Origin of the sequence: Amycolatopsis sp. cmx-11-32 (assembly GCF_047608695.1) — a bacterium.
Lineage (GTDB): Bacteria > Actinomycetota > Actinomycetes > Mycobacteriales > Pseudonocardiaceae > Amycolatopsis.
In genome coordinates this window covers 1-56,812 of sequence record NZ_JADNQN010000003.1, presented here as the reverse complement: position 1 = coordinate 56,812, position 56,812 = coordinate 1, and the positions used below count along the sequence as shown (strand labels likewise).

Below are 56,812 nucleotides of genomic sequence, written 5' to 3'. Positions count from 1 at the left end.
GGCGAGCCTGCGCCCGTCCGACAACGTGCTGACCACGCGCGGTTCGCTGTCGAACGGGTCGTTCTCGCGTGGCAACAACATGCCCGCGACCGCGGTTCCGCACGGGTTCAACTTCTGGATCCCAACAACCGACGCGGGCACGTTGAGCTGGATGTACTCCTACCACTCGCGCAACAACGAGCAGAACCTCCCGGCGCTGCAGGCGTTCTCCGCGAGTCACGCGCCGAGCCCGTGGATGGCCGACCGGCAGACCTTCCAGTTCCTGCCCTCGACCGCCACCGGCGTGCCGAACCCGGATCGTGAGGCGCGGAAGCTGCCGTTCAAACATTCCAACGAGACGGCGCGGGCGCACTACTACGGCGTCGACTTCGAGAACGGCATCAAGACGGAGGTCGCGCCGACCGATCACGCGGCGCTGTACCGGTTCAAGTTCCCCGGCGCGGACTCGAACCTGATCTTCGACAACGTCAACAACAACGGCGGGCTCACCCTCGACCCCGCGGGCCGGGCCATCACCGGGTACAGCGACGTGAAGAGCGGACTGTCCGCGGGCGCGTCGCGGATGTTCGTCTACGCGACCTTCGACAAGCCGGTGACCGCCGGTTCGAAGCTGTCGACCGGTTCCGGCGACCAGAAACGGGACAACGTCCTCGGCTACCTCAAGTTCGACGCGGGCGCCGACAAGACGGTGAACATGCGGATAGCGACCTCGCTGATCAGCGTCGAGCAGGCGAAGAAGAACCTGGCGCAGGAACTCGCCCCGGACGCGACCCTCGAATCGGTGAGCGAATCCGCGCAGAAGGCGTGGGACGAGAAGCTCAAGATCGTCGAGGTCGAGGGCGCGTCGAAGGATCAGCTGATCACGCTGTACTCCAACCTGTACCGGCTCTTCCTGTACCCGAACTCGGGCTTCGAGAACGTCGGCACGGCTGAGAAGCCGGTGAAGAAGTACGCGAGCCCGGTGTCGCCGAAGACGGGACAGGACACCCCGACGCAGACCGGCGCGAAACTGGTCGACGGCGAGTTTTACGTCAACAACGGGTTCTGGGACACCTATCGGACGGTCTGGTCGGCGTATTCGCTGCTCAGCCCGGACACGACCGGGAAGCTGGTCGACGGGTTCGTGCAGCAGTACCGCGACGGCGGCTGGATCTCGCGCTGGTCCTCCCCCGGTTACGCGGATCTGATGACCGGCACCAGTTCGGACGCCGCGTTCGCGGACGCCTATCTCAAGGGTGTCAAGGGATTCGACGTCCAGTCGGCCTATGACTCCGCGATCAAGAACGCCACGGTGACCCCACCCAACGGCGCGGTCGGGCGGAAGGGCATCGACGAGGGCACGTTCCTCGGGTACGCGCCGAACACCGCGGACCACGGGTTCTCCTGGGCGATCGAGGGCTACGTCAACGACAACGCCATCGCGAACATGTCGAAGAAGCTCTACGACGAGGCTCCGGCGAGCGACCCGCGCAAGCAGGAGTACCTGGACAACTACGGGTACTTCACCGAACGGGCCACGCAGTACGTGAACGTGTTCGACCCGAGTGTCGGTTTCTTCCAGGGCCGTGACGCGGCGGGCGAGTTCACCCGGAGCAAGGCGGACTTCGATCCCGAGGTGTGGGGTATCGACTACACCGAGACCAACGCGTACGGCATGCGGTTCTCGGTTCCGCAGGACGGCAAGGGCCTGGCGAACCTTTATGGGGGCAAGGCGGGGCTGGCGTCCAAATTGGACGAATTCTTCGCCACGCCGGAGACCGGCCTGAAGTACGGCAGCTACGGCGGGATCATCCATGAGATGACCGAGGCTCGGGACGTCCGGATGGGCATGTACGCGCATTCCAACCAGGCCGCGCATCACACGCTTTACATGTACGACTACGCGGGTCAGCCGTCGAAGACGCAGGCGAAGGTCCGCGAGGCGCTGGCCAGGTTGTACGTCGGCAGTGAGCTCGGACAGGGCTACGGCGGTGACGAGGACAACGGCGAGCAGTCGGCGTGGTGGTTGTTCGGCATGCTGGGCTTCTATCCGTTGCAGGTCGGTAGTTCGGACTACGCGATCGGCTCGCCGCTGTTCACCAAGGCGACCGTGAACCTGCCCGGTGGCAAGAAGATCGTGGTCAACGCGCCGAAGAACAGCGCGAAGAACGTCTACGTCCAGGGCCTGAAGGTGAACGGCAAGGCGCAAACCTCGACGTCGCTTGCGCATTCGGCGATCGCCGACGGCGGGACACTCGACTTCGACATGGGCCCGAATCCGTCTTCGTGGGGTACCGGCCCGGACGACGCGCCGAAGTCGATCACCAAGGGCGACGCGGCGCCGACTCCCGTGCACGACCTGACCAGGCCGGTCTCCGGCGGGGACGCGGCGTTCTTCGACAACACGTCGCGGACCGAGGCGAAGGTCAAGGCGCCGATCCAGTACCAGGTGCCCTCGACGAAGGAAGCGGGTTCGTTCTACACGCTGACTTCCGGCAAGGGCACGGGCGACGCGAAGAGCTGGGTGCTGAAGGGCTCCTACGACGGGAAGACGTGGGCGGTCGCGGATCAGCGGACCGACCAGAAGTTCCCGTGGCGGCAGCAGACCAAGGCGTTCAAGATCGCGAACCCGGCGCACTACGCCTACTACCGGCTCGAGGTCACCGCGACCACGGGCGGGGAGGCGTCGCTCTCGGAGTTCGAGGTGCTGGGCAAGCCCGACGCGGCGTGCACGCAGACCGTCACCGGCGAGCGGAAGGGCCCGCTGTCCGTTCGGGACGGCGTGACCTGTTTGGACGGTGCGACGGTGTCCGGTCCGGTGTCGGTGGCGGCGGGCGCGAGCCTGATCGTGCACGGCGGGTCGATTTCCGGGCCGCTGACGGCGACGGGCGCGGCGCAGATCGTGCTCGACCGGACGAAGGTGAACGGTCCGGTGGCGATCACCGGGGCGGCCGGGCCGGTGTCGATCGAACTGACCGAGATCGGCGGACCGGTGGCGTTGACGGGCAACAAGGGGCCGGTGCTGACTGCCAGCACGATCGGCGGCCCGCTGGCGTGCGCGGCCAACTCCCCCGCTCCGACGGACTACGACCTGCGGAACACCGTCCGCGGCCCGTCCGTCGGGCAGTGCGCGAAGCTGTAGTTCTCCGATAAGTGCGTGAAGGCCCCCTTCCTCGCGAAGGGGGCCTTCACGTCTATACGGGACGACGGCTGCGGAGGATGCCGAATCCCACGCGGACCGCGGACAACAGGGCGAGACCGGCGTAGGTGATCGCTTTCTGGAAGTCGGCCGCCTGCTGAGCCGCTGTCAGCGCGACGCCGATCCCGGTGGTGACCTCGCCGGCTGCATCTCGGGCGGTCGCAGGTCCGTGAAGGACTCCTTGAGGGACCCAGAGTCCCTCAAGGTTCCCCTCACCTCGCGCCGGAACCTCACCCCGGTCGCGGTAGCACCACCAGTTACAGCGGCGGCGCGTGAAGGCCCTCTTCCCTGCCTGAGAGTCAGGGTCCCGGCGAAGTCACGGAGCTGGTCTGCGCTGCTGTTGGTGATACCGGGCATGGCGTCGCTAGTGCCCGCAAGGGTCGAGTGGGGAGGATTTGGGACGTTGACCGTCCGAAATCTTCCCCGCTCGGGCGTGTGCCGGAAGCCGCGGGGAAAGCCTGTCCCTGAACCTCTGGTGATCAAGCTCCGCAACCGGTGTGACCCCGCGACGAAGAGCCGCCTGACCTGCAAGATCTCGACTTTGCCGACCCTGACCCTGAGAGCAGGAAACTCGACCTGCACACCTTCCCCAGTAAGTGAGGCAGGGCACCCCGCACCGCCGCACCCGGCCGTCGTGGGCTGCGGCGAGCAGGCCCTGTCCGGTCGTACCGATACAGTCACAGTGGACGTCGGCGCCGATCAAGTACGCCCATCCCGGTGAGCGGTATACCGACACGACGGTGTCCACAATGGACTGTGGTGGATTCGTAGGGGGAGATCGTGTCCGATGGGGATCGATCCGGGAGCGACCTGAAGATCGACGAGGCGCTGGTAGGCCGTCTGCTGGCGGCACAGTTCCCGGAGTGGGCGGACCTGCCGGTGAAGCCGGTCGCCAAGCCCGGGATGGACAACATGACCTTCCGGCTCGGCGACACGATGAGTGTCCGCCTGCCGAGGTACTCGCGTTGGGTGGGCCAGGTGGCGCGCGAGCAACGATGGCTTCCGTTCCTCGCGCCGCGGCTCCCGCTGCCTGTCCCGGTCCCGCTGGCGAAGGGTGAACCCTGCGAGGGGTATCCGTTCCCGTGGTCGGTGTACGCCTGGATCGACGGCGACGTCGCCCGCCCGGAGAACCTGCGGGACGAGGTCGAGGCGGCGACGGACCTGGCAGAGTTTCTAGCGGCCTTGCGGGAGATCGACCCGACGGGCGGGCCGGAACCGGAGTGGAGCAACGGCTTCCGCGGTGTCCCGGTCGGCGACGAACGCGACTCGGCGATCGTGGAGAGCCGCCTGCGTCCGAAGATCGCGGCCCTCGAAGGGCTCGTGGACACCGCGACGGCGACGGCCGTCTTCGATGCCGCACTCGCCGCGCCCGCGTGGCACGGGCGTCCGGTGTGGATCCACGGCGATCCGGCGGCGGGGAACCTGCTGTCGCGGGACGGCCGGGTGAGCGCGGTCATCGACTTCGGCACGGTCGCCGTCGGAGATCCCGCCACCGACCTGATCACCGCGTGGTCCTTTCTGTCCGGACCGGCGCGGGACACCTTCCGCACCTTGCTCGGAGTCGACGACGCGACGTGGGCCCGAGGCCGTGCGTGGGGACTCTCAGCCGTGCTCCCCTCTCCCGACGACGTGACCGAGGCGGAGCTGCTCCGGTTGGAGGAGCTCCTCGACGATTTCCGCCGCGAGGCCTGATGGATCGCGTCACGGAATTCGAGCAGCTGAGGCCCTCGATGTTCGGGCTCGCGTACCGTCTCCTCGGTTCGGCGGCGGAGGCGGAAGACGCCGTCCAGGACGCCTACCTGAAGTGGGCGGGCGCCGAACGCGAGTCGATCGAGTCACCGCGGGCGTGGCTGGCGAAGGTGGTCACCAATCTGTGCCTGAACCGGCTGACCTCGGCCAGGGCGCGGCGAGAGCGCTATGTCGGACCGTGGCTGCCCGAACCGGTCTTGACCTCGGACGAGATACTCGGTCCGCTGGAGACCGCGGAGCAGCGGGATTCGGTGTCGTTGGCGATGCTGATGCTGCTGGAACAACTCAGCCCGGTCGAGCGGGCGGTGTTCGTGCTGAAAGAGGCCTTCGCCTACAGCCATCGTGAGATCGCCGCGATCCTCGACCTCTCCGAGGTCAACTCGCGCCAGGTGCACAGCCGGGCCCGGCGGGCGCTGGACCGATCGGACGAGCGACGGGTTTCGAACCCGTCGCATCTGGAGAAGCTAGTCGAACGCTTCCTGTCGGCCGCACGGGACGGTGACTTGCCCGCACTGGAGAGCCTGCTCACCGCGGACGTCACGGCGTGGTCGGACGGTGGCGGGAAGGTCACCGCGGCGCGGCGACCGGTGCACGGCGCCGCGAGGGTCGCGCGCCTGTACGCCGGGATGTTCGCCGGTGCCACGGGGGTATCGATCGAGATCGGCGAGGTCAACGGTGGTCCCGCGGTGATCGCGACGGACGGTGGCGCGCTGTACGGCATCCTCGGGTTCGAGGTCGTGGACGGCCGGATCGCCGGGCTTTGCGCGGTCGCGAATCCGGACAAACTCGCGTTCGTCTCGCGGCAGCTGTCACGTTCCGGGTCGCCGTCCGGTCCTTGAGGGTGAAAACTCTCGTGAACGGAGGACCAAGGTGACGAAACCGATTCTGGTGACCGGCGGTACCGGCGATCTGGGCCGGGAGGTGGTGCGGCGACTGCGGGCCGGCGACCTGCCGGTCCGGATCATGAGCAGGCGGCCGCGCCCGTCGGACGAGCCCGGCGAGTGGGCGCGGTGCGATCTGCGGACCGGCACCGGGCTCGCCGAGGCAATCGCCGATGTGTCGGTGATCATCCATTGCGCGTCGACACTGGGCCGCGGGGACGAGCAGGTGACGCGGAATCTGGCCGAGGCGGCGCGGCGGGCGGGCAGCCCGCATCTGGTGTACATCTCGATCGTCGGCATCGACGTGATCCGGTTCTTCTACTACAAGGAGAAGCTGGCCTCGGAGAAAGTGATCGAGGAGTCCGGTCTGCCGTGGACGGTGCTGCGCGCGACACAGTTCCACGATCTCGTCACGCGGGCGTCGGCGGCGCAGCGGCGGCTGCCGGTGACGTTCATGCCGTCCGGATTCCGGTTCCAGCCGGTCAGCACCGGCGATGTGGCGGACCGGCTGGTCGCGTTGGCGTCCGGCGAGCCCTCGGGGCGGGTGCCGGATATGGGCGGCCCCGAGGTCCGGACCGCCCGTGACCTGGCGGAGGCCTACCAGCGATCGGTGGGGCGCCGGAAGCCGATCGTGTCACTGTGGCTGCCGGGCAAAGCGTCCCGGGCGTTTCGGGCGGGCGGCAACCTGACGCCGGAGAACGCGACCGGCGTGGGCACCTTCGAGGACTTCCTCACCTCCCGCTCGTGAGTGGTAAGGACGGTTGCCTGCCGGAAGTACAGGAAGGCCCCTCCCCTGCGCTAGGCGCCAGGGTCCCGGCAAAGTCGCGAAGCTGCTGGGGTAGTCCGGTTTGACATTTTTGGTGCCTGCCAGGGTCGAGTGGGGAGGTTTTGGGGACGTTGAACGTCCGAACTCCTCCCCGCTCGGGTGTGTACCGGGGTTCCTTGTCCCCATTCCTCATCGCCAGCCCCACAGCGACGAAGAGCCGCCTGACCTGCAAGACCTCGCCTGTGCCTGGACCCTGACGCTAGGCACAAGGAAGGGGCCTTCCTGCACTAGGGAGGGGCCCTCACGCGCGTCGTTGTCGCTGGTGCTGAGGCGGGTTCGCGGTCCGTGAAGGCCTCCTTAAGGGACCCAGAGTCCCTCAAGGAGGCCTTCACGGACCTGCGATCGACTGCACGCCTATCCGGTAGGTGCCTGAGCCACTGGACGGTTCGGTCACACCGAGCCGTGCTCACGCGCGCGAGTTACGGTGGCCTGGTGACGATCACCGGGTTCTTCTCCTCTTTCGAAACGGGTGATCCGCAGCCGGTGGATCCGGCCTTGCGCGTGGGCACCGGGCCACGGTCGTCGCCGACGGCGAAGCCGGGCGTCGGGTTCACCGGCACGCGCGCTCTCCGCTATGAGAACTCCCTGCGCGCGACGCTGTTCGAAGTGGATGTCGAGGTCACCGGCCACACCGAACTGTCCTATGTGGTCTTCCCCGAGGCCGAGATCGGCGCCGTCCCCAGTTACCGCAGCACGTTCGTGGCGCTGGATGTCGAGTTCGCCGACGGGACGTCCGCCGGGTTCAGCGCCGGGAAGCAAGGCCTGGACAAGACGCTGTACGTCGGCCAGTGGAATCCGGTGCGCCGCAGGCTGGGCGAGTTCGCCGGACGCCGGATCGCCCGGATCGTGCTGATCAGCGAGCCACCGGACGGCGAAAGCGCGGGCTGGCTGGACGACGTCCGGATCACCGAACGCGCGATCGAGGTGCGTGAGCCGGTCGACCACGTCCGCACCACTCGCGGCACGCACTCCAGTGACGAGTTCTCGCGGGGCAACAACTTCCCCGCGACGGCCGTCCCGCACGGCTTCAACTTCTGGACCCCGGTCACCGACGCGGGTGTCACCAACTGGCTCTACAGCTACCACCGGCGCAACGACGCCGCGAACCGCCCGGCACTGCAGGCGTTCGCGCTGTCGCATCAGCCGAGCCCGTGGATGGGCGACCGGCACACCTTCCAGGTGATGCCGGGGACCGGTCCGGTCGAAGCGGACCGGTCCCGCCGCGCGCTCGCGTTCTCCCACGACGACGAGACCGACCGGCCGCATCACTACGGTGTCCGGTTCGCCAACGGTGTCACCGCCGATATCGCGCCGTCGGATCACGCGGCGATCATGCGGTTCACCTTCCCGGGTGATCGGGGCTGGCTGCTGTTCGACAACGCCCGCAACCGAGGCGGTCTTCGGCTGGACGCGGCGAAAGGCTTGGTCACGGGGCACACGTGGGTCCGCAGCAGGTTGTCGGCGGGGGCTCGGCGGATGTTCGTCCACGCCGAGTTCGACGTCCCGGCCGAACGCGGCGGGAAGATCCGGCGTCCGGTGTGGCGCTCGGTGACCGGGTTCCTGGAGTTCGCCGCCCCCGAGGTGACGATGCGGATCGCGACGTCGCTGATCAGCCTCGCGCAGGCGAAACGGAACCTCGACCTGGAGATCCCCGCCACCACCACCTTCGAGCAAGTACGGGACAGCGCCCGCGACGCCTGGTCGGAGGTGCTGGGCCGGGTGGAGATCGAGGGTGCGACCGAGGACCAGCGCGACACGTTCTACTCCAACCTCTACCGCCTGTTCCTCTACCCGAACTCCGCGCATGAGGACACCCCGAAGGGCGTCCGCCACGCGAGCCCGGTCATCCGCCGTCTCCGGCCCAGCACCCGCACCCGGACCGGCGCGAAGATCGTGGACGGCGAGATGTACGTCAACAACGGCTTCTGGGACACCTACCGCACCACGTGGCCCGCGTACGCCCTGCTCAGCCCGGGCCGGTGCGGGCGGATGATCGACGGGTTCGTCCAGCAGTACCGCGAGAGCGGCTGGATCTCGCGCTGGTCCTCCCCCGGCTACGCCAACCTCATGACCGGCACCAGCTCCGACGTCGCTTTCGCCGACGCTTACCTCAAGGGCGTGCGGGGGTTCGACGTCGAGGCCGCCTACGAAGCGGCGCTGAAAAACGCGACGGTGGCGCCACCCGGGCAGCGCGTCGGCCGGAAGGGCCTGCACGAGTCGATCTTCCTCGGGTTCACGCCGACGTCCGTCCACGAGGGCCTGTCATGGGCGCTGGAGGGCTGTATCAACGATTTCGGCCTGGCCAACCTCGCCGGAGCACTAGGACGGCACGACGACGCCGCGTATTTCCGGCAGCGCTCACAGCAGTACGTGAACCACTTCGATCCCCGGATCGGGTTCTTCCAGGGCCGCAACCGCGACGGCAGCCGTCACTTCGCCGCCGAGGGGTACGACCCCGAGGCGTGGGGCGGCGATTTCACCGAGACGAACTCCTGGAACACCGTCTTCTCTGTCCCCCACGACGGCCCTGGGCTCGCCGCGCTGCACGGCGGCGCCGAAGCGCTGGAGTCCAAACTGGACACGTTCTTCGCGACGCCGGAGACCGGCCGCAAACCGGGCTCCTACGGTGGGCTGATCCACGAGATGACCGAGGCCCGCGATGTCCGGATGGGACAGTACGGGCATTCCAATCAGCCGTCGCACCACATTCCCTACATCTACGACTACGCCGGCGCGCCGTCGAAGACGCAGCGGATCGTGCGGGAGGTCCTGCGGCGGCTCTACGTCGGCGGCGACCTCGGCCAGGGCTATCCGGGCGACGAGGACAACGGCGAGATGTCCGCCTGGTACGTCTTCGGCGCGCTCGGGTTCTACCCGCTGGCCATGGGCAGCCCCGAGTACGCGATCGGCTCGCCGTTGTTCGCGAAGGCGACCGTCCACCTGGAGAACGGGAAGGACCTGGTCGTCAAGGCGCCCGGCAACACCGAGGACACCGTGTACGTCCACGGGCTGACGATCGACGGACGTCCGCACGAGAGCAGCACACTCCCGCATTCCGCGCTGGCCGACGGCGCGGTGCTGGAGTTCGCCATGGGCAGCGAGCCGTCGAACTGGGGCCGCTCCCCCGTCGAGCCGCGTGATCCGCGCCCGCTCACGGATATCACGGCAGGCGCCGGTGCCCTGTTCGACGACACGACCAGGACCGAGGTCACCTTCTCCGGCGGTGAGCCGGTCATCGACTTCCCGGTCGTGGACACCTCCCGTGATGTCGTGATGTACACGCTGACCTCGGGAAGCCGCCGGGGCGATCCGTGTTCGTGGGTGCTGGAGGGTTCGGACGACGGCGAGCGCTGGGCGCTGCTGGACCAGCGTGAGGGCGAGACGTTCCGCTGGCGTCGTCAGACGCGGCCGTTCGCCCTCGCGGAGCCGTCGAGGCACGCGAGATACCGTCTTCGCATCACCTCGTCCACCGCCCGGCGGGTCACCCTCGCCCAAGGAGAGCTGCTCGCCCGATGATCCCGCGCATCACCCAGGCCACGACCGACCGTCTGGTCGCCTCCGATCCCGGCCTGGTCCGGCTCCGGCTCGGCTTCTCGGCCGTACTCAGCATCGTCGTCGCGGTACTGGCCATCCTGCCGTTCCACCAGCCGCTCACGGTCACCCTCGTCGCCGCGATCGCCGCGATGACGTCCGCCTTCACCGTCAACGACGACACACCGGGCCAGCAGGCGCTGACGCTGGTACTGGCGCTGGTGCTGGGGGCCGCGTCGCTCACCGCGGCGAGTGCCGGTTCGGCCGCGCCGCCGCTGGACAGCATCGTGTTCGTCCTGCTGATCTTCGTGGCGGTCTACGCGCAGCGGTTCGGTTCGCGCGGGATCGCGCTGGGGTCGATCTCGTTCTTCCTGTTCTTCTTCGCGATGTTCCTGCAGACGCAGCTGAAGCAGGTCCCGGTTCTGCTGCTGGCGCTGACCATCGGGATCGCGGCCAACGCGGTGGTGCGGTTCGTCCTGCTGCGCAGGCATACGGACGCGGAGTTCCTTCGGATCCGGCGGGCGTTCCGGGCGAGGCTCGCCGCGGTGGTGCGGGCGGCCGAGGACTACCTGGCGGTCGGCGGCAGTGAACGCACCCGCAAACGGCTCCGGACGACGAACTCGCGGATGCACGAGTCGGTACTGCTCATCGAGGACACCGCGCCCGAGGTCACCGGCGCGGAATCGGCGAACCGGCTCCGCCGCCGCGCGATCGAGGTCGAACTCGCCGTGCAGTGGCTGACGATCACCGTGCAGCGCACCTGCGCCGAAGACCTCGACGAGGACGTCCGGGACGATCTGATCGCGCGGATGCGGCGGTTCCGGTCGCTGATCGAACGCGACCCGCGGGACCTTCCGCTGATCAGCGAGACCGAAGAGTTCAGCAAGATGCTGGTGGAAGGCAGCCGGATCGACGAGCACGCCGCGCCCGGCGACGGGGTCCGCCGGGCCATCGCCGAGCTCGCGCTGGCCGATGTGCGTGCGCAGCGGGTGGCTGAGCACGACGTCTCCGATGCCGCCGACGATCCCGAGGATCCGGAAGAGGAGAAGTCCGCGGCGTTCGCCTACGACAACCAGACGCGCAGCGCCATCCAGGCCGTGGTGGGCGGAGGGCTCGCCGTGCTCGGCGGGGAGCTGGTGTCGAGCCAGCGGTGGTACTGGGCGGTGCTGACGGTGTTCGTGGTGTTCATCGGCTCGTCGACCGCCGGGGCGACGTTCGTCAAGGGTGTCCGGCGGCTCGGCGGCACGCTGATCGGCATCGTGGGCGGGCTCGTGCTGACGCTGCTCGTGTCGGGCAGTGTGCCGGCGACGCTGGCGCTGATCCTGGTGTGCGTGTTCGGCATGGTCTACATGGCACGGGTGTCGCAGGTGATCATGGCGTTCTTCGTCACCAGCATGCTCGGCCTGCTCTACAGCCTGCTGGGGACGTTCAGCCTGGAGGTGCTGTGGATCCGGGTCGCGGAGACCGCGGTCGGCGCGGTGGCCGGGGTGCTGGCGGCGGTGGTGATCGTGCCGGTGCGTACCCGGGCGGTGATGCTGGACGACGCCGCGGCACTGCTGGACGATCTGGACGAGTTCGTCGACAAAGCCGCCGGCCTGTTGTCCGGCGCGGAGAACGTGAGCGTCATCGAGAAGTCACGTGACCTGGACCGGGCGGTGGACAAGGTCCGCAAGACGATCGAGCCGCTGACCCATCCGGTGAATCTCAGCAGCCGCCGCGACTACGGCTGGCACGTGCTCACGACGGTGGAGACGATCGCCTTCCGCGCCCGGCATGTCGCGGCGCGATCGCAGGCCGGGCTGCTGGTGACCGAGTCTGATCGGCTCCTGCTGTACACCGGGCGGATCCGGGAGAACATCGCAGTGCTGGGGAAGGCGATCGGTGATCCCGGCGGTTCGGGGCACGGGACGCTGGTGCGGGACGACGGAACGCCGGTGGCGGACCGGATCGACGATCCGCGAGCGCGTTCGGTGCTCACCAGTCTCGGCCATCTCGACGAGACGGTGATCGCGCTGGGCCGCGTGTTCGGGGTCGAGGCCACCGATCCGGCGCCGTCCGGGAAAGGGTGACGGCCTCCTTCGTCGTGGTTCGGAGGAGGCCGCCGCCTCAGGGATCAGTTCTTCGGTTTGGGACAGTTCTTCCAGGAGAAGTGATAGGTGGTCTTGATGGCACCGTCGGTCGAGTCCATGGTGACGAAGCTGGTGGTCTTCTTCGGATCGGAAGTGCCGACCGCGGCCCGTAATTCCGTGTTGATGTTGAAGTTCCGGTCCTCACCACAGGGCTTGTAGACGACGGCACCGACCTCGATCTCGTCGGTGAACTGCCAGTTGTCCTCGAACGGTCCTTTCAGGTTGTGGTTCACGTAGGATGTCGGGGAATTGCCCTGGAAGTAATAGTTGGCTCGTTCCAGTCCGGTGGCACCCGCGGCCAGGGACGCGAATCCGCGGTGATCGGTGCCCGCGATACCGTAGGTGAATCCCTGCGGAACGTGGACATAGAGGTTGAGCTGACAGTTCTTGCGCAGATCGGTCGGTTTCGCACCGACGCCGACTTGGGCGGTGTATTCACTGTAGGTCACCGTGAATGCGGTGTTGTCCGGCGACACGGAAACAGCCGCGGTGCCCGGCTTGCATCCGGTTCCGTTGACCGTCACGACATCGATGACTATTTTATCGGACGGCAACGGAGGCGGCACCCAGCCATTCGGCGTGACGACCGAGGGGAAAAGCGTTACGGCAGCAACCAGCGCGTTGAGCATGGGATCCTTCCCAAGACTTCCACCCGGCGGGGAACTGGGCGGATTCGACGTTGGCGAGACGATCGTTTCCGGGCCGCCCGCCGATCGGGCGAAAACGGTTTCGGCCACCGGAAATGGCGGTGACCGCCGAAAAAGGGGGTCGTCGAGAAGACCCGTCGCCGCCGGTTGGGGCGACGACGAGCCGTGAGGACCTCGTACAGGGCGGCCAAGGCCCTGACCAGGCATGGATGGGACGGCCTTCTTCCGGGCGGGGAAGCAGGCCGTCACCCTGGAGGGACAGTCAGGAGGTCGGGCAGGTCTTCCACGAGAAATGGTAGGTGGTCTTGAACGCGCCGTCGGTCGAGTCCATCGTGATGAAACTGGTGGTCTTCTTCGGATCCGAACTTCCGGCCCCGACCCGCAGTTCCGTGTTCACATTGAGGTTCCGGTCCTCACCGCACGGCTTGTAGATGATGACGCCGCCCTCAGCCTCATCGCGGAACTGCCAGTTGTCCGACAGTGGTCCGTTGACAGGGTGGCTCACCTGCGCGGTCGGCGAATTACCCTGGAAGTAGTAATTCGCTCGCTGCAACGCCTTGGAGCCCGATTCGAGCGAGGCGAATCCGCGGTAGTCGGCACTGGCGATACCGTAGGTGAATCCCTGCGGCACGTGGATGTTGAGGTTCAGCTGGCAGTTCTTCCGGAAATCGGTCGGCTTGGCGCCGACGCCGACCTGGGCGGTGTATTCGCTGTAGGTCACCGTGAAGGCACTGTTGTCCTTGGCGACGGCGACCGCCGACGAACCCGGCGGACAGCCGGAACCGTTGACGGTGATCACGTCGATGGTGACGCGGTCCGGCGGCGGTCCCGGCGGCGGCGACCAGCTATTCGGTGTTATTATCGAAGAGAAAAGCGATACGGCGACAACCACTGAATTGAGCATGGGGTCCTTCCCAAAACTTCCACACGGGGCGGGGAACTGGGCGGACTCATGTTAGCGAAACGATCTTCATGGTGCCGCCCGCCGATCGGACGAAAGTGTTCCGGCAATCGGTTCATGAAATTGAATTATGGTCTGTAACCGTTTTCCGGGACAGCTGAGAACACCATCGGCCCCGGAAAACACCACTCGGTTGGCACGATATGGAAAATATGTTCGCGGGTTCGGTGTTGACGATTCCGGGAAGACAACCGCGATCCTGCGGCGACGAGGCTCGCGGCTCGCCGAGCACCGCCACCAACGCCCCGTGACCCGAAGTCGCCACACCGGCCGGTGTGGCGACTTGTCACCCGGCGACGTGATCCGGACCACCGGCGGGTGCATGTCGTCGAACTCACCGACGAGGGTGAAACGGTTTTCCACCGGCTGGCGCCGCGAACGCGGCCATGGCGGCATCGATCAAGAAAACAGTGACTGGACGCACCCGAACGGCGACTCGGGACAGGACTAGCATCGCGGTACAAAGTCGATGTCGCCTCAAGCTGGAGAACCGCAATGACCCAAGCCCCTGTCAACGTCACCGTCACCGGTGCGGCCGGCCAGATCGGCTACGCGCTGCTCTTCCGCATCGCGTCCGGTCAGCTGCTCGGCCCGGACACCCCGGTGAAGCTGCGGCTCCTGGAGATCCCGCAGGCGGTCAAGGCGGCTGAGGGCACCGCGATGGAACTCGAAGACGGCGCGTTCCCGCTGCTGTCGGGCATCGACATCTTCGACGACCCGAAGCAGGCCTTCGAGGGCGTGAACGTCGCCCTGCTCGTCGGCGCCCGTCCCCGTGCCAAGGGCATGGAGCGCGGCGACCTGCTCGAGGCCAACGGTGGCATCTTCAAGCCGCAGGGCGAGGCCATCAACGCCGGCGCGGCGAGCGACATCAAGGTCCTCGTGGTCGGCAACCCGGCCAACACCAACGCCCTCATCGCGCAGGCGCACGCGCCGGACGTCCCGGCCGACCGCTTCACCGCGATGACCCGCCTCGACCACAACCGCGCGCTCGCGCAGCTGTCGAAGAAGCTGGGCGTTCCGGTGACGGAGCTGAAGAAGGTCGCGATCTGGGGCAACCACTCCGCGACCCAGTACCCGTCGATCGCGCACGCCGAGGTGTCCGGCAAGCCGGCGACCGAGGTCCTCACCGACCAGCAGTGGCTGGCCGACGACTTCATCCCGACCGTCGCCAAGCGCGGCGCGGCGATCATCGAGGCCCGCGGCCTGTCCTCCGCGGCGTCGGCCGCCTCCGCGGCGATCGACCACGTGTACACCTGGGTCAACGGCACCCCCGAGGGTGACTGGACCTCCGCGGCGGTCGTGTCCGACGGCTCCTACGCTGTCCCGGAAGGCCTGATCTCCTCGTTCCCGGTCACCGCCGCGAACGGCGAGTACAAGATCGTCCAGGGCCTCGAGATCGACGACTTCTCGCGTACCCGCATCGACGCTTCGGTCAACGAGCTCGCCGAAGAGCGCGACGCGGTGAAGAAGCTCGGCCTCATCTGAGCCTGATCCGTTTCACGAAGGCGGTCGTGTCCCCCGGACGCGGCCGCCTTTTCGTCGTCAGGCGAAGAAGTCCCGAGCCGGCACCACGCACAGCACCAGCAGGATCCCGTGGAACACCGCTCCAAACTCGATGGTGACCTCGGCGGACCGGACGACCTCCGCCTGCCCGAACCCCGAGTACCGCTGATGATGTGGGCGAACGAGAACGCGTTGCGCGAGCAGATCGATGGCGATCAGCAGCGCCCGTGCCAACCGGACCGCTCCCGGCACCGAAGCCCGCGTGACCGTCGTCATCAGCTCGCCCGCCGTTCCGCGCCGATGATCGTGTCGAGGTTGGCGCGGGTGGCCTCCAGCTCACCGATCGCCTCGTCGATCCGGTTCCTCTGTCGCAGCAGGCCGTCCACCAGCTCCGGGCAGTCGGGCGTCAACCAGCCGTCCTCGTCGACGATGCACGGCAGAATCTCCAGGATCTGCGCGGTGTTCAGCCCCGCCCCGAGCAGGATCCGGACCCGCCGCACCACCGCCACATCGGCGTCGGCGTACACGCGATACCCACTCGGCCGCCGCTGCGGCGTCAGCAGACCTTGTTCTTCGTAGTACCTCAGTGCGCGCTCGCTGACGCCGGTCCGCCGCGCGAGCTCCCCGATCCGCATCCGCACTCCAGCCTTGACTCTCACGTCGATGTCAAGGTTTAGCTTAGCCGCCATGACCACCGTGACCGTCCTCGGACTCGGCCCCATGGGACACGCCCTCGCCGCCGCGTTCACCGCCGCCCACCACCCCACCACCGTGTGGAATCGCACCCCAGGAAAGGAAACCGGCCTCGACGTCACCGTCGCCGCGACCGCCGCCGAAGCGATCGCGGCCAGCCCACTCGTCCTCGTCTGCGTGCGGGACTACGCGGTGGCACAGTCCATTCTCGACACCGACGCGCTCCAAGGCCGCACCCTGGTGAACGTCAGCGGCGGCTCCCCGCGGCAAGCCCGCGACCTGGCCTCCTGGGCGACCGGCCACGGCATCGACTACCTCGACGGCGTGATCGTCGCGACCACCGAAGCCATCGGAAGCGCGGATGCCGCCCTGTTCTACAGCGGACCGGCCGACGTCTACGAGACCCATCGAGCGACACTCTCGGCCTTGGGCGAGAACGCGAACCACCTCGGCGAAGACCCCGGCCGCGCCGCCGCCTTCGACGCGTCCCTGCAGGACATGCTCTGGACCTCGATGAGCGGTGTAGTCCACATGTTCACCCTCGCCAAGGCGGAGAACATCGCCGCCGCCGGCATCGCCGGACACGCGAAGGCGATGCTCGGCTTCTTCCCCGACATGATCGACCTGCTCGCCGGCCAGATCGCCTCAGAGCAGTACCCCGGCGACGCGGGCACACTCGATGCCACGGCGGCGACCATGGACCACATCCTCGAGGCCATCCGCGCGCAAGACCTCGACAACGGTGTCCTCGCCGCGGCACGGGCTCAAGTACAGCAAGCGATCGACGCCGGGCACGGCTCCGACGGGTTCGGCAGGCTCGCCGCGCTCTGACTCCGCACTGCGTGCTCAGACACGTATCTCGCATGCTTGAAGGCGTGACTCGCCTTCAAGCACGCGAGTGCGGCGACATCGTCGGCGACGGGCACTAAGTCGACCTCGTGCAGCTGAACGCGCTCCTCGCCGGCCGAGTTCAGGCAGCCACCCTCGCCGGAAACCCGCGGGACGATTCCGGGACAACGTCACGATGAGCCTCGCTCGGTCCAGCTCGATCACCCAGCTCGCGACCTCACTGCCCGGACGCGTGTAGACCGTCATCCTTCGGGCGAACCGGATCAGCGGCTCGACGACCCGCAGCCGGTGCAGCCCGGACGCCGGGATCGAGTCCGGACCTGACCGTGACGTCAGCCGAAGCCCGCGTCCGGGGACACCACTGCCCACGACTTGCCGACCGCAGCGGGAAGCCTCCGCAGGAAAGCCCGCGTTTCGAGCTTGTCCAGCTCCGCCTTCTCGACCGAGCCCGTCGTGACAGCGGCGACCTCGGCGAAGCCCGCCACCCAGCGATCCGGCAGCGGTACCAGCGACTCGTCGTTCTGCCCGTCGACAGTGCGGAGGCGGATTCCGTCCCCGCGAACGGTCAGGTGCAAGGGACCTCGCGCCACGACCCCGGCCAGGACGGTCCGCGTCGCTTCGGACAGGTCCACGTTCGCGCAGCCCTCGCCGAGACTTCCCACGTCCAGCAGATCCAGCCTCGCGTAGACACCGAAGCACGGGGAGAAGGCTTCCGCGCGCAACGGCGTCCGATCCGCGGTGAACACCGAATCGGATTCGACGATGAGCCGGTTCACCATCGACGGCGGCATCCAGAACCGGCCACCCTGACCAGCACGCCTGACACTCCTTGCCGGTTCGAGTGCTTCAGCTGACCGGCAGGCCTCGAGCAGTGCTCCAGAGGCCTGCCGGCCGCTCTCCCTCCCCCGGCTATCGGGCCGGTCTGTCCACGAGAAAGGTGTCCCGAGTGGGGTACTGATACTCCTGGACCAAACCGGGATGGGTGATGGTGAGTTCGCCGTCGAAGGATGTGCGTTCGTCCTGACGGCAGGTTCGTCCAGCCGCGAAGCCGATACCCAGGCCCACTGGCAGCAACACGAGTTCGGCGATCTGTACCCAGTTGGCGAACATCGGACTCCCTCTATTCCGCTGGTCCAAGGCGGTCGGCACCCCTACCCGCCTACCTCGATGCTATTCGGCAACTATGCTCGCTTGAAGCGGCTATTCGTGTATTATTCGCACTCTATTGCCGAGCAGGAGTAGCATGATCACCCACTGAACGACAGCTCCGCCGACCCTGCGAAAGAAGATCATGCCCACGTCACCACCCCGTCCTGGCCCGGACCGCGCCCGGCTCGCCACGAAACTCCGCGAGATTCGGGCCGCCACCGGACTGTCCGGCAACCAGTTCGCCAAAACCTTGGGCTGGCCGCAATCGCGGGTGTCCAAAATAGAAACCGCGGCACAGTTCCCGACCGGCGACGACGTCACGAGATGGCTCGCAGCGGCAGGCGCCGACGAAGAAGAACACATCGTCACCGAGCTGCTCAAGCGGGCCCGGGTGGAAACGGTGTCGCTTCGCGAAGAGTTCCGAAAGCCCGGCGGATCCGCCGCCAATCAACGATCGGTCCTCGAACTGGAGCAGCAGGCAACGCGGGTCGCCATGTTCCAGCCGGCGCTACTACCAGGACTCGTACAGACGCCCGGCTTCATGCGGAAGCTGCTCGCACTGCCCTCCGGCCCCGCACACACAGGCGGCGCCTCGGACATCGACATCGAGCATATGGTGGCCGTCCGGATCGAACGGCAAGCACAACTGTACGAACCGGGCAAAATCCTGCCGCTCGTCATCGGCGAGGCCGCATTGTGGATCCGGATCGGCGATCTCGAGACCCAACTCGGCCAGCTGGACAGACTCCACTCCCTCGCCGGCCTGCGTACCGTCGACCTGCGGATCGTGCCCTTCGGTACCGTCATGCCGATCGCACCCCTGCACGGCTTCAGGATCTTCGACGCCGACTTCGTCGTGGTGGAGACGTTCACCGACGATCACCTGATCATGGACCCGGACGAGATCGCCCTGTACGAGCACATGTTCAGCCGGCTACAGGCCGAAGCCGTGGGTGGCGACGAAGCGGCCCGGCTGATCCAGAGCGTGTCCCGACGCTTGGCAGACGAGTCCTGAAACCGATCACACCGCCGTGCGGCACGTCAGGCACTCCGCGTGCGACTCCGCCAAGCCGGTGACGAAACTGTGGTCCATGGTGGCGAGACTGAAGCCGTACTGACAGTTCAGCGCGAGCTTCGGCGCGTCCGTGATCAAGCACATCACCGCGTGCGCCACCAGATTCCCGGCCACTCCCGCCGTCACCGCGTTGGCCGCGTGCGCCGGGATGCTCGCCGCGGGTCGCCACGTCGCCAGCGGCGGCCGTCGAGCGTCCCGATCCTGCTCGGCCAGTCGCGCGCACTCGTAACACGGCCCCGCACCCGGCCGGTAGATGCCCAGATTGACCTGCGGACCGTGATATCCCCCGTACACCCAAGGCGTGCCGGTCGACGCGCACGCCTGGTTCGTCCAAGTCCGGATCACCGAGGGCTCATCGGCGGTCATGATCAAGACGTCGCAGTCGGCGGCCAGTCTCCGCAGCGACGCCACGTCCTCGATCCGCGTCGGCTCCCCGGTGACTTCGACATCCGAATTGGCCGCACGCAATCTGTCCACTGCCACGTCCACCTTCGGCAGACCGAGATGCTCCTCGGTGTAGAGAACCTGCCTGCTGAGGTTGGACAGCTCGACCACGTCCGATTCGACGCAGTGCAACCGCCCCACCCCCGACATGACAAGGCCCAGGGCGGCCGTGCAGCCGACACCTCCCACGCCGACCAGCACCACCCGCGCCTGGGCCAACAGGACCTGAAAGTCCCAGCTCGAACTCCTCCGCGTCAGATCGATCCACCGGTACAGCGACCGGCCTCTCGAGTGACGCTCGAGTTGTCGCGCTGTCAGCGTGGTACACGTCGGCTCGTCGGCGTTCTCGACATACCCGAGTTCGGTCAACGTCTCGACGGCCGCGACGACCTCCTCAGCGGACAAGGCGGGAGCCCGATGAGCCAGGTCCGCGACGACCTGGCTCATCGTCCGTGTTCCATCGAGCAGATCCAGCAACGCCCACACGACACCATCGGGATCCCTCAGTTCGGCGGCGATGCCGAACACCTCCCCGCCGATCCGGATCCAGCCGTCGCCGAATCGGACCGGCCGATGCTCGTTCTTGATCCGTGGACGCATCGGAACCCCTCCTCGATCAACCGTTGTCTCCGCTGTAAACGTGGCGAATCGCCTCATCGCGCGTCACCATCACGATCTCGATCATCACCGGCCACCCCCTTCCCCCGACAGAGTCCGTGCACCCATCGCGTCCGCCTCCCTCTCGTACCCACGGCTCGACAGCCGCCCCTGCCAGCGACGCCTCTCGATCGTGTCCCCCGTCGACTCGCCTACCCGGTTGCCGACGGATACACCTCTACTATGTAGACTGCGCACTTGTAGATGACTCAAATGTAGAGCTTCACATTGTGGCCGTCTATAGCACACCTTGGACTAAGCGGGTGATCCTGGGGTCGCCTTCCGTGACAAGACTCTGAGGAGGTGATTCCCTCGTGGGCTCGCTGAACCCCACGGCCGTCAAGCGCTGGATCGCGCTCGAGATGAAGCGCCTACGGGAGGCGGCCGGCCACGATCGGACAGCCGCGGCCGAGCGCATCGGCAAGGCGACGACGGTCATCGCGCATATCGAGACCTCGCGAAATCTGCCGGCGCCCGCCGACCTGGAAGTCCTGCTCGACTTTTACGGAGTACCCGAGCGAGCACAATTCTTCCGGGACCTGACGAAGCGAGCGAAACGCGGCCGGGACTGGTGGATCAAATTCGACCACGGGGTGTTCGATTGGTTCAATTTGTATCTGGGGTTGGAAACCGGCGCCGCCCGCATCAGGACCGTGGACCTGGTCGTACTGCCCGGCTTGTTCCAGACTCGTGATTACGCTCGCGCCGTAATGCGAGCAGGTCGACGTTGGAACAGCGAGAACGAACTCGACACCATGGTCGACCTGCGGATGGCAAGGCAGGAAATACTGGACCGTCCTGAAGACGCGCCCCAGATCTGGTCAGTACTGGACGAGGGCGTTCTGCGCCGCCGGACAGGCGGCCCGGAGGTCATGCGCGATCAGTTGAAACACCTGGTGGAACTGACCGAACGACCGAACATCGACATCCAGGTACTCCCCTTCGCAGCCGGAGCCCACGGCGCATCGGACGGTATGTTCGTACTCTTGGACTACCCACCTGAATTCGGCGGCGACCCCGGAACCGTATACGTCGAGAACCGGCGCGAAGGCCTCTACTACGAGGAAAAAGAAGACCTGGTCCGCTTTCGGAACACGTTCGAACGCCTGCAGGCGCAAGCAGAGAATCCTGGACGGACACGGGATTTCATTCAAAAATTGTCAAGGGAACTTTATGAACAGTGAGACGTCTCGACCCACTCTCGTCGGCCTTTCCGGCTGGTGGAAGTCGAGCTACAGCGCCGGCTCGGCCGGCTGCGTCGAGGTCAACGACTCCGTGCCCGGCTACGTGGGCGTGCGGGATTCAAAACTCGGCGAGACAAGCCCCGTCCTCGTTTTCGAACCGCAGGAGATACGAGCCTTCATCCTCGGCGCGAAGAACGGCGAATTCGACCATCTTCTACCGTGATCCAGCGAGAGGTGCTCTGGTCCGGACCAGAGCATCTCTCGTGGTCTTTGCGAGTTTCTATCTTGTATTGTGCATTTGATCTTGTTCGTTGCCCTACGGTATAGGGCGTTATACATTCAAGTTGAGGGATGCTCTGACTGGCGTCGACGATAAGCGCGCTGCTGACAGGCCCTTGAGCAGTAGTCCCGGGGTCTGCCTCGCCCTCCCCCGTCCAGCGGCTTGCCGCACATGACGCACTCCCCTCCCCCGATTTCATCACGCATTACCTCACTACCCTGGCTTTCGACGAGCATCTGAATGCCGTCGAGGGTGCGTTGCAGCCCGAATTCGAAGGGGTCGAGCGGCGCGTCCATTCCCCCGCTGTTCCACAACCTCTCCAGCGCCGGGTACGCGTCGAGGCGCTCGAACAGCGACTCTCGTTCGCTCCACCACTGTTCGTGGGAAACACCCGTGCTTCGCTGGAGTTCCGCGTTCTCGCCTGCCTGGCGCGCGACGGACTCGACGAATCCGCCGACCAGGTTCACCACGGCGATCACCTGCGCGGGCGCCAAACCACTGCGTGACGCGACGTCGAGGGCGTGGTCGTACCCAGCCATGATGTTCGGACCCGGCAGGCGACGGGTTCCGGCACTGTGGACCAGCCAGAGATGCAGTCGGTGCAGTTCCCATGCCCGCCGCGCCCAGCGTTCGAGGCCGTCCCGCCAGCCGAGCCCGTCCGAGGACTCCACGGGGAACTCGCCGTACACGGCGTCCCGCATGAGTTCCACCAGCTCCGCCTTGCCGGGAACGTACCGGTAGAGCGACATGGTGGTGGTGCCGAACCGCTCCGCGACCTTGCGCATCGACAGCGCACCGAGGCCTTCGGCGTCCGCGACCTCGATCGCCGCCGTGACGATCCGGCCGAGGTTCAACCCGGGCCGATCCGGCTCGGACGTTCCCCACAACAGCTCGATCGCACGCTCCGGATCCGGCTGTGCGTCGTCGTCCGCCACCACTTCTCCCTTGACGCTCATCGCTCGCGCGTGTTTAGCTGATAAACCTCAGTATATCCCATAAACACCACCCCGGAGCGCTTCAGCATGCCTGAAATCAGGTTGCACGTTTCCCCCGACGGCCAAGATGACTGGCCCGGGACCGCCGATCGTCCCTTCGCCACCCCGAGAACCGCGCAGCAAGCCGTCCGGGCCGCCACCGCGGGAATGACCGGGGACATCGTCGTCACCTTCACCAGCGGTGTCTACCACCTCGAAGAACCCCTCGCTTTCGACGACACCCTGGCGGATTCCGGCAGGAATGGTTTCCGCGTGGTCTACCAGGCGCACGGCTACGGAACGCCTGGTCAGGCGAAGGTCGAACTGAGCGGCGGCCGCGAGATCACCGGCTGGTCGGTCGGCGATGACGGCATCTGGGCCGCGTTGATCGGCGATCTGGAGCCACGACGGCTCACCGTGGACGGCCGTCCTGCCACGCGAGCGGCCCGGACGAGCGGCCTACCCGGAAACGTGACGAAAAACGAGCTGGGTTACGTAACGGACAGTGTGGAACCCCAGTCGTGGCCGGACCCGTCCGGACTGGAGTTCGTCTACCTCGGCGTCTACCCGTGGTCAGAAGCACGGCTCGCGGTCGCGTCGATTTCCGGCGACGACACCTCCACCACCATCACCATGGCCCAACCCGCTTTCGACAACGCCAAGTCCCTCTACGACTCGAAGTGGTACGGCGCCGGCGGAGACGGAACCTGGGATGGTCTCGCCGCGCCCTCCGTACTCGAAAACAACGTGGCCTTCTTGACCGAGCCGGGCACCTTCGCCGTCGACCGCACCGAACCGGGCGCCCACGTCCTGCGTTACCGCCCGCGCCCCGGTGAGGAGATCGGCAAGACCACCGTCGTCATCCCTGTGCTCGAAACGCTCGTCAGCGGACAGGGCGTACGCGACCTCGTGCTGCGCGGCTTCACCTTCGCCGACGCGGCCTGGTCCGGCCCCACCCGCACCGGCGGCTACCTGCACTATCACGGGAACGCCCGCTACGAGCAGGGCGAATTCCAGAAGATCGACCTGGGTGCGGACATGGGCTATGTCCATGTCCCGGCAAGCCCGGTCCAGCTGCCCGCCAACGTCAGCTTCGCCTCGGTTCGCGGGGTGACGCTGGAAGACAACCACTTCACCCGCCTGGGCGCGGGTGGGCTGCTGATCGAGGACAGCACCGAGGTCGCGATCCGGGCGAACGTCTTCGACGAGATCTCGGGCAGCGGGATCGCCGTCCATGACAGCACCCGGGTCTCGCTCGAGGACAACCTCGTCCACCACATCGGCACCGAGTACCGCGGCTCGTCCGCCGTCCTCGTGGTCGAGTCCGAAGAGACGACCGTGGCGCACAACGAGATTCACGACGTGCCGCACAACGGCATCGTCATCACCGGCGGCGAGCGGGCCAGGGGCACTCAGGTGATCGCGAACCTCGTCGAACGCAGCATGGGGAAACTGATGGACGGTGGCGGGATCTACCTTTCCGCGCCGCAGGGTTCGTCCTTCGCCGGCGGCGCGGTGGTCCGCGGCAACGTCATCCGGGACGTCCTCACCTCGTACAACTTCGGTCTCTACGCCGACTACGGCGCCTCGTGGATCACCGTCGTCGGCAACATCGTCCATGGCGCCGACACCCCGATCGTGCTCCAGGTCGGCCCACCGCTGGACAACGTCGCCTTCCTCGGCAACTTCTGGGACGTCCAGCCGGACGGCGAAGCGCCCGAGACGGTGACCTTGGCCGGGAACACCTTGCTGTCCAAGGAGAACTTCGACAAGGAAGTCCTGGCCGATCCGGCGGGGGCCGACATCCTCGCGCGGGCCGGACGCCGGGGTCTGGAACGATGATCAACGCTCCTGCCGGGCACGTGCCCGGCAGGAGCCGTTCCGGCCACGATCTCGAGGAGACCATCCGCCATGCCTGCCCTGTCCACGGAAGCCGCCGGGACACGCCACCGCCTCGCGAGGATCGCGACCGAGGTGCTCGCCCCGTGGGTCTGGGTACTCGGCCTGCCGCTGATCGTCGCCTGGAAGGTCACCGGCTACCACCTCGGCGAGACGGTGCTGTGGGGCCTCATTGTCGGCGTCACCGGCTCGCTGATCCCGATGGCCGTGATCGTGCGTGGCGCCCGGCAGGGTAAGTGGGACAGCCACCACGTGACCGATCGGGCCGGCAGGCTCGTCCCGTTCGCGGTCTGCATCGGCTCGCTGGCCGCCGGATTCGTCACCCTGATCGCCGGCGGCGCTCCGCATGAGATGATCGCGCTCGCCGCGGCCGAACTCGTCTGCCTGGTCGCCGCGCTCGCGATCACCTTCGGCTTCAAGTTCAAGATCTCCATGCACGCGATGGTGGCGGCGGGCGCGGGCGTCATGCTGATCCGCGTCTACGGCCCCTGGCTCGCCCTGGTCTTCCTCGGCGTCGGCTGGGTCTGCTGGTCCCGAGTCGAACTCGGCGACCACACAAGGGCCGAGGTCACGGCCGGGATGACCGCCGGTGTCGTCCTTGGCGGTGGTGTTTACCTACTGCTGGAAACTGTTTTGACGTGACCCCAGAAGTATAGGTCGTTATACACTTCTTCCACGGGTCCGTGAAGGCTTCCTTCCGTACCCTGAGAGCAGGGTCCCGGCAAAGTCGCAGAGCTGCTGGTGGTAGTCCGGACTCAACATCGCTAGTAACCTCGCGACGATGTAGGAATTGGGACACTCAACGTCCCAATTCCTACATCGTCAGCCTTACGCAGCGACGAACAACCGCCTGACCTGCAAGACCGCGACTTTGCCGACCCTTCCCTGAGAGTGGGAAACTCGACCTTCACACCTTCCCCAGTAAGAGAAGGCCCCTACAGCAACGAAGGGGCCTTCACCAACGTACGTCAGGCCCCGGCGAGACCACGGCGCTTCAGCAACGGCTCGATCTCCGGGTCGCGGCCGCGGAACGCGCGGAACGCGGCCATCGGGTCGACGCTGCCGCCCCGCCCGAGCAGTTCGCGGCGGAAGTGGTCACCGTTCTCCCTGGTGAGCCCACCGTTCTCGCGGAACCACTGAACGGTGTCGGCGTCGAGGACCTCACTCCAGATGTAGGAGTAGTACCCGGCGCTGTAGCCACCGCTGAAGATGTGCGCGAAGTAGGTGGTGCGGTAGCGCGGCGGAACGGCTTCCAGCGCCACACCGGCCTTGGTCAGCGCCTCAGTCTCGAACCGCTGGACGTCGTCGATCACGTCCTCGGTGCCGAGCGCGTGCCACGCCTGGTCGAGGAGGGTCGCCGCGAGGTACTCGGTGGTGGAGAACCCTTCGCCGTACTGCTGCGCGGCCAGGAGCTTGTCGATCTGCTCCTGCGGCAGCGGTTCGCCGGTCACGTGGTGCTTGGCGTAGTTGGTCAGCACCTCGGGCCAGAGCATCCACATCTCGTTGACCTGCGAGGGGTACTCGACGAAGTCACGCGGGACGTTGGTGCCGGAGAACATCGGGTACTGGACGTCCGAAAGCAGCGAGTGCAGCGCGTGCCCGAACTCGTGGAACGCGGTGATGACCTCGTCGAAGGTCAGCAGGGTCGGCTCCCCCGACGGCGGCTTGGCGACGTTAAGCACGTTCACCACGACCGTCTTGGTGCCCAGCAGCTTGGTCTGGTCGACGAAGTTGTTCATCCAGGCGCCGCCGCGCTTCGAGTCGCGGGCGTAGTAGTCGAGCAGGAACAGGCCGAGTTCGGCGCCGTCGGCGTCGAAGACCTCGAAGATCCGGACTTCGGGGTGATACTTCGGCAGGTCTTCCCGCTCGGTGAAGGTCAGCCCGTAGAGGTTGGTCGCGGCGAAGAAGACACCGTCGGTCAGGACGCGGTTCAGCTCGAAATACGGGCGCAGCGCCGCGGTGTCGACCTCGAACCGGTCCTTACGGACGCGCTCGGCGTAGAACGCCCAGTCCCACGGTCGCAAGATCGCGCCGGGAATATCGGCTTCCAGGTAGCGCCGCAGTTCTTCGGCCTCCGCCTTGGCGTTGGCGACCGCGACCGGCGCGAGGCGTTCGAGCAGCCCGACCGCGGCTTCGGCGGTCTTCGCGGTCTCGTCTTCGATGACGTACGAGGCGTGGTCGGGGAAGCCGAGCACGGCGGCCCGCTCTGCGCGCAGCCGGACAAGCTGGGCCACGATGTCGTTGTTGTCGAACCCATTGCCCCGGTTACCACGGGACACCGATGCGGTGAAGATCCGCTCACGCAGCGCGCGGTCCTCCAGCGATGCCAGCGCCGCCTGCGCTGTCGGCAGGGTCAGCTTGAGGACGTACTTGCCCGCTTCGCCGGCGGTCTCGGCGGCCGTGGCGATCTCGTCCTCGCTCAGTCCGGCGAGTTCCGCGACGTCGTCGACGACCACCGCGAGTTCGTTGGTGTCCTTCAGGAGGTTCTGCTGGAAGCGGGTCGACAGCGTCGAGAGCTGCTCGTTCAGCTCGCGCAGGCGCTTCTGGTCGGCTTCGGGAAGACCGGCGCCGGCGCGACGGACGTCGGTGTGGTGCCGCTCCAGCAGCCGCAGGGACTCGGTGTCGAGGCCGAGTTCGTCCTTGCGCTCGAACAGCGAGTTGATCCGGGCGAACAACGCCGGGTTCAGGTTGATGGCGTCGGCGTGCGCGGCCAGCCGCGGCGCCATCTCGGCCTGCACTCGCTGGATTTCGTCGTTCGCGTTCGATCCGGCCAGGTTGAAGAACACGCTGGAGACGCGGGACAGCAACCTGCCCGACTTTTCGAGCGCGACGATGGTGTTCTCGAACGTCGGCGGCTCGGCGGAACCGGCGATTTCGTCGATCTCCGCGACGTGCTCGGCCAGGCCCGCTTCGAAGGCGGGGAGGAAGTGCTCGTCGGCGATTCGGTCGAACGGCGGAAGGGCGTAGGGCAGCTCACTCGGCGCGGCGAACGGGTTGTCCTGCGGAATCATCGGTGTTGCTCCCGGGTCGTCGAATCTGCTGGTCTCGCCACCTTACGGGCAGCGAGGGCCGGTGGATGCCGTCCGTGGCGGTGACACCACCGACGGCGATGGTCACGCTCCGGTGGTACCGCCCACCACCGCGTCGGAGCTCTGCTTCCTCTTGCCGCGCTTCGCTTTGGCCTTGGGTTCCGGCGGGGCGATACCGGCCAGGTCTCCGCCGTTGTCGTTGACGCGCAGCACGAACGGACGAGTCTCGGTGTAGCGGACGACCGAAACCGACGCCGGGTCGACCACGATCCGCTGGAAGGCGTCGAGATGCTGGCCGAGCGCGTCGGCGAGGATCGACTTGATCACGTCGCCGTGGCTGCACAGGAGCCAGACCGCGTTCTCGCCGTACTTCGCGGTGATCCGCGCGTCGTGCGCGCGAACGGCCGCGACCGAACGCGCCTGCATCTCGGCCAGTCCTTCCCCACCGGGGAAGACCGCGGCCGAGGGATGCGCCTGCACGACCCGCCACAGCGGTTCCTTGAACAGATCCTTGAGTGCGCGACCGGTCCACTCGCCGTAGTCCACTTCGGACAAACCGGGCTCTTTGACCTTGTCGAGACCGCGTGCCTCGGCCAGCTTCGCGACCGTCTGGCGGCAACGGAGCATCGGCGAGACCACGATTTCGGCGAGCGGGACCGGCGCCAGGCGCTCGACGAGCGCGGCCGCCTGCGCGCGGCCGGTGTCGTCCAGGCCGACCTTGGGCGTGCGCCCGGCGAGGACGCCCGAACCGTTCGCCGTGGACTTGCCATGGCGCAGAAGGATCACAGTACTCACGTGGCCCACCCTACGTGCCGTGTTTTGCCAGGGGCACCAATCGCAACCAGAGGACGAAACGCGGGGTTACCCGTGCGGGCCCGCGCTGGGGTCGAGGACGCCGGTGAAGATCAGCACGAACAGCAGGACGCCGAGCACGAGCCGGTAGATCACGAACGGCACGAAGCTCTTGGTCTTGATGTAGGACATCAGCCAGGCGATGACGGCGTAGCCGACGCCGAACGCGACCAGCGTCGCCAGGATCGTCGGGCCCCACTGTGCCGGGGCGCCGTCCTTGCCGATGTCGGTCAGCTTGTACAACCCGGAACTGAACACGGCGGGCAGTGCCAGCAGGAACGAGTATTCGGCCGCCTCCGCGCGGGTGTACCCGAGCAGCAGTCCGGCACTGGTGGTGCCACCGGAACGAGAGACACCCGGGATCAGCGCCAGCGCCTGAGCGAACCCGAAGGTGAGACCGTGTGGCACGGTCAGGTGGTCGAGCGTGCGTTCCTGCTTGCCGATCCGGTCGGCCACCAAGAGGATCAGGCCGAACACGATCAGCATGGTCGCGGTGATCCGCAGGTCACGGAAGGTTTCGTCGATGGCGTCCTGCAGCAGCAGGCCCAAGATCCCGATCGGCAGCGAGCCGATGATGATCAGCCAGCCGAGCCGGGCGTCCGGGTCCTGCCGCCAGTCCTTCTTGTAGATCGAGAAGAACCAGGCGCGGAGGATCTGCCCGATCTTGGTCGAGAAGTACAGGATGACCGCGAGTTCGGTGCCGATCTGGGTGACCGCGGTGAACGCGGCGCCCGGGTCGTCCCAGCCGAAGAGAGCGGGGAAGACCCGCAGATGCGCGCTGGAAGAGATCGGCAGGAACTCGGTAAGGCCCTGGATGAGTCCCAGGACCAGTGCTTCGAACCATCCCATCAGGCGACACCGGCCAGTTCGATCGCTTCGGCGGCGACCTCGAGAGCGCGTGCGGAGCTGTCGGGGTCCGGCATGGACGGCGCGACGGTCAGCGTCGTGACGCCCGCCCCGGCGAAGGCCTGGATCCGGTCGGCGATCCGTTCCTTGGGGCCCAGCAGCGACGTCGCGTCGATGAACTCCAACGGTACGGCCGACATTGCGCCCTCGTAGTCCCGGTCAAGGTACTTCTGCTGGACGTCCGCCGCTTCGCGCTCGAAGCCCATCCGGCAGGCGAGCTGGTTGTAGAAGTTCTTCTCCCGGCTGCCCATCCCGCCGAGGTACAGCGCCGCGTACCCGCGGACGGCGTCGGCGCAGGCCTTCCAGTCGTCACCGGCCACGAGCGGGACGGTGGGAACGACGTCGAAGCCCTCCAACGAGCGCTCCGCCTTCTCCGCCCCCGCCTGGATCAGCTTCAGCTGCTCCCCGGCGTGCTCGGGTGAGAAGAACACCGGAAGCCAGCCGTTCGCGATCTCGCCGGTCAGTTCGAGGTTCTTCGGGCCGATGGCGGCCAGGTATACGGGGATTTCTTCGCGCACGGGGTGCACGGTCAGCGTCAACGCCTTGCCGGGTCCATCGGGCAGGGGCAGCTGGAAGTGGTCGCCGTCGTACTCGACCCGCTGGCGGGCCAGCGCCGTGCGGACGATCTCGACGTATTCGCGCGTGCGGCCGAGCGGCGACGCGAACTTCACGCCGTGCCAGCCTTCGGAGACCTGCGGGCCGGAAACGCCGAGGCCGAGGCGGAAGCGCCCGCCAGAGAGCGTGTCCAGTGTCGCGGCGGTCATCGCGGTCATCGCCGGGGTCCGCGCCGGGATCTGCAGCACCGCGCTGCCCACGTCGATCCGCGAGGTCTGCGCCGCCACCCACGCCAGCACCGTCGGCGCGTCCGAACCGTACGCCTCCGCGGCCCAGACGACCGCGTAGTCCAGTTCGTCCGCCTTCTTCGCCAATGCCAGGTTGGCCGCGTCGTTGCCCGCGCCCCAATAGCCCAAATTCAGTCCGAGTCGCACGGCGTGAATGTATCCATCGGAGTGTCACTCCTCCGTTCAGGGTGTTGACACCGCCTTGACCCGGCCGGTGGTACTCGATCACGACACGCTCACCTGCTCCGTGTCCCGCACTAGCCTTCCGGCTAGGCTCGCCCGTCGTGGAAAAGCGACAGCTCGGCCGGTCGGGACTGCGGGTCTCGCGGATGGCCCTCGGGACCATGACGTGGGGTGCCGACACCGACTCGGAGGAGGCGGCCAGCCAGCTGGTCGCGTTCGTCGACGCCGGGGGCACCCTGGTCGACACCGCCGACATCTACGGCGAGGGCGAGAGCGAACGCGTTCTCGGCGCCCTGCTCGGGGACCTCGTCCCCCGCGACGACATCGTGCTCGCCACCAAGGCCGTCGCCCGCCGCGCCGACGGCCCGTTCGGCGGCGGCGCCTCGCGCGGTGCCCTGCTCACCGCGCTCGACGGTTCGCTGCGCCGCCTCGGCACCGACCACATCGACCTCTGGCAGTTGCACGCGTGGGACACCACCGTGCCGGTCGACGAGACGCTCGCCGCCCTCGACTACGCCGTGACCACCGGCAAGGCGCGCTACGTCGGCGTCTCCAACTACTCAGGCTGGCAGCTGGCGACCGCCGCGGCCCGCAGTTCCGCCGTCGCTCCGCTGGTCTCGACGCAGGTCGAGTACTCGCTGCTGGAGCGCGGGATCGACCGCGAGGTGGTGCCGGCGGCCGAGCACCACGGCATCGGGATCCTGCCGTGGGCGCCGCTCGGCCGTGGCGTGCTCACCGGCAAGTACCGCACCGGGACGCCCGCCGATTCGCGCGGCGCTTCGAGTGTTTTCGCAGGCTATGTCGAACATCACCGGACCGATCGCGCGGCCAGGATCGTGCAGGCGGTCGCGACCGCCGCCGACGGCCTCGGGACCTCACCGCTGGCCGTCGCGCTGGCGTGGGTCCGCGACCGGCCGGGAGTGGTCGCGCCCGTGGTCGGAGCCCGTGACACCGGTCAGCTGACCGGGTCGCTCACGGCCGAGGAGATCACGCTCCCGCCCGCCATCCGCTCGGCGCTCGACGACGTCAGCGCGATCGAGGTCGGATATCCCGAACGCGGCCTTTGAGCCGTCCCGAGAACTGGTTCAGGTGACTGTTGGGTGACGCAGACGTGACGCGGTCGGGTTCCTGGGGGATGCTGGACAGGTCCGTTCGACGAGTAGCAGGTGGAGGCACCAAGGTGGGTCGGCTGTCCGCCGTTTCCCGGATCGCGATCCCGCTCGCCGGTGCCCTGGTGCTCTCGTCCTGCAGTGGGGACGACACTCCGAACGACACCTTGCAGGTCGTGCAGAACCCCGTCGCGGTGACAGCGGCGGTCTCGCCCGCCGTGTCGGTCAAACCCGCGGGCTCGGTGTTCGCCGGGCCGGGTGTGAAGGCGCTGGCCACCGACGAGGCGACCAAGACGCTCGTTGTCGCCGTCACGGAGCCGCCTTCCCTGCGCATCTACGATCTCGCGTCCCTCGACACCCCCAAGACGACCGTGGCCCTGCCCGGTCCGGCGGAGCGGCTCACGGTCTCCGGTTCGCAGGTGCTCGCCAGCGTTCCCGGCAAGAGCGTCCTGGCGAAGGTCTCCCTGCCGGGTGGCGCGCTGGAGACGGTTCCGGTCGCGGGGCAGCCATCGGCCGGGCTCGCCGACGGCGACGCGACACTGGTCTCGGTCCGCGACCGCAAGACCGTCGAGGTGCTTTCCGAAAACGCGGGCCCGAAGACCATCACGGGCCAGCTCTACAGCGCCGACGACGTCCTGAACACCGGTGACGGCGTGGTCGTCCTCGACAAGCTGCGCACGGCTCTGTTCTCAGTCGACCTCGCCGAGGGCAAGATCGGCGAAGGCCTGCGCGCGGGCGACGGCGCGGCCAACGCGGTCACCGACGACCTCGGGCGCGTCTTCGTCACCGACGCGCGAGCCGGCGCGCTGCTGGCCTTCTCCACGACACCTCTGTTGCTGCGCCAGCGCTACCCCGTGCCCGGCGGGGCGTACGGCATCGCCTACGACCGCACCCGTGGCCTCGCCTGGGTCACCCTCACCGAACGCAACGAGGTCGTCGGCTTCGACGTCCGCGGCGGGGAGCCGATCGAGAAGCACCGGTTCCCCACCCTGCGGCAGCCAGATTCGGTCACCGTCGACGAGCAGGGCGGCCGCGTGGTCGTCGGCTCGGCCATCGGAGAAGGGATCCAGGTGATCACGCCATGACAGTGGTGGACGAGGCGGTGGTCGAAGGGGATTGGGAGTACCGGCGGCTGCAGCTGCCTCCAGGTGTTTCGCGGCGGGCGGCGGCGACGCAACTGTCGATCCACGCCGAATTCGCCGGCTGGGAACTTTCGACCGTCCGGCTCTACTCGGATGGCACGCGAAGGGTGTGGTTGCGCCGCAAGCGCACCGCCACCCCCCTTCCCGGCCTGATCACCTGAACACGCGGGGGCTGAAGGGCGCTTTCCCCGCATGCGATGCGGGGAAAGCGCCCTTCACCGCGTGAGATGAGGGGAAAGTCCCCTTCAGCCCCTGAACACGCGGGCGAGCCAGTCCGCCCAGATCTTCTCCTGCTTTTCGGGGTCGACGTCGCCGAAAAGGTGATGCATCGCGACCACCGGCCCCCGAAACCCGCGGACGAACCGGAGGAACGCGTCCGGAGTCCGGATCCCGATCGTCTGCTCGTTCGCGAGGTAGACCTCTCCCTCCACAGTGGACATCGAGCCGGTCGACAGCCGGACCCGGTCCCCCGTTTCCGGCCTCCCCGCCAGGCCGAGTTCCCGGCCAAGCGTGAGCCACGCGCGATCCCAGTCTTCGACCATCGGGCCGAACACCGTCAGCGGCGCGGCCCGCCGCCCTGGGAACGTGTTCAGGTACTCGATCAGCGTGCGGAAGAACAGCTCGCCGCCCGCGGTCATCGCTTCGAACTCTTCTTCCCAGTCGTCCCCGGGAAGGAAGCCGCTCGTCACCGTCCGCAGCACGGTGCTGCCGCCGTCACGGCCCTCGATGAGGAACTCGTAGGCCACGAACCGCCCGTCCGGACCGGGCTCCTCGCCGTAGACGAGCCGCTCCAGCGGATCCCACGCGGTGATCGCGGACGCGGGTTCATAGGCGCCGAACGCGGTCTTGACGGTTCCGCCTACACCGCCGTCGACCTCGTTGCGGCCCATGAACCACGACGTGATGCCGGGTCCGGTGGCGATGGCGTCCCAGACCTGTTCCGGGGTCGCGTCGACCTCGGCGCGTTCGGTGACCTCGAATTCGTGGCCCATTCAGTGCTCCTCGGCCTCGGTTTTGACGCTCGGGTGGACGGCGACGACGATCCGGTGGTCGCGGCCTTGCTCGGCGCCTTCGTCGTGGTATCTGCTCACGAGGTTCGTGATCGCGACGGTGAGTTCCTCGGCGAACGCCGCCCTGTCCTCGGCGGAGGAGAACCGTATCTCGCCGTCGATCGCGAAGGTCGCGACTCGCTTGCGTGCCTTGGTCGAACCGGTGATCAGCACACCGACGTCGCGCACCAGCCTGCCCGCGACCGCGAGCAGCCAGCGCGCAGACAGCCGGTCCGGCGACTGGGCCGGGTCGGGCTGCACCGCGGACAGCGCGGTCGGCGAGATCACGTAGGACGACGCCGTCGCGCGCATCATGCGCTCGGTGACGTTGCCCTTGCGCCGCTCCTCTACGAGTTCGACCAGCCCGTGCTTCTCGAGCGCGCGCAGGTGGTAGTTCACCTTCTGTCTCGGCAGGTCCACTCGCCCGGCCAACATCGTGGCCGACGCCGGTTCGGCGAGTTCGGCGAGCAGCCGGGCCCGGACCGGGTCCAGCGAAACTTCGGCCGCTTCCGCGTCCTCGATCACCGCTACGGAGAACATGGCACGAAGGTGCCACCGAAAAGAGAAGTTGTCAAGGAAGCTAGGTTTGTCGGCGGGCCTGATTCGCCAGGGCGAGGAGGCGCGGCACCACCTGTGGCGCGGCCTCCAGCGGGACAACGTGCCCGACACCGGGCAGCACCACGGACGTCCCGTTCGCCACCGCGCCCGCCAGTTCCTCCACATCCGCGGTGGGCACGAGCTTGTCTCGCTCCCCCACGATCGCGGTCACCGGCACCGCGCCGACCTGTGACAACGCCGATTCCCGGGTGTAGGCGTCCAGTGCGGGCCGGAACGCGGACACCGTCTGCGGCCAGTTGCCGCGGATCATACGCACGGTCAGCTCGACGTCGCCGGGCACCGGGTCGTCCCCGAAGAGCCACCAACGCAGCCCGGCGGTCACCGCTTTGCTCGTATGCTCGCGCACCAGGCCGATCAGCTTCGTCCCGAAGACCATTTCCAGGTCACGGCCGAGCTTTCCGAGCGCGTTCGGCCAGATCGCGTCCGGCGTGACGCCGCCCGCCGACATGGCGAGCAGCCCGATTCCCGCCACCCTTGCCGCGAAGACGTCCGGGTGACGCTGGGCGAGCGACAGGATCGCGAGTCCGCCCATGTCGTGGCCGACCAGGACGACCCGGCCATCGGGAACCACCTTGTCGAGCACCTCGGCCAGGTCGTCGGCGAGGTGCCCCATGGTCGCCGACGACGGCCGGACGTCGCCGGATTCGCCGTGCCCGCGCTGGTCGTAGGCCAGTACCGCGACAGGCTCCTCCCCGGCTTCCGCCAGCACCGGCGCGATGGCGCGCCAGCTCCGTCTGTCGAGGGCGTACCCGTGAAGGAGAACCACGGTCACCGGCGCCGACGACGCACCCCAGCGCTCGAAGTGCAGGGGTGTCCCGTCGGCGACCAGCAGACCGGGCATCAGGCTGAGCGAAGGAATCGGTCGAGCACCCGCACGCCGAACTTCAACGCGTCGACCGGGACACGTTCGTCGACCCCGTGGAACAGCGCCGAAAAGTCGAGGTCCGCGGGCAGCCGCAACGGGGCGAACCCGAAGTTGCGGATCCCGAGGGACTGGAACGACTTCGCGTCCGTGCCACCGGAGAGCATGTACGGGAGCGTGCGGGCACCGGGGTCCTCGGCGAGGACCGCGTTGGTCATCGCGTCGACGAGGGCGCCGTCGAAAGTCGTCTCGACCGGCGGCAGCTCCATCCATTCCTTCTCGATGTCCGGGCCGAGGATCTCCTCCAGCTCGGCGTTGAAGGCTTCGAGACGGCCGGGGAGGATCCGGCAATCGACCGAAGCTTCCGCGACCGAGGGGATGACGTTGGACTTGTAGCCCGCCAGGAGCATCGTTGGGTTCGCCGTGTCGCGCAGGGTCGCGCCGATCATCCGGGAGATGTTGCCGAGCTTGGCGACGGAACCCTCGATGTCGTCCTCGGGGAAGTCCCAGCCGGTGATCTCGGTGACGCCGTCGAGGAACTCACGGACCGAGTCGGTCATGACCAGCGGGAAGCGGTGGTTGCCGAGCCTGGCGACGGCCTCGGACAACTTGGTGACGGCGTTGTCCCGGTGGATCATCGAGCCGTGCCCCGCGGTTCCGCGCACGCGCAACTTCATCCAGCGGATGCCCTTTTCCGCCGTCTCGATGAGGTACGCGCGGACATTGTCCTTCAGCGTGATCGAGAAGCCGCCGACCTCGCTGATCGCCTCGGTGACGCCCTCGAACAGCTCGGGGCGGTTCTCGACCAGCCACTGAGCGCCGTACTTGCCGCCCGCTTCTTCGTCGGCGAGGAACGCGAAGACGAGGTCACGCGGAGGCACGACGTTGTTGATCTTGTAGTGACGGGCGAGCGCGAGCGCCATCCCGCACATGTCCTTCATATCGACCGCGCCGCGGCCCCAGACGTAGTCGTCCTGGATCGCGCCGGAGAACGGGTGGACCGACCACTCCGAGGCGTCGGCGGGGACGGCGTCAAGGTGACCGTGGATCAGGAGCGCGCCCCGCGACGGGTCGGCACCCGGCAACCGGACGATCACGTTGTGTCGGTTCTTGCCGCCGGACTCGACATAGGTGATCTCGTAGCCCGCGTCGGTGAGCTTCTCGGCGACGTACTCCGCCGCGGCGCATTCACCGACGAGCGTGTCGGGATCCCCCGTGTTGGTCGTGTCGATGCGGATCAGTTCACTGGTGAGCGTGACTGCCTCTTCGGCGGCTGCTTCGATCAAATTCGGTTCGGTCACCAGGCATTCCTACCATTGGTGGAGCGTGCCGACCCGGCACGACCGCCGCGTGGACACGTGTGAAGACCCACTCCCGGCCGCACCACCGCAGGCGGGCAGCTCAGTCGGCGACCCGCGCTCGAGCACCTCCGTCAGTGCGCGACCAGGACCCTGGAGGCCGAGACCCCAGGGAGCTAGACCTCGCACGACAGCACTGACTCGAAACGGACAAATCGCACCACTGTTCGCCCAGCTACAGCAGACCGGTGTCGACCGGATGACGAGCCGTAAACTCTTCCTCCACCCGGGGCCGCCGCGCGGACGCCGGAGGAAAGCCTTCGTGGCGGGGCCCCGCCGCGGCCGCCCGTAGGCCGACGCGCGTTCGACCTGGTCAGACCCGGCCAGGACCGGTTGCGACCGGACGTCTCACGGCCCCCAGAGGGCCCAGCTCCCCGCGGGCAGCGCCCAGCTGAACAACCGAGGCCCGCTACACGCGCCTGCCAGGCGCCGATGCCCCGGAAAGGACGCTGCGGTCGCAGCTCAAGCCGAAGCACCATGCTCACCGACTGGACAACCGGACAACGCCGCTGGTGCGAGGCCTGCACACGCCACCTCGACTGGTGGACAACCTTCACAGCAGAACACGCCCTCGGCAAACCCGACATCGTGCCCCAGCCCTACGCGAACACTGGCGGTGCACTCGCCTGCCACTTTTCAGAAATCGACTGGCCCCAACTGTGGCACGAACTCGACCCCCGCTGGGAGCCGAGACCCGAACGGCACCAAACACAGAACGGCCCGCCAACACTGCGCGTCATCGCCAGCGAACCCACCCCACCACCGAAAGCCTCCCGAACCCGACAGCCATCGTCACGCCACGGCGCGCGCCTGGTCCTCGTCCCTCACCTCTCTGAGCCGTGACGAGCGCAGAGAGGTGAGGGACGAAGGCCCGGGGCCGCGTATCAGCGAGAGGCGGCCGCCGCTTCGACGGAGAACTGCTCGCGATCGTGTCGAGCCAGCCCCCAACGCGGCCACACCGGGCGATCGCCGAACTGCTCGCTCCGGACAGGGCAGGCCGCGCCGCGCCACCAACCCAGCGCGGCTGCCGCCCGCGACCGGCTCCGGTTCCGGCCACCCCTGGTCCAGCCTCGACCGATTGTCCGAAGCCGGCGCTGCCCAGGACCGGCACCCGCGCACTGGCGTTACCCGACCGGGTGAAAATTGGCCCTGGCCAGGTGCTCGCCTTCTCGAAGAGCGACTCGCCCCACGGAATTCCGTTACGAGGTGCGTGTTCCCCGGGCTTACAGTGCTTGCCCACAGATCTGCGAACGGCCGGAGGGATGATGTCATGGGCTATGACCACCCCGTGCTGAAGGCTCTCCAGGCGACGGAGGAACTGGCCAGCCTGATTGAAGCCGACTTCGACACCGACCGCGGCGGGTTCACCTGGTGGCACGACTACGGGCTGGACGACGTCACGATCACCGGGATCATGGACTACCTCTACGGTCTGGTCACTGCGGTCGAAGAGAACCTCCGTTCCGCGGCAGTCCACCTGGCCGACCTTCGCGAGAACCGCCACGGCGACGATCACGCGTTGATCAAGTGCCTGAAGGAGACCGGGCGGCTCCCCAACCTCCTCCAGCGCACCGACCTCGAAGCTCGGCGAGATGCCCGGATCCACGCACACGAAGCCGGCGTTCTCCACGCCACCGGGTCGATCCTCGACACCCTTGCCGGGGTCGTGATCGGCATCGACACACTGCTGCTCACGAGGACTCCCTGTCCACCCTCACCGGCGTCGTCGAATCGGTGAACTACGCAGTGGTCGGGACCTTCCTCGCCTGCTCAGAACTCTGGCGCAAACGCCGCGACCAACCGGACCTGATCACCCAACCGAGCGGCCAATGGACGCCTCGCGTCACCATCTTCAACGGCTACAACCCGAACACCATCGCCCCTCAAAGCAACTTGGCCGCACTGGTCAGCCCCAGCACCGGACGCCGACTCCAAGCCGCGAAAGTCATGAACCGGGAACACCCACCAACCGCCTGAAACCCGCGAGAGACCGAGCGGCAACGCCGCTGCAGCCCACCTTCACCAAGCTCCGCCCCCAGCGAGCCCAGACGTGGCACCCCACGTTCCCGTACTAGGTGTCCTCCTCCGCGGATCGAAGCGCGTGCTGCGAGGACGCCAACTTCCATCGGCCTCAAGAACATGCCCCCCCAACGGGCGCGGGTAGGGTCAGTCAGTCGGCCGTCCGGCCTTGTCGGCGCCGGATCCGCACATCGAGAGGTGCGGCGGGCCTCGGGATTCTGATCGCCCCAACCATGTCGGCGGGGGCGGCTGACCGGCGTTCTCCTCGGCGATTTCCGTGGCTCGCTCCCAGAATGAGGGATCGTCCAGAACTCGCACGGCGGCGGCGAGGATCGCGTCCGCGGTGTCCTCACCCGGCTGTACGGTCACTGCCGCGCCGAACGTACTGAGGCGCTGCGCGTAGTCGGTGACGTTCGGCAAGTACGGGATGAGCACCTGTGAAACGCCGTTGGCCAGCGCGGTGAGCATCGTGTTGCCAACGGTGTGATGGACCAGAAGGTCGAGGCTGTGCACGACGACGTCGAGCGGCAGCCACCCGGCGTGCACGTTGTCCGGCAATGGCCGCTGTTCTTCGGCGATGTCGTCCGGGGCCGCGACCAGCAGGCCGACGTCGAGCTGGGACACCTTCTCCACCTAGCCGGTGAGCACGTCGAAGTCACAGTCGCGGGTGACCCGGCTGCCCGCGGTGACCAGTACCCGCGGCCGTTCGCCGCGGCGGTACATCCAAGGCTTGACCTGACGCGGGCTGCTCACCGGGATGTAGCGCATGAACTGCTCCTCGGCGGCGTCGGAACGCTGCAGGCTCGGCGGACAGATATCGACGAAAAGATCGGGCGGGGGAAGCTCGTCCAGGCTGAGTGCCTCCAGCTCCGGACCCAGTTCGGCGGCCGCCGCCAGGTCGATGATCCGCGGCTCTCCCCTGCCGATGGCGTGTCTGACATGGGGCACGCCGAGTTTCCGCCGCCAGCATCGGGGCCGCGAAGGACAGCGCGCCACCCACCACCACGTCCGGCCGCCAGTGCGCGGACAGGTCGGTGAGGGCCGGCATGCTCTCCGCGGCGAACCGGCCGAATCCCCTGCCGTTGAAGATCAGGCGCTCGTGCGGGCCCTTCGGCAGGGTTAAGGGTGTTCCCCGCCGATCGGCGAACATGAAATCCATCATGTTCTTCTGTGACGACGCCACAGCCGGCAAACCGGTGCTCGTCACGGTCGGGACCGTGTTCTGTGGAGTGGCCACCAATACTTCGTGCCCCGCATAGCGCATCGCCAAGGCCAACGGGGTCACCGCGAAGATGACGCCCCCGCTGCCGCCTGCCACAAAGAGAACTCGCATGCCTTCACCCTGCGGGGCGCCGGTCCAGCATCACTCGACGCGGCCAAGACTCCCGGCGAAGTCCACTTGACCTCAATCATGCTTGAGGTTGCAGAGTCGTCCTCGCCTGGCTTCTTTCGTTCTCCAAGGGGGATTTATGACGTCTGCGGCTATCACTGCGAGACCGCGATGACCGGCACCGTGCGCGCCGCCCAGCCGGACACCGGCGGACGCGCCGTGGCCACCATCCTGACCGGGCTGATGCTCGGCATGTTCCTCGGCGCGCTGGACACCATGATCATGGCATCCGCGCTGCGTACGGTGGCCGACCAGCTGCAGGGCCTGACCCTGCAGGCATGGGTGAGCACGGCTTATCTGGTCACGCTGACGATCTCCGCGCCACTGTACGGAAAACTGTCCGACATCTACGGCCGCAAGCGGCTCTACCTCATCGCGATCGTGCTTTTCCTCGCCGGTTCTCCGGAAATACTGGGCATCGCGGGCTGGCGCTGGATCTTCTTCATCAATGTCCCGATCGGACTGGTGGCCGGCCTACTCGTGGTGCTGTTGCTGAAAGTGTCTGCCAAGGGCGCGCGGCAGCGCGTGGACTACGGCGGCGCGATCACCCTGGCCATCACGGTGCTGCCGCTGCTGGTCGTGGCCGAGAACGGCAGGCATTGGGGCTGGGGGGCGCCGCTCTCGATCGCGCTCTACGCGCTCGGCGGCGTCGGGCTGGTGGCCTTTCTCCTGGTGGAGCGCCGGGTCGGCGACAGCGCGCTGCTGCCGGCAAAGCTCTTCCGCAACCTGTCGTTCACCTTGGTCAACATGGTGAATTTCCTCGGTGGTCTAGGGGTCTTCGCCGGACTCGCCTTATTCCCGCTGTACTTGCAAATCGTCAAGGGGCTTTCGCCGGTCGCGGCCGGGTTGCTGCTGCTCCCACAGTCGCTGGCCACCACGCTCGGCGCACGCAATTCCAGCCCGCTGATGAACCGCTTCGGGTACAAGACGGTGCTGGCAGGCGGCATGACGCTGATGACCCTGGTGTACCTGCTGCTCGGCTGGGTCGGCGTGGCCACACCGGTGTTCGTGCTCGGCGTACTGGTGACCGTGCTCGGCTACGGCATGGGCGTGTTCTTCCAAGTCATCCTGATCGCCATCCAGGACAGCGTGCCTGCCTCGGACATCGGGCTGGCCAGCGGTCTGTACAGCTTCACCCGGCAGATCGGCGGGGTGGCCGGTACCGCGGTGTTCGTCTCGCTGCTCTTCGGCGTCGCCGATGATCGAGTCGGGGACAGCTTCCGCGCGGCGTCGGAGCAGGACCCGCTGAGCACCGCGCTACGAGACCCACAGGTACTCGCCGTCCCCGCCAACGCCAAGCTGGTCGGGGAAATCCAGGCCACGGGGACGGTCGGCCTCGACGACACCTCGTTCCTGGCGCAGGTCGACGGCAGGCTCGCCCAGCCGATCCTGGAGGGGCTGGCGTCCTCACTGAACCTGGTGTTCATCGTCGTTGGCGCCTTCCTGGCACTGTCCGTGATCCTCGCCCTCTCCGTCAAGGGCAAGGCGGGATCTGAGGAGGAGACCCCATGCTGACCGTGGAAATCTGGTCGGACGTGATGTGCCCGTGGTGCTACCTCGGCAAACTCAATTGGCGTGCGGCGCTGGCGCGGTGTGGTTTCGCGGATGATGTGCGCACGGTGTGGCGGTCGTTCGAACTCCGCCCGCACCTGCCGCCGGGCAAGGGCGACCGGCTGGCCGTGATCATGCGGCGGGACTGGCAGATGAGCGAGACCGAGATCGAGTCCGTGTTCACCGATATCCGCGCCAAGGCCACGGCGGCGAGCGTGCGCATGGCGCCGGAGAAGATCAGCCCGGTCAACAGCTTCGACGCGCACCGGCTGCTGCACTCGGCCGCCGAACGAGGCGTTGTAAGAGGCGCTGCTGGACCGGCTTTTCGCCGCCTATCACGCCGAAGCCGCCGACTTGTCCGACCACGCCGTGCTCCGAGAGCTCGCCGCCGGGGTGGGCCTGCCCGCCGAGGACGTCGACGACGTCCTCGGCAGCACGCGATACGCAGCCGAGGTCCGCGCCGACGAGCGGACGGCCAGGGAGGTAGGGGTGACGGCCGTGCCGTCCTACCGGCTCGGCGATCGGCGGGCGGTGTCCGGCGCGCTGGACGTCGACCGGCTGGTGACGTTGCTACGGGAAGCCAGGCAGCCGACCGCGGGATGACGAAGACCCCGGGTACCGCAACCGCGTGCTTCCGGTACCCGGGGCCGGTTCAGTTCTTCGCTGCCCCGGCGAGCACATCCACGGGCCGCAGCAGTGGCTGCGGGCCGCCGGAACCGGCGATGATGGACGGCACCATCCGCACTCCCGCTTCCGCCGCGCGGTGGAAGTCCGCGAGCACCTCGTCGGTGTACTCCATACTGTTCAGAACCCGCGCGACCTCCGCGCGGTCCAACCCGGTGTCGGCGCCCAGTTCGGCCAGCACGGCCGGATCGGAAATGACCCGGTGCTCGGTGAAATGCGCGCGGTACATCGCGTCCATCACCGCGTCCATCCGGCCGTGGTCGGCCGCCAGCTTCAGCAGCCGATGCGCGTCGAAACTCGTCACCTGGCGAGTCCCCGGCAGGTCGATGTCCAGTCCCAGCTCGGCACCGGTGGCGTGGATCACCGCGATCCGACCGGGTACCTGTTCGGGGGCAAGGTATGCCGCCATCGCCTCCGGCACGGTTCCCGCCGGTTCACGCCGCGCGCCCGGAATCAGGTTGAACGCTCGCCAGCGGAGCTTCGCAGGCCGACGGGCCAGTGCCTCGTCGAGCCGACGTTTGCCGACGTAGCACCACGGGCAGAGCACATCGTAGAAGACCTCGACCGGCACGACCGACACCCCACTCAGGCAGGGGCCAGCGCGGCCAGCGCCGGCCAGTCGATCGTCGGGGCGATGAGACCCCGGCGCTCGAGGTACTTACGCGTGCGGTCGCGGCCGTCCTCGATCCAGGCCTCCCACGAATCGTCGGTGTGCCCACCGGCCAGCGCCCCGGGAATGCGTTCGGGCCGGAAGGTCCACTCGGTATCGGATCCTTCCGCGGTCCCGGTCACGTGCAGCGAAACCATGTCGCCGGACTGCCCGTTGTGGCGATGCCACAGCAAGGCCCCCTTACCTGGTGCCCCGGCGAAGTCCTCACGCGTCCGCGGGGTCAGCTCACCGTCCACAGAGGACTTTTCAACCTCGGCGCGCGCGACGTACGGGTATCCGTCGGCATCAAGCGTCGCGAACGTGACGCTCGGGTACCGCTGCAGCGAGTCCTCGATCCGCACCGCCATCGGAGCGGACTCGTCCGGTTGAGGCTCGATCGCGCCCCCGGCAGACAAGCTCTCCAGCTGGTGCACCTTTTCCGGAGTAAGAAGAAGGGCAGGCGGAGGTAGTACCAGTCCATGGTGGACCGGGCGCCCTCATCGGCGAACTCCTCGACCAGGTTCGGGTTCTTGCGGAAGAGTTCCCGCCAGTACTCCTTGAGGTCCTGCGGCGTGGCGACCACATCTGGCGCGCTCACGACGCCCTGCAGCAGCACCGTGCGCGCGTTGGTCAGCCCGCTGCCCACCGGATCGGAGTACAACAGTGCGACGCGCCCGTTCCGCCGCATGTCGAACGCCTTCTGCGGGTAGGAGACCGGGGTGGTGATGACGACCTGCTGGGACTCGGAGACCCAGGCGGAAGCCATCGGCCGCACCTGTGGACTGCCGTCGCGGCCGATGATGGCCATTTCCAACACCCGCACCTCGGCGAGGACCTCCGCAACGTCCGTGGCAATGAGCATTCCAGTCCTTCCAAAACTGCATGGCCGTGCGCGGGCACGGCGGCGACATGTCGACGATAGAACCTCAACTTCGCTTGAGGTCAAGATTGCGGGCGGCGCAGCGCGGCGCGGACCGCGTCGGCGGCACTGGGCAGCAGGGCGAGCGCGCGTAGGTAGTCCGCTCGCCGGTCGGCCAGCGCGCGGTGGGTGGGCTCGTCATAGAGCAGGTCCATCAGCGCGCGGAGCACCGCCTGCTCGTCGAAGATCTCCGCGGACAACCCGGCTTCCACGAACGGGTTCCGGCGCAGCAGCGGGCCATGATGACGTTCTAGCGACAGGGCCAGAAAGTGAACGCGGGCACGGGGCAGGGAAAGTCTTCCACACAGGCGCGTGCGTGCGGGCCGAGTTCGCCGAGCTTGGTCTCGAGGACGTCGAGCGCGCCGGGGTCGATGTCGAATCCGTTGAGGGTCAGCAGACCCGGGACGCCCACCAGCACCGCCAGCTCCAGTGAGGCGGGGAAGTACGCACCCGTCCTACGGCCAAGCACCCGGCGAAGAAGGTCTCGATTAACCAGCTCGTGTTGGCGTGCCGATGTTCGTCGTCGGCGGTGTCGTCTTGGGAAACCAGTCGGGTTGGTTGTCGAACTCGACGCTATATGTCGGAACGGCCCAGTGCCGACGCATCGCTGAACCTCGCCGACCCCGTTCGCACCGTTGCGAATTCGACGGCAACCCTTCGGCCGGTCACGAGCCGGACAGGAAGGGCCGGATACATCATGCCATCCATACGAGCGCCACTTGCTCAACGAACAAGGTGGCGCTCGTATGGATTCTGCAGGCGGCTCTTCTGGGAACCCCGCGGTACCTGGCTCAGGCCACGCCGCTCCTCGCGATTTCTTTCAGTGTGGCTGTAGTCGCGTTCGCAGAGGTCACGGAGATCCAGTACTTCGCGTTGATCTGCCGGACCACGACTTGGCCGTCATCGGTGAGCAGAAGCCCGTCTGATGGCTTCAAAGGCAATTCCTTGACGTCGTTCACCGTTCCCGGGCCGATCCTCTGCCATGTGGCAGGTGCGGTCCCGGCTCGGATACCGACGAGGATACAAGCCGGACCGTCAGCAGCGGAGCCGTCAGGACAGAAACGGAACGATTCCGGACCGTCGATGCTTCCTCCATCTGCGGCTTGCAACGTCATCGACTGCGGCACCGCGATCCTGCTCAGCGTCGCGGTCACCGGGCTCGGCCGTGCGGTGACGGACTCGGCGACCTCCTGCAGTGTCTTCACCGTGATGGCGCTTGAGGCGCCGCCGATGCTGGCCCATTTGCCAGGGGACAGCTGCCAGCTCAACTCCCTGAAGCCGGACCGCGCGTCCACTGTTCGCAGCACCGCAAGGATCCCGTTGATCCTGCGGGATTCATCCTCCGTACCGGCAACTGGGTCTTGGCTCCGGACCCGGACGACGATCGTCTCGAAGCTGCCGTTGCCCACATACTGCGCCGAGACCTCGCCGGGCTTGAGCGCCCAAGAGTCCAGGACGAACCCCGCGGGCAGCCGACCGACCGTGAACGGCAGCGACTGTGCCGTCTCGACCGTCCTCGCCGGCGGAAGAGCCGATGCAGCAGGCTCCACCGCGACAGGCGGCCGGTCTCCTTCCAGCATTAGCAGCCCTCCGGCGACTAAAACACCGGTGGTGACGGTGGCGGTGGCGGTGAGCGCGGTCGCGCGCCGTACCGACCTACGCCGCCGCAGGATGGAGTGCGTCTTGACCAGCGTCGCGGTTGCGTCGGGAGCCAGGCTTTCTCTCTCTCGCAGGCTCTTTCGGAGCAGGTCGAGGTCGGTCATGATTCAGATACCTCCGCAAGGTCGGATTCGAGGTGGAGCCGCAGGACCGCGAGCCCGCGCGAGATGTGACTCCGCACGGTGCCGGTGGCACAACCCATCGCTTCAGCGATCTCGGTGTCGTCACGATCCTCGTAGAACCGCAGGACGATGGCGGCATGCTGGGCGGGAGTCAGCTTCCGGAGCAAGACGACAAGCTGCTCTCGGTCGGCTATGGTGGCCGTCGGGTCACCGGACGACGGTTCAGCGCCCGCGTAGTCGGCGGTTGGCCGGACGGAGCGCTGGTACCAACGCTTCCGCCAGGACAGGTGGCCGTTGACGACCATCCGCCTGAGATAGAGATCCGGCCGATCGGCCGAGACAACCCGTCCCCAGTGCCGGTGTGCGCGCACCAAGGCGTCCTGGACGAGATCTTGGGCAAGCTCGCGGTCGCCTGTCAGTACGGCGGCGAACCGCAGCAAGCCCGGAAGATGCTCACGGGAAAATTCGTCGAAGGTGCGCCGTGTGGACTCCACACCTTTAAGACTCCTTCTATCCCCGCCGCTGTTGCGGTGATTCCGCGATATTTCTTGTCCCAAGACCCGGCGCAAGTGCGCCTGCCAGCGATGTCGGCCTACGTCCCGGTCAGGCACGCAACCACGTCAGGAGGGCTGTCACAAACAGGGGCCAAATGTCCTTGACACCGCGTTCGCGGGACAGTTGTGCCCATCAGAAGGCGGACGGCTGAGCCCACGTTTCGACCAGCTTAGTGTCTCGGCCACCCGCGCGGCAGGCTGATCGAGCCTGCCCCAGACGAGCAAGACATCGTCGGCACGTACGGAAGTGACAGTGGCATCAGCGAATTCCTAGGCGGCCCCGCTGCCTCTCCTACAGGAGTAGCCGCATGAGGTAAGCGTGATGAACCGGCTGGCGGCGGGACCGGTCAGCCGGAGTGTCTCGCCGCTGCCTCTGAGCATCGCGATACGGGGTGAGTAGGACCCGGCGTATTGCAGGTTCTCGAGGAACTCGTCGGTTCCGACGATCGCGGCGTCAGGTCTCACGTGCGGTTCAAGACCGAGTGCGAGCTCAGCGTCCCACACGATGGATCAAAGTGTTGCAGTAAGCACGGCGGGCCCAGAAGCGCACCGTCTGCTCGAACCCCTGATCACATGGCAAGTTCGGGATAAGTGGCCAGGAACGTGGACACGGGGTCGTGTCCGCCGGCGACCATCCAATCAATCGGGCTCTGGCCATTCCTCGGACCTGCCAGATCGACGTCGTCGAAGGTGAACTGACGCTGCACCTGACGGCGTGCCATGGGTTCGATCCAGCGAACTGGAGCCGGATCAATTCAGCGGCGGACCACAGCAGGTGCCTGCGGCCGGACGCGGCGTCGCTGACGGTTAAGCGTTGCGACTCGTCCTGGCTGCAGCGGTGGAACCTCGGGTAAACACTACTGTGACGCCTTCCGTTCCAGCTCTTGACCCGTCGCCATCCGATCCCCTGGCACCGAAGGGTCGATGCACAAAGCTGCATCAAACCCCTGTTAGTTCGCATCAATGGCCCCTTGAGCAACAAGTGCGCGCCCGTGCAAGATGACTACTCGAATGGAGCTGTGCATGAATAACCGTAACGGGGGTGCCCTGTGAAGAACCGCGAGTACTGAAAATCCAACTCAGCACGATACTGTGGTCATTGATGCGGCGGCCCGACCCAGGGGAAGTACGCATGTCTTATGCGTGTACTGCCGGGCCGCTGAAACTCCAAAGGAGATTTCGTGAAGCGACGTTTGTTGGGCTTGCTCGGCGGCCTGGCCGCGGTGGCCGGCACGACGCTGACGGGGGCTGGTACCGCGGTGGCCGCGCCGGCGGTCGAACCCGCCGCCGCAGGCGAGGTGGGCACGCAAGCCGCATTTCGCCGGGATTGTCCGACAATCACCTGTACGTTGGGCGTCCCGGACTTCCCAGGTGGCACGATGAGTGTCGACGCCGACGCCGACGGCAGAGGCCAAGCGACCTGGGTGCTGATGAACAAATGGGGCCACCAGTATTGCAAGACACCGTTCCGATTGGAGGCCCCGGCGCAGTCATGGGTCTGCCATAATATGCCCGGCGGCAACTGGCGACTCACGCTAGTCTTGAATTACGGCCAGGACACTCACTGGGCTCAAATCGGCGCCCGCTGGTAAGGCAAATGGGCGCCCATTTGTTAGGGCCGGGCCGACAGTGCTGTTCGCCCCCGGTGCTCCAGGACGTCACCCACGCCAGGCGACGTCCAGCAGCGCAGCACCATGCGCCGGATTGAGTCAGGCTCGTCGCACCGCGCTTCTCTGCCACCGCGACAAGCACCACAGATATTCGACATGGCCGGGCGGCGGCGCCGGAGCGGCAAACGGAATCAAACGCCCTCCACATTCACCAGCAAGCGCGGCTTCATACACTCCCCACGCTACTCACCTCACCCGACATCCCCCGTGCGGCGGGCCACCGATGGTCCTCGACGTGGGACTCTATTCGAGCAGCAGCTTAGCGGCCACTGTGGCGCCATCAGTCCGAATCGTGCCCGCCACGACACGCGCCCGCTCGCCGGCGTCGACGGCCCAGGCTCGGCGTAGACCAGGTCTCCCGGAGTGAAGGTGATGCCGCCGAAGATCACCGGCACGTCCACGCCACCCGCGCCGGTTTTGGTGCTGTTGCGCGGATTCGTGCCCGCGCCTTGACCCCGAGCGGAAGTTCCGCGAGCACCGCGCTGTCCCGCACCGCCATTGATGATCAGCCCAGCCCAGCCGTTCTCCACCGCCGAGCCCGCGATCAGATCGCCGGTCAGCGCGGTGTGCAGTGAACCGCGGCCGTCGACCACCAGTACCGCGCCCGCGCCAGAGGTGCGCAGCAGTTGGCGGACCAGGCCGTTGTCCTGGTGGCACGCCACCGTGCGCACCGGACCGGAAACCCGCCGGTGCCCGCCAAATTCGCGGAACTACGTGTCACACACGAGGAGCCGCACGCCGTGTTCGTCGACGAGGTCGGCGGCGGCGAAGCCCTTCCTCACTGGCGGTGCGCCCTTTCTTCACGAAGTCTGGGAGAACACGCCCAGTTTGCGCTACGGTACTCGCTGCTGACATTGCGCCAGGCGCGATGTGACGTCCGTCCCCGCCGTTGTGGAGCTGCGCACATGCCGTCCTGTCCCGGGCCCGCCCGAATGCTCCTCGCCCGGCAGCGCGGCCGCGGCCCCGACGCGGACCTGGTGCGGCTCCCTGCGATCGCCTAGCCGGCTGGTCGGTCCCCGCCCAGCTGACCGTGAGGATTTCATGGAATACACCCTGCTGCTGGCAGGCTTGATCTGTCTGTTGTTGCTCGCCATCGCGCTCGCCGTGCTGCTGCTCCGGCAGCGCAACGTCACCACCACCGTCGGCCGGTACCGAGATGCCGCCGTCGCCGAGTTGAACGCGCGCGAAGCCGAGGAGCGCCACCTGCGCGAGGTGCGGCTCCCGGCGATCGCGGAGTCGCTGGCGAATCCGTCGGTGACCGTGCCGGGCCCGCTGCGCGGCAACGGCGATCCGCACCGCGCGGTGCTCGAAACGATCACCGAACTGCTCGGGCAGACCCGCCGCGATTCCGCCGATTCCGCCGCCGCGACCCTGCGCGCGATGATGCGCACGGTGCAGAACCTCGCCGGTGAGCAGCAGGTGCTGATCTCGGAGATGGAGGACCGGCACGACGATCCGTCCGTGCTCCACGGGCTGCTCGGCCTCGACCACGCGAACTCGCAGCTGGGCCGCCGTGCGCAGGCGACCGCGGTGCTCTGCGGTTCGTGGCCCGGTCTGCAGCGCTCGGCCGCCACGCTGACCGACGTGGTCCGTGGCGCCACCGGCCGCATCCGCGACTACGCGCGCGTCCAGATTCCCGCGCCGTCGGATACCGCCGTGGTCAGCCAGGCGGTGGAGCCGGTGGTGCTTGCGGTGGCCGAACTGCTGGACAACGGCGCCCGCCACTCCCAGCCCGGCTCCCCGGTGCAGGTCACTTTCCAGCAGGCGCACAACGGCCTCGCCATCATCATCGACGACGCCGGTGTCGGCATGACGGTGGAGGCGGTGCAGCGCGCGTCCTGGCTGCTCGGCGGCCACGGCGGCCAGGACATCGCCGCGCTCGGGGTGCCGCCGCGCATCGGGTTCGCGGTAATCGGCGCGCTCGCCAACCGGTACGGGTTCCGCGTCTCGGTGGACACCCGGTCGCCCTACGGCGGGGTGCGCGCGGTGCTGTTCCTGCCGACGGAACTGCTCACCAGGATCACCATGCCGAGCCCGTCCCCAGCCGTGCTCACCCCGGTCCCACGAACCGAAACCCCCGAAATGCCCGCTACGCCCGAACCAGCCCGGCCTGCCGAGCCCGTCGTGGCCGCTTCCCCGGTGAAGACCACGGATCTGGGCACCACCGCCCACGGTCTGCCCCGGCGCCGCCGCCGCACGCTGGCCGCCACCCAGGCCCCGGAGCCTGCCGCACCGGCCGCTCCGGCGCCCGACTCGAAACCGGTCGCCACCGCCGCGGCCTGGCAACGCGGAACCCGTCGCGGCCGCGCCACTTCCACCGACCTCGAAAGGGATGCCCAGTGAGCACGAACACCGACGCGACCACCAACCGGCTCGGCTGGATGCTCGACCAGGCCCTGCAGATGCCGGAGATGCTCTACGCCGTGCTGCTCTCCGCCGACGGCCTGCTGATGGCCCATTCCGAGGGCATCAGCCGTGACGACGCCGAGCGCACCGCCGCCGCGGTGTCCGGGCTGCAATCGCTCGCCCGCGCCACCGGCGAGTTCTGCCGCCAGCCCGGCGAGCAGTGGCGGCAGACGTTGATCGAGTTCGACGGCGGGTTCGTCTTCCTCACCGCCGCCGGCCAAGGCGCCTACGTCGCGGTGTCCACTACCGGCAGGGTCGACGTCGAAGGCGTCTCCTCCCGCATGCAGGAACTGGTGCAGAGGCTCGGCCAGGAACTGACCGCGCCGCCGCGCTTCCCGGCCGCCGGAGGCTCCCGGGCATGACCCCGAACCGGCGCGAGCAGGCTTTGGTGCGGCCGCACGTGGTCACCGAGGGCCGCGCCCACCCGACCCGCAACACGCTGGACGTGGCCACCGTCGTCTCCGCCACTTGGGCGCCGATGGCCGGGCTGAGCCCGGAGAAGCGGCGGGTGATGGAGCTCTGCCGGGGCGGTGCGCTGGCCGTGGCCGAGGTGGCCGCACACTTGAACCTGCCGACCAGCGTGACCAAAGTGCTGTTGTCCGACCTGCTCGATTCCGGTCACATCGAAGCCCGCGCCGCCGTGCGCCAGGCCGATATCCCCGACCACCAACTCCTGCAGAAGGTACTCGATGGCCTCCGTGCTCTCACCTGACGGCTACGTCCCAGCCACCGTCCGGACCTCGGTGAAGATCCTGGTGGTGGGGCCGTTCGCGGTCGGCAAGACCACCTACGTCGGCACGCTGTCCGAAATCCGCCCGCTGCGCACCGAGGAAACGATGACGCAAGCCGGTGCGCTGGTGGACGACCTGTCCGGGGTGCGCGGCAAGAACACCACCACGGTCGCGATGGACTTCGGCAGGCTGACCATCGGCGACGACGTGGTGCTCTACCTGTTCGGCGCGCCTGGCCAGCAGCGGTTCACGCAAATGTGGAAGGACCTCGCCTACGGGGCACTGGGCGCGCTGGTGCTGGTGGACCCCACCCGGCTCGAAGAGTCCTTCGACGTGATGGGACTGCTGGAGGAACTGGGCCTGCCGTACGCGGTGGCCATCAACCAGTTCGACGGCGCCCCGAGATTTCCCGAAGCCGAGCTTCGCGAAGCATTGGACCTGCTTCCCGAAACCCGCCTGGTCAGCTGCGACGCCCGCGATCGCGGGTCGTCCGCGCAGGCGCTGATCAGCCTTGTCGACTACCTCTTCGACCCCATCCGCCAGGAGCATTCGTGAGCACTCCCGCCGCCGGACCACCGCCCGGCTGCCCCGCGCACGCCGAGCGCGCCCGCCTCTACGACGAAGAATTCGCCCGCGATCCCGCCGGTGTCTACGCGAAGATGCGGGCCGCGCACGGACCCGTCGCGCCGGTCGAACTCGCGCCTGGCGTGAACGCCACCCTGGTCCTTGGTTACGAAGCCGCACTGGAAGTGCTGCGCGCGCCGTCGACCTTTCCCCGCGATCCCCGGCGCTGGCAGCAGAACCAGCCCGAGGACAACCCGGTCATGCCGATGATGGGCTACCGCCCCAACTGCCTGTTCACCGACGGCGCGGTGCACGCGCGCCTGCGCAGCGCGGTCACCGGCAGCCTGGCGCGGCTCAACCCGCACGCGCTGCGCGGTTACGTCGAGCAGACCGCGCGCGAGCTGATCGCCCGGTTTTCCGCCGAGGGCAAGGGAGATCTGCTCACCGACTACGCGACCACGTTGTCGCTGCAGGTGTTCAACCACCTCTTCGGCTGCCCGCCTGCGCTCGGGGACCGGCTGGTGGCCGGGATGCGCGGCATCTTCGACATGGTCGATCCCGAGCGGGCCAACGCCGAGCTGACCTCGAGCATGCTCGAACTGCTCGCGCTCAAGCGGGCGCAGCCGGGCCAGGACGTGCCGTCGTGGATGATGGCGCACCCGGCGCGGCTGACCGACGAGGAGATGCTGCACCAGCTGGTGCTGCTGATGGGCGCGGGCACCGAGCCGCAGCAGAACCTGATCGCCAACGGGGTGCGGCTGCTGCTGGTCGACGACCGCTTCGCCGGTGACCTGGCTGGCGGCAGCCTGCACGTGGAGGACGCGCTCGAGGAGATCCTCTGGGGCGACCCGCCGATGGCCAACTACTCCGCCGGCTACCCGTGGCCAGGGGTCGACTTCATGGGCACCCACCTGCCCGCCGCCGAACCGGTGGTAATCAGCTTCGCCGCCGCCAACACCGATCCCGCGCTGCGGGCCGAGCAGCGGGTGGGTAACCGGGCGCACATCGCCTGGGGCGCCGGCGTGCATTCCTGCCCCGCGCAGGGCCCGGCGAGGCTGATCGCCACCACCGCCATCGAAACCCTGCTCGACGCGCTGCCCGATCTGCGCCTCGCCGTGCCGGAGGACCAGCTGCAGTGGCGGCCAGGCCCGTTCCACCGCGCGCTCGCCGCGCTGCCCGTGCTGTTCACCCCCGTCGTTCCCACACCAGTTCCGTCCACCGAACCGACTGGAGAGCACCATTGGAATCCGCCGCACCCCGCCCCCTCGTCCTCGACCCCACCGGCGCCGACATCCACGCCGAGAACGCCGAACTCCGCGCCCGCGGCACCACGACGCTGGTGGAGCTCCCTGGCCAGGTGGTGGCGTGGTCAGTAACCGATCCGGAGCTGCTCAAGCGCCTGCTCGGTGACCAGCGGGTGTCGAAGGACCCGCGGCAGCACTGGACCGCGTGGCGGGAGGGCACGGTACCCGCGGACTGGCCGCTGATGATCTGGGTGGCCGTGCAGAACATGTTCACCGCCTACGGTGGCGAGCACCGGCGGCTGCGGTCATTGGTGTCCAAGGCGTTCACCTTCCGTCGCACCGAGGCGCTGCGGCCGTGGGTCGAGGAGATCACCGGCGGCCTGCTCGACCGGATCGAGGGCGCCGACGGGGTCGTAGATCTGCGCGAGCACTTCGCCTACCCGCTGCCGATCGAGGTGATCTGCCAGCTGTTCGGCGTGCCCGACGAGCACCGCGCCGATCTGCGCAAGGCGGTCGACGGGGTGTTCAACACCACCGCCACCCCGGAAGAGGCGGCGGCCAACGGCGAGCAGATGTACCGGATCCTCGGCGAACTGGTGGCGCTGCGGCGCGCCCAGCCGGGCGACGACCTGACCAGCGGCCTGATCGCGGCACGCGACGAGGACGGTTCCTCGTTGCAGGAAGCCGAACTCGTCGACACGCTGATCCTGATGATCTCGGCAGGGCACGAGACCACGGTCAACCTGCTCGACCACGCGATCACCGCGTTGCTGACCCATCCGGAGCAGCTGCGCCAGGTGCTCGACGGCGAGTACGGCTGGGGCGACGTCATCGAGGAAACGCTGCGCTGGCAGGCGCCCGTCGCGCACCTCCCGCTGCGGTACGCGGTCGAAGACATCGTCGTCAACGACGAGGTGATGATCAAGCGGGGCGAGGCGATCCTGGCTTCGTACGCGGCCGCGGGCCGCGCGCCGGAGGTCGGCGACAACCCGGAGGAATTCGACCTTTCGCGGACGAACAAGAGCCACCTCTCGTTCGGGCACGGGGTGCACTTCTGCCTCGGCGCCCCGCTGGCCAGGGTGGAGGCGGAGATCGCGCTGCCAGCGTTGTTCGCGCGCTTCCCGCGGCTGGCGCTGGCGGTCGAACCGGCGGAGCTGGAGCCCACGGCGTCCTTCATCTCCAACGGGCACCGGGTCCTCCCAGCCACCCTGGGCTGAATTCGGGTGGCTTCGCGGTGTGGACCCGGTGGAAACGCTGCTGGCCTGAAGCACTCCGGCAGCCACCCTCCTGATGGTGGCGGTAGGAGTGGTCGAACTCGTGCGCGCCAGACGGCGCAAACGGGCGGGCACCCCGCTCACCGCGACCTACCTGAACGAGGTCACCGCGATGTTCTACGGCACCAAACGCCGTGAACTCGAGCACCGGGCCGCCGTCGAAATGCTCCGCGAGGAGGAGGGCGACGGCGCCCCGCCCGCCCACGAGCATCGAACTGGCGCGCGGCACGGTCAGGTTGACGCGCGGAACAACGACCAACCGGTCACCGCGGTGAGCACCATGCGGAGCACGTTGCCCGCGTTCCACTGCCAGGCGATGGCGGTCAGCTCGGGTCCCGGCCCGCCATCGCCGAACATGCGCTGGACGAGCACGGCGATGACGTACACCGACAGCGCCACCAGCGACGTCACGCCCGCGCCGGTAGTCGCGTTTGAGGTCCTCGTCCCGGTTCCCTGGCCGCTGTGGCCGGTTCCCTGTGCGCACGCACGCCGGGAACCGGCCACTGGTCGATCGCTCGTCCCGCCCTGTCCGGAGCCCGTCACGGACCCCGACCCGCACCGAACGGCGGATCATCAAAGTCCGGGTCCTGCGCCGGTGGGGACCCGCCCGGATCGCCTACCTGCTCGGCCTGAACCCGTCCACGGTGCACGCAGTCCTGCGCCGTTACGGCATGGCCCGGCTCGCGCACCTGGACCGGGCCACCGGACGATCGATCCGCCGCTACGAACACGCCGCACCCGGTGACCTGATCCACGTCGACATCAAGAAACTGGGCAACATCCCCGACGGCGGCGGGCACCGGGTCACCGGCAGCCAAGCCGGGCAGCGACACCGCACCCGCACACCAGGCAAAACCCTGGACGGCAACGGCAACAGCCATGTCGGCTACAGCTACCTGCACAACGCGGTCGACGACCATTCCCGCCTGGCCTACAGCGAAATCCTGCCCGACGAGAAGAAAGAGACCGCGGCCGCGTTCTGGCAGCGAGCCCAAACCTTCTTCACTACCCACGGCATCACCGTCGAGCGAGTCCTCACCGACAACGGCGCATGCTACAAATCCCACCTCTGGCGCGACACCCTGACCACAGCCGGAATCGCCCGAAACCTTGGCATCGAGCTCTACGCCCTTCATGACAGTGCCACGGGCCGGTGGCTCGAGATCCTGGAACTCCCCGTCATCTGGACGACGCTTACGCCAGTCGTCCTGCCTACCTTCACCCACGAGGCTCTCGCCGGAGACACGATCTACGGCGACGACCGCAACGGCTTCTTCGCGTATCTCTCGGACGACGGTGGCAAGACTCGAGTTCGCCTTCTAGGGCGGTTCGCCAAAGAATGGAACGCAGGACGCCTGCCCCGCGACGGTGGTGAGGTCGGGAGCCGAAAGCCCATGCATGTCTACGTCAAGGATTCCGAGGGGCACCCAAGATGGCGGCCGGTCTCAAACTTTCTCGTCACCTACCGCGTGGAGTGACGACACTGGCTCGGCCACATCAACCCCGCCCAGAGCCGCGGCCTGGTCAACATGCTGGATCAGTGCATTGTCCCTTCGTACACCGACGTCCCGTTGGCCCGGGACGAGTCATGGACCGAGATCGACGATCCTGACGCGGTGGCCGTGAAGCTTCGCGGGCGCCTCCACACTTTGAAGGAGGCCGTCATGGATCCGGAAGCACACACTTTGACCAACGCTCAGATCACTAACGCGAGGACAGGTGGCCTGGAGTACGGCGGAGAGTAGGTGTCAGGAACGACGCGCTCGCCGACGGGATCGGGGCCGACGCCCTGCGCAGCCCGGCATCGCGAGCCCGGTGATGTCGCTGACGACACCGATCGCCCTGTCAGCGGCTACCTGATCAGGACACCCGCGTCGCCCGGCTCCAGTCGCCGGGTACCGGCCGAGATCGTTCGGCCGAACCTGCTCGAAGCCCATAGATACTGGGAGGACGTCTCGGTGGAACAGATCCGAGAGCGTGATACGCCCTGGCCGCCATGGCGTGGTTGATCGGGCTGGGCCACCTTCCGCGCTTCAGTTGTCTGGAGGATCCAGCACAGTCGGTCATGGCCAAGTCTGGTCCAGCCCTGGCGGGACACACCCTCCGTGGTCAATGGCGTGTTCGAGTTGGGCTCGGTAGGGAGCGAACACGTTGAGCAGGTCGAAGACGTGCTTGTTGCGCTCCCTGGCCCTTGCCGCTCAGGAACTCGAACATCAGTCGGTGTGTCAGGCTCGCGAACCGGTCGTCTCGCGGCCTGATCTGGATCCGGTTGCGGAACAGGGACGCCGCGCGGTAGTCGCCGTTGGTGATCACGGTTCAGAGCAGCAACGACGTGATGTGGCGTTTGCGGGGGCCGAAGTCCTTCGCTGGGTGAGGCAGGCGCTGGAGTGGTTCGGTGATGGTCTCTTAGACGTCTTCGGGAATCAGCCAGCCGTCGAGCGCACGTCTGCGTCGTTGATAGTCGATCTTCGGCGGAGTGCTGTTGAGTCTGTCGACAACGTCTTGGACTGCTGTCACGACCTGGGCTGCAACCCGCGCCCATGCACGGTCAACCGGGCGTTACGGTGGGACACGAAGATCTCCCGTCGTGATCGGTGATGGCGTCAGACACCAGCACCACCCACGGAGGTCTTCGCCATGATCACCCCACAGGCAGCTCAACCGTCAACAACGACCATGGTCCCTACAGCTAGCGCTTGATCGCGACGCCTCCGGTCATGAAGCGCACCCCGATGGTGGTCGCGTCGGTGACGACCTCGTCGGGCCGCCAGAGTGCCAGCGGCACAATGCCGGGCGGCAGGATCTCCAGCCCGTCGA

The 56,812-nt window shown here is 67.5% G+C and carries 55 protein-coding genes and 4 pseudogenes (1 of these 59 cut by a window edge); 30 read left to right on the top strand and 29 right to left on the bottom strand.

Going from position 1 to position 56,812, the window contains the following annotated elements; translation table 11 throughout:
* The 6 genes from ACM6LR_RS09035 to ACM6LR_RS09010 all read left to right on the top strand — a co-directional run.
* Positions 1-3,121 carry the 3' portion of a GH92 family glycosyl hydrolase gene (locus ACM6LR_RS09035; protein ID WP_414943560.1) on the top strand. 1,172 nt of this gene lie to the left of the window's left edge, so 3,121 of the gene's 4,293 nt are visible here — the last part of the coding sequence; the start codon falls outside the window, past its left edge; the stop codon is at positions 3,119-3,121.
* An 837-nt stretch (positions 3,122-3,958) separates the two neighbouring features.
* On the top strand, positions 3,959-4,870 hold the full coding sequence (locus tag ACM6LR_RS09030; protein ID WP_414943559.1) for an aminoglycoside phosphotransferase family protein: 912 nt from the start codon (positions 3,959-3,961) through the stop codon (positions 4,868-4,870).
* Complete coding sequence (locus ACM6LR_RS09025; RefSeq protein ID WP_414942438.1) at positions 4,870-5,766, top strand: RNA polymerase sigma-70 factor; 897 nt, start codon at positions 4,870-4,872, stop codon at positions 5,764-5,766. The genes ACM6LR_RS09030 and ACM6LR_RS09025 overlap by 1 nt, the downstream gene beginning before the upstream one ends.
* Positions 5,767-5,797: 31 nt before the next feature.
* Positions 5,798-6,556, top strand: a complete 759-nt coding sequence (locus ACM6LR_RS09020) for an SDR family oxidoreductase (RefSeq protein ID WP_414943558.1) — start codon at positions 5,798-5,800, stop codon at positions 6,554-6,556.
* Between the two features lie 510 nt (positions 6,557-7,066).
* Positions 7,067-10,150 (top strand): GH92 family glycosyl hydrolase, encoded by a 3,084-nt coding sequence (locus ACM6LR_RS09015; RefSeq protein ID WP_414943557.1) that lies wholly within the window; start codon positions 7,067-7,069, stop codon positions 10,148-10,150.
* A complete protein-coding gene (locus ACM6LR_RS09010; RefSeq protein WP_414943556.1) occupies positions 10,147-12,234 on the top strand; it encodes an FUSC family protein in 2,088 nt (695 codons plus the stop codon). The genes ACM6LR_RS09015 and ACM6LR_RS09010 overlap by 4 nt, the downstream gene beginning before the upstream one ends.
* A gap of 44 nt (positions 12,235-12,278) precedes the next feature.
* Here the strand turns inward: ACM6LR_RS09010 and ACM6LR_RS09005 are convergent, their stop codons facing one another.
* Both ACM6LR_RS09005 and ACM6LR_RS09000 read right to left on the bottom strand, forming a co-directional pair.
* Positions 12,279-12,923 carry a DUF4360 domain-containing protein gene (locus tag ACM6LR_RS09005; RefSeq protein ID WP_414942442.1) on the bottom strand — a complete coding sequence of 215 codons (645 nt, stop codon included), beginning with the start codon at positions 12,921-12,923 and terminating at the stop codon, positions 12,279-12,281.
* A gap of 280 nt (positions 12,924-13,203) precedes the next feature.
* Positions 13,204-13,845 carry a DUF4360 domain-containing protein gene (locus ACM6LR_RS09000; protein ID WP_414942443.1) on the bottom strand — a complete coding sequence of 214 codons (642 nt, stop codon included), beginning with the start codon at positions 13,843-13,845 and terminating at the stop codon, positions 13,204-13,206.
* Positions 13,846-14,397: 552 nt separating this feature from the next.
* Here ACM6LR_RS09000 and ACM6LR_RS08995 point away from each other — a divergent pair.
* The gene (locus ACM6LR_RS08995; protein ID WP_414942444.1) at positions 14,398-15,387 is read left to right on the top strand and encodes a malate dehydrogenase; all 990 of its coding nucleotides are present in this window, start codon (positions 14,398-14,400) and stop codon (positions 15,385-15,387) included.
* Between the two features lie 57 nt (positions 15,388-15,444).
* On the opposite strand, the gene ACM6LR_RS08990 is transcribed toward ACM6LR_RS08995, so the two are convergent.
* Both ACM6LR_RS08990 and ACM6LR_RS08985 read right to left on the bottom strand, forming a co-directional pair.
* The gene (locus tag ACM6LR_RS08990) at positions 15,445-15,681 is read right to left on the bottom strand and encodes a hypothetical protein (RefSeq protein ID WP_414942445.1); all 237 of its coding nucleotides are present in this window, start codon (positions 15,679-15,681) and stop codon (positions 15,445-15,447) included.
* Entirely contained in the window at positions 15,681-16,040 is a 360-nt protein-coding gene (locus tag ACM6LR_RS08985; protein ID WP_414942446.1) for a MerR family transcriptional regulator, read from the bottom strand. Before ACM6LR_RS08985 ends, ACM6LR_RS08990 begins: the two co-directional genes overlap by 1 nt.
* Before the next feature lie 52 nt (positions 16,041-16,092).
* Between ACM6LR_RS08985 and ACM6LR_RS08980 the strand changes: the two genes are divergently transcribed.
* Entirely contained in the window at positions 16,093-16,929 is an 837-nt protein-coding gene (locus ACM6LR_RS08980) for an NAD(P)-binding domain-containing protein (RefSeq protein WP_414942447.1), read from the top strand.
* Between the two features lie 350 nt (positions 16,930-17,279).
* Here the strand turns inward: ACM6LR_RS08980 and ACM6LR_RS08975 are convergent, their stop codons facing one another.
* Complete coding sequence (locus tag ACM6LR_RS08975; RefSeq protein ID WP_414943555.1) at positions 17,280-17,726, bottom strand: hypothetical protein; 447 nt, start codon at positions 17,724-17,726, stop codon at positions 17,280-17,282.
* A 130-nt stretch (positions 17,727-17,856) separates the two neighbouring features.
* On the bottom strand, positions 17,857-18,057 hold the full coding sequence (locus ACM6LR_RS08970) for a hypothetical protein (RefSeq protein WP_414942449.1): 201 nt from the start codon (positions 18,055-18,057) through the stop codon (positions 17,857-17,859).
* A gap of 181 nt (positions 18,058-18,238) precedes the next feature.
* On the opposite strand from ACM6LR_RS08970, the gene ACM6LR_RS08965 reads away from it, so the two are divergent.
* Positions 18,239-19,111 carry a helix-turn-helix domain-containing protein gene (locus ACM6LR_RS08965; protein ID WP_414943554.1) on the top strand — a complete coding sequence of 291 codons (873 nt, stop codon included), beginning with the start codon at positions 18,239-18,241 and terminating at the stop codon, positions 19,109-19,111.
* 6 nt (positions 19,112-19,117) lie between these two features.
* Here ACM6LR_RS08965 and ACM6LR_RS08960 read toward each other — a convergent pair whose 3' ends face one another.
* Complete coding sequence (locus ACM6LR_RS08960; RefSeq protein ID WP_414942451.1) at positions 19,118-20,215, bottom strand: HesA/MoeB/ThiF family protein; 1,098 nt, start codon at positions 20,213-20,215, stop codon at positions 19,118-19,120.
* 371 nt (positions 20,216-20,586) lie between these two features.
* Here ACM6LR_RS08960 and ACM6LR_RS08955 point away from each other — a divergent pair, with 371 nt between their 5' ends.
* Positions 20,587-21,456 (top strand): helix-turn-helix domain-containing protein, encoded by an 870-nt coding sequence (locus tag ACM6LR_RS08955; protein WP_414942452.1) that lies wholly within the window; start codon positions 20,587-20,589, stop codon positions 21,454-21,456.
* Positions 21,446-21,679, top strand: a complete 234-nt coding sequence (locus ACM6LR_RS08950; RefSeq protein WP_414942453.1) for a DUF397 domain-containing protein — start codon at positions 21,446-21,448, stop codon at positions 21,677-21,679. Before ACM6LR_RS08955 ends, ACM6LR_RS08950 begins: the two co-directional genes overlap by 11 nt.
* A 116-nt stretch (positions 21,680-21,795) precedes the next feature.
* On the opposite strand, the gene ACM6LR_RS08945 is transcribed toward ACM6LR_RS08950, so the two are convergent.
* Complete coding sequence (locus ACM6LR_RS08945) at positions 21,796-22,692, bottom strand: TetR/AcrR family transcriptional regulator (protein ID WP_414943553.1); 897 nt, start codon at positions 22,690-22,692, stop codon at positions 21,796-21,798.
* Between the two features lie 66 nt (positions 22,693-22,758).
* On the opposite strand from ACM6LR_RS08945, the gene ACM6LR_RS08940 reads away from it, so the two are divergent.
* Positions 22,759-24,552: a right-handed parallel beta-helix repeat-containing protein gene (locus ACM6LR_RS08940; RefSeq protein WP_414943552.1), complete on the top strand. Its 1,794-nt coding sequence runs from the start codon at positions 22,759-22,761 to the stop codon at positions 24,550-24,552.
* Between the two features lie 69 nt (positions 24,553-24,621).
* The gene (locus ACM6LR_RS08935) at positions 24,622-25,251 is read left to right on the top strand and encodes a hypothetical protein (protein WP_414943551.1); all 630 of its coding nucleotides are present in this window, start codon (positions 24,622-24,624) and stop codon (positions 25,249-25,251) included.
* 326 nt (positions 25,252-25,577) lie between these two features.
* On the opposite strand, the gene ACM6LR_RS08930 is transcribed toward ACM6LR_RS08935, so the two are convergent.
* From ACM6LR_RS08930 to ACM6LR_RS08915, 4 genes are all read right to left on the bottom strand, one after another.
* A complete protein-coding gene (locus ACM6LR_RS08930) occupies positions 25,578-27,620 on the bottom strand; it encodes a M3 family metallopeptidase (RefSeq protein WP_414943550.1) in 2,043 nt (680 codons plus the stop codon).
* A gap of 102 nt (positions 27,621-27,722) precedes the next feature.
* Positions 27,723-28,433: a histidine phosphatase family protein gene (locus tag ACM6LR_RS08925; RefSeq protein WP_414942459.1), complete on the bottom strand. Its 711-nt coding sequence runs from the start codon at positions 28,431-28,433 to the stop codon at positions 27,723-27,725.
* 66 nt (positions 28,434-28,499) lie between these two features.
* Positions 28,500-29,339 (bottom strand): undecaprenyl-diphosphate phosphatase, encoded by an 840-nt coding sequence (locus ACM6LR_RS08920; RefSeq protein WP_414942460.1) that lies wholly within the window; start codon positions 29,337-29,339, stop codon positions 28,500-28,502.
* Positions 29,339-30,385 carry an LLM class F420-dependent oxidoreductase gene (locus ACM6LR_RS08915; protein ID WP_414942461.1) on the bottom strand — a complete coding sequence of 349 codons (1,047 nt, stop codon included), beginning with the start codon at positions 30,383-30,385 and terminating at the stop codon, positions 29,339-29,341. Before ACM6LR_RS08915 ends, ACM6LR_RS08920 begins: the two co-directional genes overlap by 1 nt.
* A gap of 137 nt (positions 30,386-30,522) precedes the next feature.
* Here ACM6LR_RS08915 and ACM6LR_RS08910 point away from each other — a divergent pair, with 137 nt between their 5' ends.
* From ACM6LR_RS08910 to ACM6LR_RS08900, 3 genes are all read left to right on the top strand, one after another.
* A complete protein-coding gene (locus ACM6LR_RS08910; RefSeq protein WP_414942462.1) occupies positions 30,523-31,488 on the top strand; it encodes an aldo/keto reductase in 966 nt (321 codons plus the stop codon).
* Between the two features lie 113 nt (positions 31,489-31,601).
* Positions 31,602-32,615, top strand: a complete 1,014-nt coding sequence (locus ACM6LR_RS08905; protein ID WP_414942463.1) for a YncE family protein — start codon at positions 31,602-31,604, stop codon at positions 32,613-32,615.
* Positions 32,612-32,833, top strand: a complete 222-nt coding sequence (locus ACM6LR_RS08900; protein ID WP_016334446.1) for a DUF5703 family protein — start codon at positions 32,612-32,614, stop codon at positions 32,831-32,833. The genes ACM6LR_RS08905 and ACM6LR_RS08900 overlap by 4 nt, the downstream gene beginning before the upstream one ends.
* 84 nt (positions 32,834-32,917) lie before the next feature.
* Here ACM6LR_RS08900 and ACM6LR_RS08895 read toward each other — a convergent pair whose 3' ends face one another.
* The 4 genes from ACM6LR_RS08895 to ACM6LR_RS08880 are packed head-to-tail and all read right to left on the bottom strand — an operon-like array spanning position 32,918 to position 36,502.
* Positions 32,918-33,664 carry an SRPBCC family protein gene (locus ACM6LR_RS08895; protein ID WP_414942464.1) on the bottom strand — a complete coding sequence of 249 codons (747 nt, stop codon included), beginning with the start codon at positions 33,662-33,664 and terminating at the stop codon, positions 32,918-32,920.
* Positions 33,665-34,261 carry a winged helix-turn-helix domain-containing protein gene (locus ACM6LR_RS08890; protein ID WP_414942465.1) on the bottom strand — a complete coding sequence of 199 codons (597 nt, stop codon included), beginning with the start codon at positions 34,259-34,261 and terminating at the stop codon, positions 33,665-33,667.
* Between the two features lie 40 nt (positions 34,262-34,301).
* The gene (locus tag ACM6LR_RS08885; protein WP_414942466.1) at positions 34,302-35,180 is read right to left on the bottom strand and encodes an alpha/beta fold hydrolase; all 879 of its coding nucleotides are present in this window, start codon (positions 35,178-35,180) and stop codon (positions 34,302-34,304) included.
* Positions 35,180-36,502 (bottom strand): M20/M25/M40 family metallo-hydrolase, encoded by a 1,323-nt coding sequence (locus ACM6LR_RS08880; protein ID WP_414943549.1) that lies wholly within the window; start codon positions 36,500-36,502, stop codon positions 35,180-35,182. Before ACM6LR_RS08880 ends, ACM6LR_RS08885 begins: the two co-directional genes overlap by 1 nt.
* 1,327 nt (positions 36,503-37,829) lie before the next feature.
* On the opposite strand from ACM6LR_RS08880, the gene ACM6LR_RS08875 reads away from it, so the two are divergent.
* Positions 37,830-38,297, top strand: a complete 468-nt coding sequence (locus tag ACM6LR_RS08875) for a hypothetical protein (protein ID WP_414942468.1) — start codon at positions 37,830-37,832, stop codon at positions 38,295-38,297.
* Positions 38,294-38,536, top strand: coding sequence for a hypothetical protein (locus ACM6LR_RS08870; RefSeq protein ID WP_414943548.1), 243 nt, complete (start codon positions 38,294-38,296; stop codon positions 38,534-38,536). The genes ACM6LR_RS08875 and ACM6LR_RS08870 overlap by 4 nt, the downstream gene beginning before the upstream one ends.
* A 189-nt stretch (positions 38,537-38,725) precedes the next feature.
* Here ACM6LR_RS08870 and ACM6LR_RS08865 read toward each other — a convergent pair whose 3' ends face one another.
* Positions 38,726-39,202, bottom strand: a complete 477-nt coding sequence (locus ACM6LR_RS08865) for a glycosyltransferase (RefSeq protein ID WP_414943547.1) — start codon at positions 39,200-39,202, stop codon at positions 38,726-38,728.
* Positions 39,203-39,211: 9 nt separating this feature from the next.
* Positions 39,212-39,526 carry a hypothetical protein gene (locus tag ACM6LR_RS08860; protein ID WP_414943546.1) on the bottom strand — a complete coding sequence of 105 codons (315 nt, stop codon included), beginning with the start codon at positions 39,524-39,526 and terminating at the stop codon, positions 39,212-39,214.
* A 553-nt stretch (positions 39,527-40,079) separates the two neighbouring features.
* Here ACM6LR_RS08860 and ACM6LR_RS08855 point away from each other — a divergent pair.
* The 3 genes and pseudogenes from ACM6LR_RS08855 (at position 40,080) to ACM6LR_RS08845 (ending at position 42,122) form a co-directional block, all read left to right on the top strand.
* Positions 40,080-41,483 (top strand): MFS transporter, encoded by a 1,404-nt coding sequence (locus tag ACM6LR_RS08855; protein ID WP_414943545.1) that lies wholly within the window; start codon positions 40,080-40,082, stop codon positions 41,481-41,483.
* Positions 41,477-41,857, top strand: a pseudogene (locus ACM6LR_RS08850) (DsbA family oxidoreductase); the annotation flags it as partial. The gene ACM6LR_RS08855 and the pseudogene ACM6LR_RS08850, both read left to right, overlap by 7 nt.
* A gap of 16 nt (positions 41,858-41,873) precedes the next feature.
* Positions 41,874-42,122, top strand: coding sequence for a DsbA family oxidoreductase (locus ACM6LR_RS08845; protein WP_414943544.1), 249 nt, complete (start codon positions 41,874-41,876; stop codon positions 42,120-42,122).
* A 49-nt stretch (positions 42,123-42,171) separates the two neighbouring features.
* Here ACM6LR_RS08845 and ACM6LR_RS08840 read toward each other — a convergent pair whose 3' ends face one another.
* The 8 genes from ACM6LR_RS08840 to ACM6LR_RS08805 all read right to left on the bottom strand — a co-directional run bounded on the left by ACM6LR_RS08840 (position 42,172) and on the right by ACM6LR_RS08805 (position 46,828).
* Positions 42,172-42,774: a DsbA family oxidoreductase gene (locus ACM6LR_RS08840; RefSeq protein ID WP_414943543.1), complete on the bottom strand. Its 603-nt coding sequence runs from the start codon at positions 42,772-42,774 to the stop codon at positions 42,172-42,174.
* A 14-nt stretch (positions 42,775-42,788) separates the two neighbouring features.
* Positions 42,789-43,109, bottom strand: coding sequence for a hypothetical protein (locus tag ACM6LR_RS08835; RefSeq protein WP_414943542.1), 321 nt, complete (start codon positions 43,107-43,109; stop codon positions 42,789-42,791).
* Positions 43,094-43,714: a pyridoxamine 5'-phosphate oxidase family protein gene (locus ACM6LR_RS08830; RefSeq protein ID WP_414943541.1), complete on the bottom strand. Its 621-nt coding sequence runs from the start codon at positions 43,712-43,714 to the stop codon at positions 43,094-43,096. Before ACM6LR_RS08830 ends, ACM6LR_RS08835 begins: the two co-directional genes overlap by 16 nt.
* Positions 43,715-43,794: 80 nt before the next feature.
* A complete protein-coding gene (locus tag ACM6LR_RS08825) occupies positions 43,795-44,001 on the bottom strand; it encodes a DUF6365 family protein (protein WP_414943793.1) in 207 nt (68 codons plus the stop codon).
* Between the two features lie 20 nt (positions 44,002-44,021).
* A complete protein-coding gene (locus tag ACM6LR_RS08820) occupies positions 44,022-44,240 on the bottom strand; it encodes a hypothetical protein (protein ID WP_414943540.1) in 219 nt (72 codons plus the stop codon).
* Between the two features lie 322 nt (positions 44,241-44,562).
* Complete coding sequence (locus tag ACM6LR_RS08815; protein WP_414942475.1) at positions 44,563-45,534, bottom strand: hypothetical protein; 972 nt, start codon at positions 45,532-45,534, stop codon at positions 44,563-44,565.
* Positions 45,531-46,046, bottom strand: coding sequence for a SigE family RNA polymerase sigma factor (locus tag ACM6LR_RS08810; RefSeq protein ID WP_414942476.1), 516 nt, complete (start codon positions 46,044-46,046; stop codon positions 45,531-45,533). Before ACM6LR_RS08810 ends, ACM6LR_RS08815 begins: the two co-directional genes overlap by 4 nt.
* A gap of 629 nt (positions 46,047-46,675) precedes the next feature.
* The gene (locus tag ACM6LR_RS08805) at positions 46,676-46,828 is read right to left on the bottom strand and encodes a hypothetical protein (protein ID WP_414943539.1); all 153 of its coding nucleotides are present in this window, start codon (positions 46,826-46,828) and stop codon (positions 46,676-46,678) included.
* Positions 46,829-47,287: 459 nt separating this feature from the next.
* Between ACM6LR_RS08805 and ACM6LR_RS08800 the strand changes: the two genes are divergently transcribed.
* Positions 47,288-47,698, top strand: a complete 411-nt coding sequence (locus ACM6LR_RS08800) for a hypothetical protein (RefSeq protein ID WP_414942478.1) — start codon at positions 47,288-47,290, stop codon at positions 47,696-47,698.
* A 269-nt stretch (positions 47,699-47,967) separates the two neighbouring features.
* Here ACM6LR_RS08800 and ACM6LR_RS08795 read toward each other — a convergent pair.
* Positions 47,968-48,450: pseudogene (locus ACM6LR_RS08795) on the bottom strand (hypothetical protein); the annotation flags it as partial.
* Between the two features lie 367 nt (positions 48,451-48,817).
* On the opposite strand from ACM6LR_RS08795, the gene ACM6LR_RS08790 reads away from it, so the two are divergent.
* From ACM6LR_RS08790 to ACM6LR_RS08760, 7 genes and pseudogenes are all read left to right on the top strand, one after another.
* Positions 48,818-50,119: an ATP-binding protein gene (locus tag ACM6LR_RS08790; protein ID WP_414942479.1), complete on the top strand. Its 1,302-nt coding sequence runs from the start codon at positions 48,818-48,820 to the stop codon at positions 50,117-50,119.
* Complete coding sequence (locus ACM6LR_RS08785) at positions 50,116-50,544, top strand: roadblock/LC7 domain-containing protein (protein WP_414942480.1); 429 nt, start codon at positions 50,116-50,118, stop codon at positions 50,542-50,544. Before ACM6LR_RS08790 ends, ACM6LR_RS08785 begins: the two co-directional genes overlap by 4 nt.
* Positions 50,541-50,894: a DUF742 domain-containing protein gene (locus ACM6LR_RS08780; RefSeq protein ID WP_414942481.1), complete on the top strand. Its 354-nt coding sequence runs from the start codon at positions 50,541-50,543 to the stop codon at positions 50,892-50,894. Before ACM6LR_RS08785 ends, ACM6LR_RS08780 begins: the two co-directional genes overlap by 4 nt.
* Positions 50,872-51,468: a GTP-binding protein gene (locus ACM6LR_RS08775; RefSeq protein WP_414942482.1), complete on the top strand. Its 597-nt coding sequence runs from the start codon at positions 50,872-50,874 to the stop codon at positions 51,466-51,468. Before ACM6LR_RS08780 ends, ACM6LR_RS08775 begins: the two co-directional genes overlap by 23 nt.
* Positions 51,465-52,853: a cytochrome P450 gene (locus ACM6LR_RS08770; RefSeq protein ID WP_414942483.1), complete on the top strand. Its 1,389-nt coding sequence runs from the start codon at positions 51,465-51,467 to the stop codon at positions 52,851-52,853. Before ACM6LR_RS08775 ends, ACM6LR_RS08770 begins: the two co-directional genes overlap by 4 nt.
* Complete coding sequence (locus ACM6LR_RS08765; RefSeq protein WP_414942487.1) at positions 52,835-53,938, top strand: cytochrome P450 family protein; 1,104 nt, start codon at positions 52,835-52,837, stop codon at positions 53,936-53,938. Before ACM6LR_RS08770 ends, ACM6LR_RS08765 begins: the two co-directional genes overlap by 19 nt.
* Before the next feature lie 73 nt (positions 53,939-54,011).
* Positions 54,012-54,155, top strand: a pseudogene (locus ACM6LR_RS08760) (hypothetical protein); the annotation flags it as partial.
* 71 nt (positions 54,156-54,226) lie between these two features.
* On the opposite strand, the gene ACM6LR_RS08755 reads toward ACM6LR_RS08760, so the two are convergent.
* The gene (locus ACM6LR_RS08755) at positions 54,227-54,406 is read right to left on the bottom strand and encodes a hypothetical protein (protein ID WP_414942489.1); all 180 of its coding nucleotides are present in this window, start codon (positions 54,404-54,406) and stop codon (positions 54,227-54,229) included.
* An 80-nt stretch (positions 54,407-54,486) separates the two neighbouring features.
* Here ACM6LR_RS08755 and ACM6LR_RS08750 point away from each other — a divergent pair.
* Positions 54,487-55,080, top strand: a pseudogene (locus tag ACM6LR_RS08750) (DDE-type integrase/transposase/recombinase); the annotation flags it as partial.
* Positions 55,081-56,684: 1,604 nt separating this feature from the next.
* Here ACM6LR_RS08750 and ACM6LR_RS08745 read toward each other — a convergent pair.
* A complete protein-coding gene (locus ACM6LR_RS08745) occupies positions 56,685-56,798 on the bottom strand; it encodes a hypothetical protein (protein WP_414943792.1) in 114 nt (37 codons plus the stop codon).
* Between the last annotated feature and the right edge of the window lie 14 nt (positions 56,799-56,812).

Coding starts and splice junctions, on each gene's coding strand:
- ACM6LR_RS09025 (WP_414942438.1), top strand. CDS start 4,870: ATGGATCGCGTCACGGAATTCGAGCAGCTGAGGCCCTCGATGTTCGGG.
- ACM6LR_RS09010 (WP_414943556.1), top strand. CDS start 10,147: ATGATCCCGCGCATCACCCAGGCCACGACCGACCGTCTGGTCGCCTCC.
- ACM6LR_RS09005 (WP_414942442.1), bottom strand. CDS start 12,923: ATGCTCAACGCGCTGGTTGCTGCCGTAACGCTTTTCCCCTCGGTCGTC.
- ACM6LR_RS09000 (WP_414942443.1), bottom strand. CDS start 13,845: ATGCTCAATTCAGTGGTTGTCGCCGTATCGCTTTTCTCTTCGATAATA.
- ACM6LR_RS08995 (WP_414942444.1), top strand. CDS start 14,398: ATGACCCAAGCCCCTGTCAACGTCACCGTCACCGGTGCGGCCGGCCAG.
- ACM6LR_RS08990 (WP_414942445.1), bottom strand. CDS start 15,681: ATGACGACGGTCACGCGGGCTTCGGTGCCGGGAGCGGTCCGGTTGGCA.
- ACM6LR_RS08985 (WP_414942446.1), bottom strand. CDS start 16,040: ATGCGGATCGGGGAGCTCGCGCGGCGGACCGGCGTCAGCGAGCGCGCA.
- ACM6LR_RS08980 (WP_414942447.1), top strand. CDS start 16,093: ATGACCACCGTGACCGTCCTCGGACTCGGCCCCATGGGACACGCCCTC.
- ACM6LR_RS08975 (WP_414943555.1), bottom strand. CDS start 17,726: ATGGTGAACCGGCTCATCGTCGAATCCGATTCGGTGTTCACCGCGGAT.
- ACM6LR_RS08970 (WP_414942449.1), bottom strand. CDS start 18,057: ATGTTCGCCAACTGGGTACAGATCGCCGAACTCGTGTTGCTGCCAGTG.
- ACM6LR_RS08965 (WP_414943554.1), top strand. CDS start 18,239: ATGCCCACGTCACCACCCCGTCCTGGCCCGGACCGCGCCCGGCTCGCC.
- ACM6LR_RS08960 (WP_414942451.1), bottom strand. CDS start 20,215: ATGCGTCCACGGATCAAGAACGAGCATCGGCCGGTCCGATTCGGCGAC.
- ACM6LR_RS08950 (WP_414942453.1), top strand. CDS start 21,446: ATGAACAGTGAGACGTCTCGACCCACTCTCGTCGGCCTTTCCGGCTGG.
- ACM6LR_RS08945 (WP_414943553.1), bottom strand. CDS start 22,692: ATGAGCGTCAAGGGAGAAGTGGTGGCGGACGACGACGCACAGCCGGAT.
- ACM6LR_RS08940 (WP_414943552.1), top strand. CDS start 22,759: ATGCCTGAAATCAGGTTGCACGTTTCCCCCGACGGCCAAGATGACTGG.
- ACM6LR_RS08935 (WP_414943551.1), top strand. CDS start 24,622: ATGCCTGCCCTGTCCACGGAAGCCGCCGGGACACGCCACCGCCTCGCG.
- ACM6LR_RS08930 (WP_414943550.1), bottom strand. CDS start 27,620: ATGATTCCGCAGGACAACCCGTTCGCCGCGCCGAGTGAGCTGCCCTAC.
- ACM6LR_RS08920 (WP_414942460.1), bottom strand. CDS start 29,339: ATGGGATGGTTCGAAGCACTGGTCCTGGGACTCATCCAGGGCCTTACC.
- ACM6LR_RS08900 (WP_016334446.1), top strand. CDS start 32,612: ATGACAGTGGTGGACGAGGCGGTGGTCGAAGGGGATTGGGAGTACCGG.
- ACM6LR_RS08895 (WP_414942464.1), bottom strand. CDS start 33,664: ATGGGCCACGAATTCGAGGTCACCGAACGCGCCGAGGTCGACGCGACC.
- ACM6LR_RS08890 (WP_414942465.1), bottom strand. CDS start 34,261: ATGTTCTCCGTAGCGGTGATCGAGGACGCGGAAGCGGCCGAAGTTTCG.
- ACM6LR_RS08885 (WP_414942466.1), bottom strand. CDS start 35,180: ATGCCCGGTCTGCTGGTCGCCGACGGGACACCCCTGCACTTCGAGCGC.
- ACM6LR_RS08875 (WP_414942468.1), top strand. CDS start 37,830: ATGGGCTATGACCACCCCGTGCTGAAGGCTCTCCAGGCGACGGAGGAA.
- ACM6LR_RS08855 (WP_414943545.1), top strand. CDS start 40,080: ATGACCGGCACCGTGCGCGCCGCCCAGCCGGACACCGGCGGACGCGCC.
- ACM6LR_RS08830 (WP_414943541.1), bottom strand. CDS start 43,714: ATGCTCATTGCCACGGACGTTGCGGAGGTCCTCGCCGAGGTGCGGGTG.
- ACM6LR_RS08815 (WP_414942475.1), bottom strand. CDS start 45,534: ATGACCGACCTCGACCTGCTCCGAAAGAGCCTGCGAGAGAGAGAAAGC.
- ACM6LR_RS08805 (WP_414943539.1), bottom strand. CDS start 46,828: ATGGCACGCCGTCAGGTGCAGCGTCAGTTCACCTTCGACGACGTCGAT.
- ACM6LR_RS08790 (WP_414942479.1), top strand. CDS start 48,818: ATGGAATACACCCTGCTGCTGGCAGGCTTGATCTGTCTGTTGTTGCTC.
- ACM6LR_RS08780 (WP_414942481.1), top strand. CDS start 50,541: ATGACCCCGAACCGGCGCGAGCAGGCTTTGGTGCGGCCGCACGTGGTC.
- ACM6LR_RS08775 (WP_414942482.1), top strand. CDS start 50,872: ATGGCCTCCGTGCTCTCACCTGACGGCTACGTCCCAGCCACCGTCCGG.